The 54739-nt window shown below is 72.1% G+C and carries 58 protein-coding genes and 1 tRNA gene (2 of these 59 running past the window's edge); 25 read left to right on the top strand and 34 right to left on the bottom strand.

Annotation, left to right across the window (positions count from 1 at the left end; translation table 11 throughout):
• A protein-coding gene (locus GA0070622_RS30340; RefSeq protein ID WP_141684648.1) for an outer membrane protein assembly factor BamB family protein crosses the window boundary here: on the top strand, positions 1-744 show its 3' portion. Its footprint begins 489 nt before the window's first position; only the last 744 of its 1233 coding nucleotides appear in the window; its start codon lies beyond the left edge, outside the window; the stop codon is at positions 742-744.
• Positions 745-1020: 276 nt separating this feature from the next.
• The gene (locus tag GA0070622_RS32250; RefSeq protein WP_141561852.1) at positions 1021-1545 is read left to right on the top strand and encodes a hypothetical protein; all 525 of its coding nucleotides are present in this window, start codon (positions 1021-1023) and stop codon (positions 1543-1545) included.
• Positions 1546-1765: 220 nt separating this feature from the next.
• Here GA0070622_RS32250 and GA0070622_RS30335 read toward each other — a convergent pair whose 3' ends face one another.
• Genes GA0070622_RS30335 through GA0070622_RS30300 form a run of 8 tightly spaced genes read right to left on the bottom strand, consistent with a single transcriptional unit; the run spans position 1766 to position 9977 of the window.
• Positions 1766-2272 (bottom strand): DUF4913 domain-containing protein, encoded by a 507-nt coding sequence (locus tag GA0070622_RS30335; protein ID WP_091582927.1) that lies wholly within the window; start codon positions 2270-2272, stop codon positions 1766-1768.
• Positions 2269-4071, bottom strand: coding sequence for a type IV secretory system conjugative DNA transfer family protein (locus GA0070622_RS30330; protein WP_091584250.1), 1803 nt, complete (start codon positions 4069-4071; stop codon positions 2269-2271). The genes GA0070622_RS30335 and GA0070622_RS30330 overlap by 4 nt, the downstream gene beginning before the upstream one ends.
• The gene (locus GA0070622_RS30325; RefSeq protein ID WP_091582923.1) at positions 4068-5531 is read right to left on the bottom strand and encodes an ATP/GTP-binding protein; all 1464 of its coding nucleotides are present in this window, start codon (positions 5529-5531) and stop codon (positions 4068-4070) included. The genes GA0070622_RS30330 and GA0070622_RS30325 overlap by 4 nt, the downstream gene beginning before the upstream one ends.
• A gap of 12 nt (positions 5532-5543) precedes the next feature.
• A complete protein-coding gene (locus tag GA0070622_RS30320; RefSeq protein ID WP_091582920.1) occupies positions 5544-7016 on the bottom strand; it encodes an SCO6880 family protein in 1473 nt (490 codons plus the stop codon).
• The gene (locus GA0070622_RS30315; protein ID WP_141684647.1) at positions 7013-8350 is read right to left on the bottom strand and encodes a hypothetical protein; all 1338 of its coding nucleotides are present in this window, start codon (positions 8348-8350) and stop codon (positions 7013-7015) included. The genes GA0070622_RS30320 and GA0070622_RS30315 overlap by 4 nt, the downstream gene beginning before the upstream one ends.
• Entirely contained in the window at positions 8350-9102 is a 753-nt protein-coding gene (locus tag GA0070622_RS30310) for a DUF8175 domain-containg protein (RefSeq protein WP_091582914.1), read from the bottom strand. Before GA0070622_RS30310 ends, GA0070622_RS30315 begins: the two co-directional genes overlap by 1 nt.
• A gap of 30 nt (positions 9103-9132) precedes the next feature.
• Complete coding sequence (locus GA0070622_RS30305) at positions 9133-9435, bottom strand: hypothetical protein (protein ID WP_091582909.1); 303 nt, start codon at positions 9433-9435, stop codon at positions 9133-9135.
• An 11-nt stretch (positions 9436-9446) separates the two neighbouring features.
• Complete coding sequence (locus tag GA0070622_RS30300; protein ID WP_176558737.1) at positions 9447-9977, bottom strand: hypothetical protein; 531 nt, start codon at positions 9975-9977, stop codon at positions 9447-9449.
• A 222-nt stretch (positions 9978-10199) separates the two neighbouring features.
• Between GA0070622_RS30300 and GA0070622_RS30295 the strand changes: the two genes are divergently transcribed.
• Together GA0070622_RS30295 and GA0070622_RS30290 are read left to right on the top strand one after the other, a co-directional pair.
• Positions 10200-10697 (top strand): hypothetical protein, encoded by a 498-nt coding sequence (locus tag GA0070622_RS30295; RefSeq protein ID WP_091582905.1) that lies wholly within the window; start codon positions 10200-10202, stop codon positions 10695-10697.
• Complete coding sequence (locus tag GA0070622_RS30290) at positions 10694-11791, top strand: M23 family metallopeptidase (protein WP_091582901.1); 1098 nt, start codon at positions 10694-10696, stop codon at positions 11789-11791. Before GA0070622_RS30295 ends, GA0070622_RS30290 begins: the two co-directional genes overlap by 4 nt.
• A gap of 58 nt (positions 11792-11849) precedes the next feature.
• Here the strand turns inward: GA0070622_RS30290 and GA0070622_RS30285 are convergent, their stop codons facing one another.
• Together GA0070622_RS30285 and GA0070622_RS30280 are read right to left on the bottom strand one after the other, a co-directional pair.
• Positions 11850-12899, bottom strand: a complete 1050-nt coding sequence (locus GA0070622_RS30285; RefSeq protein WP_091582898.1) for a hypothetical protein — start codon at positions 12897-12899, stop codon at positions 11850-11852.
• Positions 12900-13065: 166 nt separating this feature from the next.
• Positions 13066-13395, bottom strand: a complete 330-nt coding sequence (locus GA0070622_RS30280) for a hypothetical protein (protein ID WP_141684646.1) — start codon at positions 13393-13395, stop codon at positions 13066-13068.
• Positions 13396-13643: 248 nt separating this feature from the next.
• Here GA0070622_RS30280 and GA0070622_RS30275 point away from each other — a divergent pair, with 248 nt between their 5' ends.
• From GA0070622_RS30275 to GA0070622_RS30260, 4 genes are read left to right on the top strand one after another with little or no spacing between them, the layout of a single operon-like run.
• The gene (locus GA0070622_RS30275; RefSeq protein WP_176710597.1) at positions 13644-14075 is read left to right on the top strand and encodes a YbaB/EbfC family nucleoid-associated protein; all 432 of its coding nucleotides are present in this window, start codon (positions 13644-13646) and stop codon (positions 14073-14075) included.
• On the top strand, positions 14065-14388 hold the full coding sequence (locus GA0070622_RS30270) for a hypothetical protein (protein WP_091582886.1): 324 nt from the start codon (positions 14065-14067) through the stop codon (positions 14386-14388). The genes GA0070622_RS30275 and GA0070622_RS30270 overlap by 11 nt, the downstream gene beginning before the upstream one ends.
• A complete protein-coding gene (locus tag GA0070622_RS30265) occupies positions 14385-16262 on the top strand; it encodes a WXG100-like domain-containing protein (protein WP_091582882.1) in 1878 nt (625 codons plus the stop codon). Before GA0070622_RS30270 ends, GA0070622_RS30265 begins: the two co-directional genes overlap by 4 nt.
• Positions 16263-16312: 50 nt before the next feature.
• A complete protein-coding gene (locus GA0070622_RS30260) occupies positions 16313-16582 on the top strand; it encodes a hypothetical protein (RefSeq protein ID WP_091582880.1) in 270 nt (89 codons plus the stop codon).
• Here the strand turns inward: GA0070622_RS30260 and GA0070622_RS30255 are convergent.
• On the bottom strand, positions 16555-17229 hold the full coding sequence (locus GA0070622_RS30255; protein WP_091582877.1) for a VOC family protein: 675 nt from the start codon (positions 17227-17229) through the stop codon (positions 16555-16557). The genes GA0070622_RS30260 and GA0070622_RS30255 overlap by 28 nt on opposite strands.
• 58 nt (positions 17230-17287) lie before the next feature.
• Positions 17288-17644, bottom strand: a complete 357-nt coding sequence (locus tag GA0070622_RS30250) for a VOC family protein (RefSeq protein WP_091584244.1) — start codon at positions 17642-17644, stop codon at positions 17288-17290.
• Between the two features lie 147 nt (positions 17645-17791).
• On the opposite strand from GA0070622_RS30250, the gene GA0070622_RS33535 reads away from it, so the two are divergent.
• Together GA0070622_RS33535 and GA0070622_RS30240 are read left to right on the top strand one after the other, a co-directional pair.
• Positions 17792-20590 carry an ATP-binding protein gene (locus GA0070622_RS33535; protein ID WP_091582874.1) on the top strand — a complete coding sequence of 933 codons (2799 nt, stop codon included), beginning with the start codon at positions 17792-17794 and terminating at the stop codon, positions 20588-20590.
• A 59-nt stretch (positions 20591-20649) separates the two neighbouring features.
• Positions 20650-21360, top strand: coding sequence for a hypothetical protein (locus GA0070622_RS30240; RefSeq protein ID WP_141684645.1), 711 nt, complete (start codon positions 20650-20652; stop codon positions 21358-21360).
• Between the two features lie 135 nt (positions 21361-21495).
• Here GA0070622_RS30240 and GA0070622_RS30235 read toward each other — a convergent pair whose 3' ends face one another.
• The 3 genes from GA0070622_RS30235 to GA0070622_RS30225 all read right to left on the bottom strand — a co-directional run bounded on the left by GA0070622_RS30235 (position 21496) and on the right by GA0070622_RS30225 (position 23730).
• Positions 21496-22662, bottom strand: coding sequence for an FG-GAP repeat domain-containing protein (locus GA0070622_RS30235; protein ID WP_091582867.1), 1167 nt, complete (start codon positions 22660-22662; stop codon positions 21496-21498).
• Between the two features lie 97 nt (positions 22663-22759).
• The gene (locus GA0070622_RS30230) at positions 22760-23215 is read right to left on the bottom strand and encodes a nuclear transport factor 2 family protein (RefSeq protein ID WP_091582862.1); all 456 of its coding nucleotides are present in this window, start codon (positions 23213-23215) and stop codon (positions 22760-22762) included.
• 71 nt (positions 23216-23286) lie between these two features.
• Positions 23287-23730 (bottom strand): nuclear transport factor 2 family protein, encoded by a 444-nt coding sequence (locus GA0070622_RS30225; RefSeq protein WP_091582859.1) that lies wholly within the window; start codon positions 23728-23730, stop codon positions 23287-23289.
• A gap of 144 nt (positions 23731-23874) precedes the next feature.
• Between GA0070622_RS30225 and GA0070622_RS30220 the strand changes: the two genes are divergently transcribed.
• Positions 23875-24438 (top strand): TetR/AcrR family transcriptional regulator, encoded by a 564-nt coding sequence (locus GA0070622_RS30220; protein ID WP_091582856.1) that lies wholly within the window; start codon positions 23875-23877, stop codon positions 24436-24438.
• Positions 24439-24777: 339 nt separating this feature from the next.
• Here GA0070622_RS30220 and GA0070622_RS30210 read toward each other — a convergent pair whose 3' ends face one another.
• A complete protein-coding gene (locus tag GA0070622_RS30210; protein ID WP_091582848.1) occupies positions 24778-25755 on the bottom strand; it encodes a CPBP family intramembrane glutamic endopeptidase in 978 nt (325 codons plus the stop codon).
• Between the two features lie 21 nt (positions 25756-25776).
• A complete protein-coding gene (locus tag GA0070622_RS30205) occupies positions 25777-26427 on the bottom strand; it encodes a hypothetical protein (RefSeq protein WP_091582845.1) in 651 nt (216 codons plus the stop codon).
• Positions 26428-26525: 98 nt separating this feature from the next.
• Here GA0070622_RS30205 and GA0070622_RS30200 point away from each other — a divergent pair, with 98 nt between their 5' ends.
• The gene (locus GA0070622_RS30200; protein WP_091582841.1) at positions 26526-27134 is read left to right on the top strand and encodes a TetR/AcrR family transcriptional regulator; all 609 of its coding nucleotides are present in this window, start codon (positions 26526-26528) and stop codon (positions 27132-27134) included.
• Between the two features lie 568 nt (positions 27135-27702).
• On the opposite strand, the gene GA0070622_RS30195 is transcribed toward GA0070622_RS30200, so the two are convergent.
• On the bottom strand, positions 27703-28965 hold the full coding sequence (locus tag GA0070622_RS30195) for an ATP-binding protein (protein ID WP_091582838.1): 1263 nt from the start codon (positions 28963-28965) through the stop codon (positions 27703-27705).
• 190 nt (positions 28966-29155) lie between these two features.
• Positions 29156-30043 (bottom strand): LysR family transcriptional regulator, encoded by an 888-nt coding sequence (locus GA0070622_RS30190; RefSeq protein WP_091582835.1) that lies wholly within the window; start codon positions 30041-30043, stop codon positions 29156-29158.
• A gap of 189 nt (positions 30044-30232) precedes the next feature.
• On the opposite strand from GA0070622_RS30190, the gene GA0070622_RS30185 reads away from it, so the two are divergent.
• The 3 genes from GA0070622_RS30185 (at position 30233) to GA0070622_RS30170 (ending at position 32010) form a co-directional block, all read left to right on the top strand.
• Entirely contained in the window at positions 30233-31036 is an 804-nt protein-coding gene (locus GA0070622_RS30185) for a GNAT family N-acetyltransferase (protein WP_091582832.1), read from the top strand.
• A gap of 193 nt (positions 31037-31229) precedes the next feature.
• Positions 31230-31622 (top strand): hypothetical protein, encoded by a 393-nt coding sequence (locus GA0070622_RS33360; protein WP_245666911.1) that lies wholly within the window; start codon positions 31230-31232, stop codon positions 31620-31622.
• Positions 31623-31934: 312 nt separating this feature from the next.
• A tRNA-Arg gene (locus GA0070622_RS30170) sits at positions 31935-32010 on the top strand.
• 109 nt (positions 32011-32119) lie between these two features.
• On the opposite strand, the gene GA0070622_RS30165 is transcribed toward GA0070622_RS30170, so the two are convergent.
• Genes GA0070622_RS30165 through GA0070622_RS30145 form a run of 5 tightly spaced genes read right to left on the bottom strand, consistent with a single transcriptional unit; the run spans position 32120 to position 35754 of the window.
• The gene (locus GA0070622_RS30165) at positions 32120-32506 is read right to left on the bottom strand and encodes a VOC family protein (RefSeq protein ID WP_091582823.1); all 387 of its coding nucleotides are present in this window, start codon (positions 32504-32506) and stop codon (positions 32120-32122) included.
• A 10-nt stretch (positions 32507-32516) separates the two neighbouring features.
• Entirely contained in the window at positions 32517-32990 is a 474-nt protein-coding gene (locus GA0070622_RS30160) for an AAA family ATPase (protein WP_091582819.1), read from the bottom strand.
• Between the two features lie 15 nt (positions 32991-33005).
• Positions 33006-33743 (bottom strand): class I SAM-dependent methyltransferase, encoded by a 738-nt coding sequence (locus GA0070622_RS30155; protein WP_091582815.1) that lies wholly within the window; start codon positions 33741-33743, stop codon positions 33006-33008.
• Between the two features lie 48 nt (positions 33744-33791).
• Positions 33792-34625, bottom strand: coding sequence for an inositol monophosphatase family protein (locus GA0070622_RS30150; protein ID WP_091582811.1), 834 nt, complete (start codon positions 34623-34625; stop codon positions 33792-33794).
• A gap of 4 nt (positions 34626-34629) precedes the next feature.
• Entirely contained in the window at positions 34630-35754 is a 1125-nt protein-coding gene (locus GA0070622_RS30145; protein WP_091582807.1) for a hypothetical protein, read from the bottom strand.
• A 169-nt stretch (positions 35755-35923) separates the two neighbouring features.
• On the opposite strand from GA0070622_RS30145, the gene GA0070622_RS30140 reads away from it, so the two are divergent.
• Together GA0070622_RS30140 and GA0070622_RS30135 are read left to right on the top strand one after the other, a co-directional pair.
• Complete coding sequence (locus tag GA0070622_RS30140; RefSeq protein ID WP_176710596.1) at positions 35924-36718, top strand: 6-phosphogluconolactonase; 795 nt, start codon at positions 35924-35926, stop codon at positions 36716-36718.
• Between the two features lie 124 nt (positions 36719-36842).
• A complete protein-coding gene (locus tag GA0070622_RS30135; protein WP_091584240.1) occupies positions 36843-37619 on the top strand; it encodes an HAD-IIB family hydrolase in 777 nt (258 codons plus the stop codon).
• A gap of 54 nt (positions 37620-37673) precedes the next feature.
• On the opposite strand, the gene GA0070622_RS30130 is transcribed toward GA0070622_RS30135, so the two are convergent.
• On the bottom strand, positions 37674-38516 hold the full coding sequence (locus GA0070622_RS30130) for an SDR family oxidoreductase (protein WP_091582799.1): 843 nt from the start codon (positions 38514-38516) through the stop codon (positions 37674-37676).
• 164 nt (positions 38517-38680) lie between these two features.
• Between GA0070622_RS30130 and GA0070622_RS30125 the strand changes: the two genes are divergently transcribed.
• Positions 38681-40468, top strand: a complete 1788-nt coding sequence (locus GA0070622_RS30125; RefSeq protein WP_091582795.1) for an adenylyl cyclase — start codon at positions 38681-38683, stop codon at positions 40466-40468.
• 45 nt (positions 40469-40513) lie between these two features.
• On the opposite strand, the gene GA0070622_RS30120 is transcribed toward GA0070622_RS30125, so the two are convergent.
• The 3 genes from GA0070622_RS30120 to GA0070622_RS30110 all read right to left on the bottom strand — a co-directional run bounded on the left by GA0070622_RS30120 (position 40514) and on the right by GA0070622_RS30110 (position 43209).
• Positions 40514-41107, bottom strand: coding sequence for an ATP-dependent Clp protease proteolytic subunit (locus tag GA0070622_RS30120; protein ID WP_091582790.1), 594 nt, complete (start codon positions 41105-41107; stop codon positions 40514-40516).
• 126 nt (positions 41108-41233) lie between these two features.
• The gene (locus GA0070622_RS30115) at positions 41234-41875 is read right to left on the bottom strand and encodes a helix-turn-helix domain-containing protein (protein ID WP_091584238.1); all 642 of its coding nucleotides are present in this window, start codon (positions 41873-41875) and stop codon (positions 41234-41236) included.
• Positions 41876-41982: 107 nt separating this feature from the next.
• Positions 41983-43209, bottom strand: coding sequence for a hypothetical protein (locus tag GA0070622_RS30110; RefSeq protein WP_091582786.1), 1227 nt, complete (start codon positions 43207-43209; stop codon positions 41983-41985).
• A gap of 179 nt (positions 43210-43388) precedes the next feature.
• On the opposite strand from GA0070622_RS30110, the gene GA0070622_RS30105 reads away from it, so the two are divergent.
• Entirely contained in the window at positions 43389-44402 is a 1014-nt protein-coding gene (locus GA0070622_RS30105; RefSeq protein ID WP_091582781.1) for a potassium channel family protein, read from the top strand.
• Positions 44403-44433: 31 nt separating this feature from the next.
• Here the strand turns inward: GA0070622_RS30105 and GA0070622_RS30100 are convergent, their stop codons facing one another.
• Complete coding sequence (locus GA0070622_RS30100; RefSeq protein WP_245666909.1) at positions 44434-44916, bottom strand: MarR family winged helix-turn-helix transcriptional regulator; 483 nt, start codon at positions 44914-44916, stop codon at positions 44434-44436.
• 86 nt (positions 44917-45002) lie between these two features.
• On the opposite strand from GA0070622_RS30100, the gene GA0070622_RS30095 reads away from it, so the two are divergent.
• Positions 45003-45650, top strand: a complete 648-nt coding sequence (locus GA0070622_RS30095; protein WP_091582771.1) for an FMN-dependent NADH-azoreductase — start codon at positions 45003-45005, stop codon at positions 45648-45650.
• Between the two features lie 78 nt (positions 45651-45728).
• On the opposite strand, the gene GA0070622_RS30090 is transcribed toward GA0070622_RS30095, so the two are convergent.
• The 3 genes from GA0070622_RS30090 to GA0070622_RS30080 all read right to left on the bottom strand — a co-directional run bounded on the left by GA0070622_RS30090 (position 45729) and on the right by GA0070622_RS30080 (position 50257).
• Entirely contained in the window at positions 45729-46763 is a 1035-nt protein-coding gene (locus GA0070622_RS30090) for a 2-oxoacid:ferredoxin oxidoreductase subunit beta (RefSeq protein ID WP_091582768.1), read from the bottom strand.
• Complete coding sequence (locus GA0070622_RS30085) at positions 46756-48603, bottom strand: 2-oxoacid:acceptor oxidoreductase subunit alpha (RefSeq protein ID WP_091582764.1); 1848 nt, start codon at positions 48601-48603, stop codon at positions 46756-46758. The genes GA0070622_RS30090 and GA0070622_RS30085 overlap by 8 nt, the downstream gene beginning before the upstream one ends.
• Positions 48604-48799: 196 nt before the next feature.
• On the bottom strand, positions 48800-50257 hold the full coding sequence (locus tag GA0070622_RS30080) for a hypothetical protein (protein WP_091582761.1): 1458 nt from the start codon (positions 50255-50257) through the stop codon (positions 48800-48802).
• Between the two features lie 125 nt (positions 50258-50382).
• On the opposite strand from GA0070622_RS30080, the gene GA0070622_RS30075 reads away from it, so the two are divergent.
• Positions 50383-50760: an NADH-quinone oxidoreductase subunit A gene (locus GA0070622_RS30075; protein ID WP_013473888.1), complete on the top strand. Its 378-nt coding sequence runs from the start codon at positions 50383-50385 to the stop codon at positions 50758-50760.
• Between the two features lie 2 nt (positions 50761-50762).
• Here GA0070622_RS30075 and folP read toward each other — a convergent pair whose 3' ends face one another.
• Positions 50763-51632 carry a dihydropteroate synthase gene (folP, locus tag GA0070622_RS30070; protein WP_091582757.1) on the bottom strand — a complete coding sequence of 290 codons (870 nt, stop codon included), beginning with the start codon at positions 51630-51632 and terminating at the stop codon, positions 50763-50765.
• Between the two features lie 194 nt (positions 51633-51826).
• On the opposite strand from folP, the gene GA0070622_RS30065 reads away from it, so the two are divergent.
• The 4 genes from GA0070622_RS30065 (at position 51827) to GA0070622_RS30050 (ending at position 54517) form a co-directional block, all read left to right on the top strand.
• Positions 51827-52468 (top strand): DivIVA domain-containing protein, encoded by a 642-nt coding sequence (locus GA0070622_RS30065; RefSeq protein WP_091582754.1) that lies wholly within the window; start codon positions 51827-51829, stop codon positions 52466-52468.
• Positions 52465-52962: an SRPBCC family protein gene (locus tag GA0070622_RS30060; RefSeq protein ID WP_091582751.1), complete on the top strand. Its 498-nt coding sequence runs from the start codon at positions 52465-52467 to the stop codon at positions 52960-52962. The genes GA0070622_RS30065 and GA0070622_RS30060 overlap by 4 nt, the downstream gene beginning before the upstream one ends.
• A gap of 183 nt (positions 52963-53145) precedes the next feature.
• On the top strand, positions 53146-53730 hold the full coding sequence (locus tag GA0070622_RS30055; RefSeq protein WP_091582747.1) for a DNA-3-methyladenine glycosylase I: 585 nt from the start codon (positions 53146-53148) through the stop codon (positions 53728-53730).
• A 25-nt stretch (positions 53731-53755) separates the two neighbouring features.
• On the top strand, positions 53756-54517 hold the full coding sequence (locus GA0070622_RS30050) for a serine/threonine-protein kinase (RefSeq protein WP_091582743.1): 762 nt from the start codon (positions 53756-53758) through the stop codon (positions 54515-54517).
• 6 nt (positions 54518-54523) lie between these two features.
• Here GA0070622_RS30050 and GA0070622_RS30045 read toward each other — a convergent pair whose 3' ends face one another.
• Positions 54524-54739 carry the end of an enoyl-CoA hydratase/isomerase family protein gene (locus GA0070622_RS30045; protein WP_091582740.1) on the bottom strand. It continues 576 nt past the right edge of the window, so 216 of the gene's 792 nt are visible here — the last part of the coding sequence; its start codon lies beyond the right edge, outside the window; the stop codon is at positions 54524-54526.

The following is a 54739-nucleotide window of genomic DNA, read 5'->3' as shown; positions in this document are numbered from 1 at the left end:
GTGGACGCCAAACCGGCCGAGGGCGACTTCAGCCTGGTCGCCGCCGATCCGGTACGCGTGGTCGGCGGCCGCGGCACCGCTGTGGTGCTCGGCATCGGCAAGCAGGTGACGGTGGTCGTCGACGTCAGCACCGGCAACACCCTGTGGCGCGACGACGACTTCGCCGCCTCGGCGCTGCTGGGGGACACCGTCGTCGGCCTCACCGCTCCGGACGCCCGCTACCGCCGGTCCGTCACCGGGCTCGCGCTGCTCGACGGCGCCGAGCGCTGGTCGGCGGTCTCCGTCGCCGACGCCGAACTCGCCGCCGCCGGTCCGTCGTTCGTCGTCGCGGTGGGTCGGCAGAACGACGGCAAGCGCTTCTACGCGCTCGTCAAGAAGGACGGAGCCCTGGTCAACCGCACGACCGGCGAGTACCGGGTGGGACTGCGCTGCGCCTACGACGAGGCCGCGGTCACGGTCTGCGCTCTCGGCAACTCGGAGCCGCTGTTCGCCCTGGACTCCACCACCGGCGACGACCTGTGGCAGTTGCCCGCGACCGGTCGGCGCGCCCCGCGGATGACCGCGGCGTGGCACGGCGCGGTCTACGGCACGGTGAACGGGGCCGCCGTCGTCCTCGACGCGCGCACCGGCCTGGACCGGTCGGTGTCTCCCGGGGTGGCGCCGGTGGCCGTCACGGCCCACGGCGGCCTCGCCGCCGACCCGTCGGACGGCAACGCGATGGTTTTCCACCCGGCCGTCGGCTGAGGCTCTCGCGGTCGTCCTCAGTCGCCCGCTGGGAGGCGACAGGCCCCACTCCCTTGCCGGGGACAGCAGCCTCGGCCTTGTGGTGCAGCAGTTGCGGCTCGCGTGCGTCGGGCAGCGGGCTGACCTGATCGCCCGGCACCTTGGGCCAACGAGCAATTCGTGCAGCCCGGATTGCGGCCAGGTGGCGGGCGAATGAATTCATTATCGCCTTTCTGTTGAGTGGATCATTTTCCAGATACGCTCGCGTCTCATTCGACCCGGTCATTGGGAGAGCAAATGCGGGGAATCAGAACAGCGTTGGCGTGGCGCAAACTCCTCCTTCGCGCGGCGGTCGTACTCGCTGCTTCAGCGGTGATCCTGCCGACGTCAGGGGCTCCGGCCCAGGCAGCTGAGCAGTCCTACTGTGGAGCGCTGTCCGGCAGTTACGCGAACGGCAACCGGATCGGGTTGTGCATGAACATCTTTTGGTACGTACCGTCCGGAGGCGGGCAGGCGTTCTACCTGACGTCTGACGTTTTGATCGATCCGGCAGCAACGGGCGCGACCGGCTGCAAGGTCACGGCGTGGGTTTCGTTGGACAAGCCGAACTCCAACCAGTGGCAGTCACCGAAGAACACGCAGAGTTGCACTTCAGCGCTAAGTGAGCGAGGAACCTGGCAGAACTCCTACCACTTCTCGACCGGAACGTCCGCGACCGAGGCCCAGCGTCATGCATGCATCGATCTGTACTACAACGGCTCATCGAGCTCTGGCTGGCAGCGATGCATGTCGAGCGGCTGGGAGCAGATGCAACTGGGGTGAGCGTCGCTGAACCAGGCCCCGAAGGATGTCCTCCTGAGGGGCCCGGTTCCGGCTGAGCCATACGCGCCGGTGGGACGGACGGGCGGGTGACTCAGGATCACCGCGCCGCCCACGAGCTGCCGGTCAGCGGACGCCAGTGCCGGTGACCCGGCGAGCACACCACCGCCGAGAAGCACCATCGTCGCCCCGCGCCGGCGGCGATCACTCGGCCGCCCGACGCTCAGCCCTCGGGCAGCTGATCGAGGATCTCCCGTGGAGCGGGGAGGGTCGGCAGGGTGCTGGGCTCGCTGTGCCGGCCGGGTTCGCACTTGGCGAACGGCCCGTACTCGGTGGTCATGGCCATCAGGTGCGGATCGAGGTGGTGCAGCCACCACGTGCTCATCGTGTCGTCGAGGCGGGCCTTCTCCCACTCGCGCCACATCGCGTAGAGGCGCGAGATCGCCTCGGGGTGCGCCCACCACCGGTCGCACCAGTGGATGCCGCTCTTGGGCCCGCTGAGGACGCGGCGCTCGACGACCTCGCCCAGGTACAGGCGCATGAACTCGTCGAGGTTGCGGAACGCCGGCTCCGGCACCTCGTCGGCGGCCGGCTGCGGGGTGGCTGCCGTGGCCGCCTGCGGATCCGGCGGCGGGTCGCCGGGCGGCATCGCGCCGGACAGCTGCTCCAGCAGAGCGGACAGTTCGGCGACGGCCCGCTCCGAACCGCTCCGGTCGGTGGGCGTGGTCATCGCGGCTCCTGCACAGCGTTGTCGAACGACTGCAGTTGAGAGGTGTCGGCCTGGAGATTCCAGTCGTTGCGGCGGTCCGGATCCCAGCGGGCGATGGAGGCCCGGACGGCCTCGGCGTACGGGCCGGTCTGCCAGGGCGCGGTGCGGGCCAGCACCGGCGGCGCACCGGAGCTGTAGACCACCATCCGGCCGCGGGGCAGCGCGTGCAGCTCCGCGACGTCGAGCACCCGCTGGCGGCGGGTCTGCCGGGACACGGACCGCTGGCCGAAGCCGGAACCGCTGCTCGACGTGGATCGGGTCATGACGTCGTGCTCACCGATGAGGCGGGACAGCTCCTCGAGGAACTCGGGGTCCGCGACGCCACCGCCGTAGGTGCGCACGTTCGCCGCCGACCACAGCTTGCGCATGCCCTCGCGGCCCCACACGTCGACGCCCTGGGCGTACGACTGCAGCACGGTGATGATCGGGAGGCCGTGCGAGCCGTAGTAGGAGTACAGGGCCGGCAGTTGCCGGATGCGGCAGATGTTGGCCGCCTCGTCGAGCACCGACACCAGCGGCGGGTCGAGGCGCCGGCCCGGCGAGGTGCGGGCGCGCATCTCGCCCGCTCGCAGCACCGCGTCGGTCAGCGCGGCGATCAGTGGTGCCGGTGATCCCGGACCGCCCTGGCTGAGCAGGTAGACGGTGTCGCACGTGGCGACGAAGTCCTCGGGGCGGAACTGCCGGATCATCGGTGAGGACGGCGGACTGACCCATGCGGTGACACTCGGCTCGGTCAGGCACATGAGCATCTTCTGGGCGCCGGCGTAGACGCCGCCCCGGGTCTGTTCCGGCATGTTGATCACACCGACGATCGAGTCGGCCGGCAGTTGGAAGCCCGCACCGGTCAGGATGTCGGCCGGCGACTCGTCGCGCGGGTTCACCGCCCAGCGGTAGACGTCGAGGACGGACCGTCCGCCGACCGCGGCCGCCAGCAGCAGGTTGGCCACGAGCTCCTCGGAGCTGGGGTCGAAGAACGCGTCGCGCTGCATGCCGGGTTCACGCTCGGCCGAGGCGAAGTGCTCGGCCAGCCGACGCGCGTCGGTGATGGTGGCGATCCCGCCGAGCGGGTTCCACCACAGCTGCTGCGGCTGCCCCCAGACCTGCTGCGGGTCGAACACCCAGATCTCGCCTCGGGTCGCGCGCAACTCCCGGGTGGCGTCGATGATGTCGCCCTTGACGCTGGTGACCAGCGTCGGCCCGGGGTTGGACACGGTGGCCGGGATCGCGCGGGCGGTGGTCTTGCCGGTACGCGGCCCCCAGATGTCGACCGCCATGTCCTCCCAGGACTGGCGCAGCTCCATCCCGCCCACCACGGCGTGTCCGATCAGGACGCCGGCGTCGTCGGGGGCGACGGTCCCGGCGTCGGCCAGACTGGCCCGCAGTCGCCTGGCGGACGCGGTGACCCCGTCGGGGCTCAGGTGCGCCAGGTCGCCGCGGCGGGCCATGTGCCGCGCGGCCCGGTCGACCCGGCTGCCCCGGAGACGGCGTCCCCGGACCAGCAGCGACACACCCGCGCCCAGTGCCGTCACCACCAGCACCTCGGCGACCGCCACCAGCGTGCACGCGACGGTCCAGGTGATCGTGCCGGAGATCAACCCCGCGGCGGCGCTGAACAGCCCCTCGCCGTCGTAGCCGGGCGGATCGGTCAGCCGCAACGGCAGCCACACCGCCCCGGCCGCCGCCAGTGCGAGCCCGGCCAGCCCGCCGGCGACCAGGCCCGAGGAGTCACTGCTTCCGCCCGGTCCCACCGCCCGGCTCATGTGCGCCGCCACCGGAAGTCGGTGTTGCCCAACTGCTTCTCGATCTCGGTGGGTTCCAGGTGCACCGGGATGCCGGGACGGGTCCCGACCTTGATGAGGAAGTTCCCCCGGCCGATCAGGACCTCCTCCTCGTCCGGTCCGGTCGTCCACGACGGCGGCGCGGACCACGACAGCACCTCGGCGCGTTCGGCCTGCGCGAGGGGCCGTACCCGGGCGACGGCGTCGAGCTCCTGCTCGGAGCAGGCGCCGATCATGAGCACCGCGCACCGGTCGGCGAAGCCGCGCGCCTTGGCGCGGTCCTCCTCGTTCGGCAACGCCTGCAGGTCACCCAGCGAGTGGGTGATGAACGCGGTGCCGGTGCCCTTGGAGCGGTTCAGCCGGGTCAGCGCGTCGATGCGGTCGACCATGCCGTGCCCGACCCGCAACGCGCGCCACATCTCGTCCAGGACCAGGAAGAAGCGCCGCGGCGGGGCCAGGCCCAGGTCGGACATCCGGTGCGCGGCCTCGACCTGACCGAAGCCGGCGGCCCACGTGGTGACCAGGGTGGCGGCGGTCAGCATCTGGTTGGTCTCGCTGATGCCGGAGATGTCCACGCAGAGCGCGGTGGTGTCCAGGTCGATCGAGGCGGTGGTGTGACCCTCGACGGTCGAGCCGAGCGGCCCGTGGATCAGCGCCCGCAGCGTACGCCGCAGGTTCTCCGTCTCCAGGCGGTAGCGGTCCAGGTCGTGGTCGTCGTGCCACAGCGTCACCCACCGCACCGGCATGGGCGCCTCCTCGATGACCCGCAGCACGTCCGACAGCAACGGCTGGGCGGCGCTCTCCCGCTCGGTCAGGAAGCGCAGCGCGGCCGCCAGGACGGTGATCTCGTCCGACGCGAGCGGCGCACCCCGAGTCAGTGTCGCCAGCACCAGGGCGGCGTTCAGCCGACGGTCGACGATCTCCGCGTGCAGCTGCTCGATCTCCTTGGGATCGCGCACGTGCGCCAGCACCTGCTGCCACGGGCCGATGTCGAGCGGGTTGATCCGGTGCAGCCCGGGGCCCACCCGCAGCACCCGGCCGCCGAGCGCGGCGACCAGCTCGGCGTAGTCGGGTTTGAGGTCGCCCAGGATCAGCGGGGTCACCCCCTGGGCGACCAGGCTCAGCAGCATCCGCCGCACGCTGGTGGACTTGCCCATTGCCGGCTCCGCCTGGATCCACACCGACGGGTTGTTGATCAGCTTGGCGCGTTCGTACCAGGAGATCGGGTCGAAGCACACCGTCGCGTTGGTGTAGCGGTGCCGGCCCAGCGGGGCGCCGATCGTCGGGGTGGACGAGCCGGTGCCGAACGGCCACAGGCCGCACACCTGCACCGTGGTGCCGCGGTATTCCGTGGGCGACTCGACCCACGACATGTAGCCACCGCCGGGGCCGGTGTAACCCAGTCTGCTGGGACGTCGGATCGGGATGACGGAACGGGGCATCGGGGCCGCCTCCTAGAACGGCACGGTGGCGTGCACGGGCAGCACCACCCCGGTCGGCAGGGTGGCGGCGAAGGTCGCCGCCTGGGCCCCGTACATCGGGCGGAGCATGAGCCGGGCCTCGGCGGCGCGCGAGTCGATGATCCGGGTCGCCTCGTCGAGCTGCTCGACCGAGGAGACGGTGGCGGTGACCAGCACCGTGAACCGCACGACGCCGGCCCCGGAGGCCTCCTCCTGCGCGGCCTGCTCGGCCGCGTTGAGGTCGGCCAGGTCCCGGGCGGTGGCCTGGGCCTTCTTCGTCGCGTTGAACCGGGCGTCGCGCTTGTCGGACTCGACGAGCTTGGCCGACTCGGCCGGCGAGTACGGCCGGTAGATCAGCGACACCCGCTTGCGCAGCAGCTGCGGGTCGGGATCGGTCAGCCGGGCGAACGTGTTGGCGAAGGTGACACCGCGCGGGGCCTCGACCATTCCCCAGGTCCGCGAGACGCCGGAGTCGTGCCGGTAGTAGTCCCAGCTCTCCCGCGCCGAGACCGGGCCGGCGTTCTCCCACGTGAGGTCCAGGTCTGGAGTACGCGACAGCTCGATGCCCACGCCGGGGTCGTACGCGGCGCGCACGGCCCGGACCAGCGAGCGCGGCATCATCGGGCGCACGCCGCCGGCGCCGGCGGCCGAGAGCCCGGAGTGCAGGTTCGGCAACCGGGCGGCCACCTCCCGGCACATGTCCTCGTGCGAGAGCTGCCGCCGGTTCGGCGGCAGCGTGTAGGTGAGCGAGACCCGGGTCTCCACGGTCGCCGACCCGGCCGGGTAGCTGCGTACCACCTCCGCGAGGACGCGGCGGGCCAGCTCCGGCGCCTCCGGCGACATCGTGTCGTCGACCTCGGTGGCCAGCTGCGTGCCCGGGTCCGGGGTGCTCTCCACGGTGACCGCGGCCTGCACCAGGCCCGGTTCGCGGCTGAGGTTGGACAGCCAGGCCGCCAGGTGCGCCACGCGGGCGTCGATGGCGCTCTGGTCGACCAGGTCCATGCCCTCCGGGTAGCAGCGCAGCGTGACGGTGTAGTGCCGCGACTGCGGGATGACCACCACGCCGATGCGCCCGGAGCGGCCCGTCTCCACCTCGTAGACCTGTGAGCGGGCCAGGATGCCGGGCAGCTGGTGGGTCTGCGTCACCTTGGAGGCCACGCCGGACAGGTAGAGGTGCTGCCGCCGTGAGCGTCCCCGCCACCAGGCGAACCGTGCCGCCATGACCTGCAGCCCGGTGCGCCCGTTGACCCGGACGGCCAGCGGGACCAGGACGGCGGCGCCACACAACGCGGTCACCAGGGCGGCCAGGAGCGACACGGCGAGCATCAGCACGGTCAGCAGCGCCAGGCCGAACATGATGAGCGTGCCGACGGTGCCCAGACCGAACAGTCCGGCCGACACACCACGGCGCCAGTTGCCGTACGCGCGCTGCTGCGGCGGGTTCGGCGGCGCGGCCGTCGTCGTCACTGCTCAGCTCCTGTCGGTCCGGTCGCGCCCGCGGCGGCGCCACCGATCTTTCGGACCGCCGCCGGCCCGGCCTTCGCGGCGGCCTGCCCGACCATGATTCCGGCGCCGATGGGGCCTGCCGCCGCGGCCATTCCGCCGGCCGCCGCCGCGCCTCCGCCCGCCGCCGCGCCTCCGCTGGCCGCCGCGCCTCCGCCCGCGGCCGCGCCACCTCCGCCGGCCGCCGTGCCTCCGCCGGCCGCGCCTCCTCCGCCGGTCGCGGCGCCGCCGCCTCCGGTGGGCGTCCCACCGCCGGACGGTGCCGGTGCGGCGGCGGGTCCGGTGCCGGCCCCGGAGGGGCGCACCGGGGCGCCCGGTCCGCCCCCGTCACCACCGCCGGCTCCGCCACCGCCACCGCCACCGCCTCCGCGGGTGGAGTTGAGCAGCATCGCGCCGGTGGCGATGGTTCCGGAGGCCGCCATGCCCCCGCCACCGCCACCGCCCATGGCGATCTGGCTGGTCGCCGGAGCCAGCAGCTTCAGCAGGGCAGGCATCGCCACGATGCCCATGCACATCAGCACGATGCCGGTCAGCACGGTGGTGAGGTCCTCGCCGTCACCGATCATCCAGAACGCGGCCGCGTACACGGTGGCGGCGGCCGGCTTGTAGAGCAGGGCCGCCATCAGCCAGCTCAGGTAGCGCGCCAGCACGGCACGGCCGGTGCCGGTCATGGCCGCCGCCGCGGCCAGCGGCATCAGCCCGCTCAGCAGCACCTTGATCGCGGCGATGCCGATGCTCAACAGGATCTGCGTGAACGAGATGAGCAGCAGCATGAACGAGACGGTGATCAGCGCGATGGACGTGAGTCCGTTGAAGGCGGCCGCGCCGGCCACCGGCGCGAACATCAACAGGCGCTCGCCGAGATCACCGCCCGTCGACGCGTCCACGATCCACTTGGAGTAACCGTCGCCGAACTCGCTGAGCAGCGCGACCGTCGGCACCCCCGCGGCGCTGATCAGCGTCAGTTGGACGAGGCCACGCCCGGCGTCGGTGGCGGCCTTGGCGTTGCGCTCCCACACGATTCGCCCGGCCGCGACGAGAAGGGAGAACACCGCGACGGCGCCGGTGATCCAGTAGGTGTACTCGCGCAGCCGGTCGACCGATCCTCCGGTGAGCACCGGGGACGGCACCGCGATCCAGCCGGCGATCAGGGTCTTCAGGGCCCAGGCCGCGGTGTCGCCCATGGCCTTCGCCAGACCGTCGAGCATGGATTCCGCGACGTTGCCGGCGACCGAGTTGGCGACTCCGCCGAGGAAGTCTCCGACGCCGCAGTCCGGCTGGGTGATCGGATTGCACATCAGCGGGCCCCCCACTCCACGACGCCGCTCAGGTCGGTCACGGTGCGGCTCAGCGATGTCCAGGCGCCGCCGGGCGGTGCCACCATCTTCCAGTCCCCGTCGCTCCACCGGAGGGTGGTCGTGACGATGAACCAGCGTGCGGTGGCGCCGTTGACCGCCCGGTAGGCCAGACCGATCACCGCGGTGTCCGGTGAGTAGCTCTGGTACAGATAACCCGCCAGCGGCGCGAGGTCGCCCGGCTGGGCCGGCTGCTCCGGCTCCGCCTCGAGTGCCCGCTGGAGCCTGTCCCGGTCGGCGCTGGGCAGGAACTGCCGGGTCAGGGTGGGCTCCCACGATGCCCGGCCGGCGGCGGCGCCCACACGGCTGGTCAGTTGCGCGGCGGCGATCAGCGCGCCCTCCGGGGCGTGGGCGAAGCCCTTGGCCTGGGTGTCGCTGTGGTCCCGTGGCCCGGCCCGATCGCTGAACGGCAGCGCGGTGCCGCGGACGACCTGCCAGGTGACACCCGCCGGTGCGGTCGTGGGGACCGCCGTGGGCAGCTCGCCGGTCGTCTGCGGCTGTGCCGCCGGCGTCTCACTGACGGCGGCCACCGGGGGCGTCGCCGGGCCGGGTTCGTCGTCGTCGCCGGACCGCACGGCGACGACGACCCCGAGTGCGACGATCACCAGCAACAACGCGGCGGCCAGCACGAAGCCCGGCCGGGTCCACGGCGACGGCTCCTCCGCGTAGTCGGCCTCGTAGTTCCTCGAACGCATGGCGGTCCTTCCCCCCGGTGAGTGCCGCGCTCAGGTCAGTGCGTCGACCAGCTGCGGCCCCACTCCGAGCAGCACGCAGCCGGCCAGCCACCAGCCCAGCGCCGAGGTGTTGGTGTCGTCACCACGGCGGTGGGCGATCGCCATCTTGGCGCCGATGAACATGGCGCCGCCGACGGCGACGGCCGTGACGATCCACTTCACCCAGCCGAGGATCGTCAGGATCTTGTCCGATCCGGGGGGCGCGATGTTGCCCGGGTCCGGAGCGGCGATGACATCGGTCGCAACGCCCTGCACGCTGGCGACCGCGGCGTGCAGATGCAGCAACATCGACATTGGTAATTCTCCTAGGTCGAGACGACTTCGACAACGGAATCGCGGAGCGCGGCGATGTCGGGTGGGGGAACGCCCAGATCGGTGGGTAGGTCGGCGGCCAGCAGAACCTCCTGCCAGCCGACGCGCCAGACGTTCGGCACCCATCCGCCCAGCAGTTGCAGGCGCTCGTTGACGATTCTGGGCGGTCGTTTCGGCGACGCGGCGACCGCGACGACTCCCTGCACCCGGACGTGCGCCGGGACGGCCCGCCGACGCCACTGCTCCACCGCGCCCGTCGCCGCCAGCGTGCCCGTGGCGCTGGCCCGACAGACCAGGACGACGTTGATCATCGGGGCGTGCTGCGGCAGTAGCGGCCACGCCGAGCCGTGGTCGTAGCCGACCCGGGTTAGCGCCGCCAACGTGCTGGCGCCGCTGCCGCCGTGACAGCCGACCCACCACACCGGGGGCCACCCGTCGGCGAGAGCCTGCGGCGGCACCGGCACCGCGGAAAGAACCGGCAGCGCGTCGTGCCGCGTCCGAATGGGCGCATTGACCGATGGCACGTCAGAATCCGCCCTGCACTCGACCGTACATGTAACTTTCCCCCGTACCTGACCTGCTCCGCGGCGAACAGTAGCACCCGGCTGCACGCCGATCGATATTGTGATTCCACATTGGCACGTGCGGAGCCGGGCCATGACCAGCCGGTCCATGATGGACGCGAGACGAATGGTTGACACGGGGGTAGAACGGTCATGGGCAATGAAATAGGGATACGGGCACTGGTGTCCGCGATCGCGATACCGATGCTGCTCGCGACGCTGTCCGGATGTTTCCGTTCCGGGGACCCGGACAACGCGGCACCGCCGACCACCGGCCCCGCGCCGACCGTCGGCGGCGCGGTCGCCGGCGTGCCGACACCGGAGGCCCTCGGTCGCGACGACGAGGACGACGAGGGACCCACCGCGCCCGTCGCCGGGGCGGCACCCGCGGCGGCCGCCTTCGCCACCGCGTGGGCGAGGCCGCGGCTCGACGCGGCGAGCTGGCTGAAGGGCGTCACGCCGTTGTGCGTCCCGCGGTTCGCCGCGCAGCTGCGCACCGTCGACCCGGCCAACCTGCCGGCGTCCCGGATCACCGGCCGCCCCGAGGCGACCCACCCCGTCCGCGACGGCGGCGGGCAGTTCGCGATCCCCACCGACCGGGGCACGCTGCTGGTCAGTGTCGCCGACGTCGAGGGCCGCTGGCTGGTCACCGGCAACGACTTCGTACGGGCCCCGCGATGACCGACCGGAAGACGTCAGGTCTGGTGGCCGCCTTCGTCGCGATCACCCTGGTGCTGGCCGGGTGCGTGGTCGGGCTGCCGCTGTTCCTGATGGCCGGCTCGGTCAGCGCCTCGCCGTGCGGGACGCTGCCCGCGCCCGACCTCTCCGGAGGTGGCACGGCGACCACCGAGTGGGACCAGAGCCAGGTCGCCAACGCCGCGATCATCGTCGCGGTCGGCCAGGAGATGCAGGTACCGCCCCGTGGCCTGGTGATCGCCCTGGCCACCGCGATGCAGGAGTCGACGCTGCGCAACCTCGACTACGGCGACCGTGACTCCGTCGGCCTCTTCCAGCAGCGTCCCAGTCAGGGCTGGGGAACCGTGGCCCAGCTGACCGACCCCCGGTACGCCTCCGGCAAGTTCTACACCGCGCTGCTCAAGGTCGAGGGCTGGCAGGGCATGCGGCTCACCGACGCCGCCCAGGCCGTGCAGCGCTCCGGCCTCCCCGAGGCCTACCAGAAGTGGGAGGACGACGCCTACGCCCTCGCCGCCGCCGTCCTGAACATGGGCAGCATCGACGAACTGGGCGGCGGGCCACCCGGCGCACCCTGCGGTCCCGGTGCCTTCGAACCCGTCCCCGTCGGCCCGGGCGGCTGGGTGCAGCCGGTACGGGCGGGCATCGTCGCGCCGTGGGGCCAGGACCGCGGCGACCACAAGCACGCCGGCGTCGACCTGGGCGCCCCGAAGCTCACGCCCATCCGGGCCGTCGCCGCCGGCGTGGTGTCGACCAGCACGTGCAACGCCCCGGAGTGGCACGGCTGCGACACCGACGGATATCCCGGCCTCGGCGGGTGTGGCTGGTACGTCGACGTCCGCCACGACGGCGACATCGCCACCCGCTACTGCCACATGGTCCGGCAGCCCTTCGTCCGGGTCGGGCAGAAGGTCGCCGCGGGTGAGGTCCTGGGCCTGAGCGGCAGTTCCGGGAACTCCTCCGGCCCGCACCTGCACTTCGAGGTGCACCGCGGCGTCGCCCCCGGTCAGAGCCTGAACTTCGGCAACTCCGTCGACCCCGTCGCGTTCATGGCGGCCGTGGGAGCACCGCTGGGCGGCTGACCGCCGGCGCGGCCGGTCGAGCGGACGCGCCGGCGACCCGTCGTCGTGCCGGCGCGCCTCAGCGGACGGCCTGTCGGGGCGTCCGGGCGGGCACCCGTGGCGGCTGCGCGGGCCCCCGGGCGGCCGGGCGGGCCGTGCCCCGACCCAGCGCGCCGCGTGTCGGAGCCGGGTAGGCCCTGGCGGCGGCCTGCGCGCCCCGGCCCTCCGCGGTTCGCGGCACGGGAGCGCCGGCCGGCGCGGCAGCCTGGCCGGCGACGGCCGCCGTCCGGCCGGCCGCGTCGGCCGCGTCGGCCATCTGGTCGTGGTGCGTCGCCTCGGCGGTCAGGTCCTGCTCCCGCGCGGAGGCGTGGTCGGCCCGGGCCTCGGCGTGGGCGGGCACGTCGGTGCCGGGCGCGAGCCCCTGCTCGGCGTCCAGCCGGACGTCGCGCCACACGCCGGCGAGGTTTCGGTCGTCGTCGGCCGCCGCCCGGTGCCGGTTCGCGTCGGCGTCGGCACCGGTCCGGCGCTCGTCCTCCTCCCGCCGCCGCGACGAACGCTCCGCGGGACCCCGGCCGTCGGCCGCGGCGCGCTCCGCCGTCGGTCGCGCCGCGCGCGGGCCGGCGGTGTGTCCCTGCCGTTCCGCGGCGTCGCGCACGGCCCGGGACAACGCGTAACCGGTGTGGATGCGTCCGCCCGGGGCGGGCACCCGTACGCCGCTCGCGGCGAGTCGCTCGCCCGCGGCCCGACGCGCCGTGTCGGCGGCCGGGTCGACGCCCTGCCAGGCGGTGGAGGCGCGCCAGACCTGGGCGACGTCGGCGTCCGTGGCGTCCTGCCACCACGTCGGGTCGGCCGCGCGGCCCCAGGTCGCCGCGTCCTGCCGGTACTGCGCGTACAGCTGGTCGTGCACGTCCCGGGCGCGGTGCGGGTCGAGCCGGCCGGCCTGCGCGGCCAGCTCACTGCGGACGTCGAACTGCCGGTCGCCGACGGCCTGCGCGAACTCGAGCTGCCGCTCGGTCACCTCACGCTGCTGGAGCAGTTGTCGCTGCCGCTGCTCGGCCAGGAACCGCCGGTACTCCACGATCGCCGCGACGAGCTGCACGACGCTGCCCGCGATCTCCGAAACCGCCACGTGTCCGCCTCCGCCGCGACCGAATGGTGTGACCGCCCGTGCCGGCGGCGTCAGGAGCGCCGGGCACGCCTGGCACCGTAGCGTGCGGGATCGAAACGCCGCAGCCCCCGGACGCCGACGGCCAGGCACCGGTCACGGGCCGCCCCGGGGGCGACTCGTCCCGTGGTCACTTGCGGTTCCAGACCGCTTCCTGGCCGGTGCTCGGGTCCTTGACCGTGAGGGTCTTGCCGTCGGCGCTCAGGACGCCGTCGGCCGAGATCTTGGTGATGCCGCAGTCCAGCTCGAGCCGGTATTCCCGGTCGCCCTGGTCCGTCGTGGCGCCGGTGCAGGGGACGTCGATGTTGGCCGACACGGAGCCGTCGTCGCGCACCGTCATGGTGCGGGACTGGTTCTCCGCCATGATCCATGTGCCGGTCAGCGACGGTCCACTGCCGCAACCCGCCGCCAGCAGAGCGAGCCCGAGCGCCAGCCCGGCAGGTCCCCAGCGCTTGACCACGTTCCCTCCCCGGTGTGCCACGTACCACCCTAACGGGCGGCACCGCCCCCGGCCCGCCCGTGGGCACCGGCCGGGCGGCGGACCCCGACCCGGCGCCGCGCGGCCCCTCGTCCCGGAGCTGCGCCGCCGCGCACCGGCAGCGCCCGCACGGGACTCCACCGTGGAGGGCGATGGCGTACCGTATGTCGACCGCGCCGCACCCGGTGCTTCCTGGGGCGGCCGACGGGCCGTCACACGGGGGAGGTCTGATGGCGCAGTTTCCCATGGGCGACTTCGCCGCCTCGACCGACCGCTTCGTGGCGTCCTGGGTCGCGGGCATCTCCGAGCGCGCCGCCCGGGCGCAGGCGTTGTCCGACGAGGTGGCGGCGATGTCGGCGACCGCCGAGGGCGCGCAGGGCGCGGTCCGGGTGACCGTCGCCGCGTCCGGCGCCATGACCGACCTGCGGCTCGACGACCGGGTGCTGCGCTGGCGGCCGGACGAGATCGCCGCCACGGTGCTGGCCGTGATGCGGCGGGCGCAGGGCCGGCTGGCCGCGCAGGTCGCCGAGGCCGCCGCCGGCACCGTCGGCGCGGACTCCGAGACCGCGCGCGCCGTCGTCGGCAGCTACGCGGCGCGCTTCCCGGAGGTGCCCGAGGAGGACGACCCGGGGTACGCGGGCTGGAGCGGAAATGGGCGCTGAGGCGCGCGGCTTCGAGGTCACCGCGGCGGCGCTGACCGGGCACGCCCGCTCGGTCGACCGGATCGCCGGGGAGATCGGCACGGCACACGACGCGGGCGCGCACGTCCGGATGGGCGCCGAGGCCTACGGGCAGATCCCGGTCTGCCAGGCGATCCCCTTCCTGCTCGACTTCCTCCAGGGTCCGGCGGTGGACGCCCTCGCGGCGGCGCGGGAGGCGTTGCAGAGCGCGGCCGGGGCGCTCGACACGACGGTCACCGCCTACCACGACACCGACGGGACGGTCTCCGCCCTCTTCCAGCGGCTGCACCGGTGAGCACCGCGGCGGCGAACCCGCTGGTCGCGGCCCGGCAGGACACGACCACCGGCTACAGCGGCATCGGCATCGTCGAGAGCCTCGTCGACCTGCGCGACGGCATCGAGAGCGGCTCCTGGATCGATTCGACCATCGGCGGCGTGGGGACGTCCCTGGAGGTGCTGGCGACCTGCGTCGACCCGATCGGGTCGGTCGTCTCCTGGGGCGTCGCCTGGCTGATCGAGCACGTCAAGCCCCTCTCCGACGCGCTGGACTGGCTGGCCGGCGACCCGGACCAGATCACCGCGTACGCCCAGACGTGGCACAACGTCTCGCGGCACGTCGCCGGCCAGGTCACCGCCCTGTCCGAGGCGGTACGCACCGAGATCGCCACCTGGACGGGCCCCGCCTCCGAGGCCTACCGCCGCTACAGCGACCAGCACGTGCGTCACCTCGCCGGCCTGGCCGACGCCTCGGGCCTGATCGGCACCGTCGTCGAGGGCGCGGGACTGCTGGTCGCCCTGGTCCGGGAGCTGGTCCGGGACCTGATCGCCGACTTCGTCTCCGTCCTCGCCGTCCGGCTCTGGCAGTGGCTCGCCGAGGAGGCCCTCACCCTGGGCGTGGCCACCCCGCTGGTCGCGGCGCAGGTCTCCGCGCTGGTCGCCAAGTGGGCGGCGAAGGTCGCCGGGCTGCTCACCGCGTTGGCCCGCAGCGTCAGCCGGCTGCGGCCGATCCTGTCCAAGCTCGGCGAGCTGCTCGACACCCTCCGTGCGGCGTTGCGGGGCCTTCGGCGTACCCCCACCGGGACCGCCACCCCCGACACGCCGGCTGCCGGCCCCCGGCCGCGGGCTTACGACGCCCCCGCCGGTGGCGGCGGCCAGCCGCCGCCTTGGGCCTGGGCGAACCCGCCCACGCACGGCGGACCCGCCAGTGGGCCGCCGCACGACGGGCCGCCCGCGTCGCCCGGACCCGCCGGCGGCCCGTCGCACGACGGTGGGCCGCCGCACGCAGGCGGCCCGGCGAACGGCGGTGGGCCGCCGCACGCAGGAGGCCCGGTGAACGGCGGGCCGGCGCACGACGGCGGTTCGGGGAGCGAGGGCGGCTCGGGGAGCGACGGCGGTCCGGCGCACGACGGCGTCGATCCAGCGGAGTCCGGGTCCGGCTCCGATCCGGCCGTGCCGCATCATGCGAGCGAGGCCGAGTTGCGGCTGCTCGGCAGGGAGGTGCACAGCATGGTCGAGCTCAAACCCGGTGAGCACGTCAACGACGCCTACGACGTGACGTTCACCGACGGCACGCACGGCGTCTACAAGCCGAACGTGCCGGAGAACGAGTTCGTGCAGGTGCGCTCCACCATCCCGGAGAACCAGCTGGCCGCCCGTGAGGTCGCCGCCTCCCGCCTCGACGAGGACCTGGGCTTCGGCCTGGTGCCGACCACCGCGCGGTGGGACGGCCCGCACGGCGCCGGTTCGATGCAGGAGTTCGTGGAGAACGCGCACCCCGGCCGTCCCGTCACCGACTACTCCCTCGCGGAACGAGAGCGGATGGCGGTGCTCGACTACATCAGCGGCAACACCGACCGGCACATGGGTAACTACCTGACCGGTCCGGACGGCCGCCTGGTCGCCATCGACCACGGCTACTCCTTCCCGGAGTCGAACGCCGAACCGCTGCGCTCGGACTTCGTCGCGCAGCAGCGGAACCAGCCGCTCAGCCCGGACACGATGGCCCGGCTCCAGAGCACCGACCCGGCCGTGCTGGCCGACCGGCTGCGCGCCACCGGCCTGAACGAGAGCGCGGTCTCCGGGGCGATGGACCGCTTCAACGAGATACGCAGCCGAGGCATGATCACCGGCGAGGCGTGGGGGGCCTTCCGCCCGCCGAGCCCGTGGTGAGCGCAGGACCGTCGGTGAGCGGAGGAGTCGTGGTGATCCAGGAGGCAGGCATGACCGAGCAGGCACCGACCCGCGTGGGGCTGTACACGTTCGCGCAGCACACCAGCCGGCGGGTGGCCGAGTTCCGCTGGGAGCCCGGCCGGCCGGTGACGCTGTCCGTGCTCGACCCCGAGTGGGGGGCGCTGGCGCAGGACTTCTACGACAACGGGGTACCGGCCGGGGCGGAACGGGTGCGACCGGAGACCGGCGCGGAGTTCATGCGGGCGTTGCTGCAGCGCTTCCGGATGAGCTACTACAAGTTCGTCGACGAGAGCGACTGAGCCGGCTGTTCCCGTTTCGTCTCCCGGCGGGTCGACTCAGCAACGGCGCCAGCCGCCCACACGAAGCCGTCGGGGTCGACGAAGGTGCCGGCGCTACTGCCGATGACGAGTCGGTGTGATCCGTCGCCGTCGGGCGAGACGCCCGCGTCCTTGGCCGCGGCACGGCGGCCGTACAGCGCCAGCTTGATGTTCGAGGTGGCGAACTCGACGTACTTGCGGCCGAAGCTCTTGGCCACGGTCAGGCCGCGATCGACGTAGAACCGTTTGGTCACGGCGACGTCCCGCACCCCCAACAGGAGCACGATCTCGTCGACGTGCCGGCTGGCCGGTCCGGTGTCCTTCTTCGACGATGTCGCGATCTTCCAGATCGTGCCGTACGGGTCGCGCAGCACCCCGCCATAGCCCCAGAAGCTCTTCGCGGCCGGCTTCAGGGTGGTCGCTCCGCCGTCGAGGGCGGCGCCGAAGAGGCGGTTGACGGTTCCCGGCTGGGACACCACGAGCGACACGGCGAACCCGCGAAAACCGGTCGTGGGTTCGCGTGACGCGTCGACGCGCAGGCGGGGGCCCAGTCCGAAGGCTCCGGTGTAGAAGTCCTGGGCGGTTGCCGGATCCGGCACTTCGAGCGTGACGGAATCGATGGCGAGCATGGTTGTTTCCCTTTCGTGTGGTTCGGAACGTGGTCGGCGGCTCGGGCGAGCCGGTCGCTCAGCTGTCCTGGATCAGGCCCAGCAGGTTGCCGTCGGGGTCGGCGACGGTGGCCACGAGGCGACCGCCGCCGACATCGTGGGCGGGCTCGGTCACGGTGGCGCCGGCGGCGCTCAGCTCGGTCAGCTTCGCTTCGACGTCCGGAACGTGCCAGTAGGCCACCGGCGAGGTCAGGCGCTGCGGTCCACCGCCCGGCACCAGGCCGATGTGCTGACCCGCGGCGTCGAAGCCGACGTAGTAGGACGAGTCGACCGTGGGCGGCACGCCGAGCAGGGCCGCGTACGTCGCCTTGGCCCTGCCCAGATCGGACACCGGATGCAGCACGGTCCTGATCCCCTGCGCGGAAGAACTCCCCATGATCACTCCTTCGGTCCGCGGGCCTCGGCCGGCCCGGACGGGTGTGTGCGCACAGCATCTCCTCGGGCAGGTCCCGCCCGGATCCGTGCCGGCCACGGAGTCGACCACGGAACCGGCACACGGAGAGACGTGCGACAGAATGGGGTGATGGTCGACGTCTCCCCTCGCGAAGCCGAGGTGCTTGCGCTGGTCGGAGACCACCTCAGCAATGCGGAGATCGGAGCGCGACTCTTCATCTCGGTGCGTACCGTCGAGACGCACGTCTCCTCGCTGCTGCGCAAGCTGGAGGTCCCGGACCGCCGTGCGCTCGCGCAGCGGGTGCCGGAGCTGACCGGCAGAGGCGCCGCTCTTCAGGCGCCGGTCCTACCGGCCCCGCTGACCCCGTTCGTGGGGCGGGCGCGCGAGTGCGCCGAGCTGACCGAACTCATCCGGGCACACCGTCAGGTGAGCGCGGTCGGTCCGGGCGGAGTGGGCAAGACCCGGCTCGCGCTGGCGGTCGCCTCGCGGGCCGGTGGCGAGTATTCCGACGGTGTGTGGTTCGTCGATCTGGTCCCGGTGGCCGACTCCGGCATGATCGCCGCCGCGGTGGGCGTGGCGCTGGGCCTGGGTGAGCAGCCCGGCCGGGACATGACCGAGTCCGTCGTCACCGCCCTGGCCGACCATCACGCGTTGCTGGTGCTGGACAACTGCGAACACGTGCTGGACGGGGTGGCGCTGTTCCTCGAGCGGCTGTTGGCGGCGTGCCCCGATGTGACGGTGCTGGTGACCAGCCGGGCACGGCTGATGGTGCCCTTCGAGCGGGTCTATCCGGTGCCGCCGCTGTCGCTGGCCGTCAACGGCGAGTCGGACGCGGTCGCGCTGTTCGTGCAGCGGGCGGCAGCGGTGGGCTGGCCACTGGATCCTCCGTTGCGCGACCAGGTCGCCGCTATCTGCGAGCGGCTGGACGGAATGGCGCTGTCGATCGAGTTGGCCGCCGCGCGGTATCCGACGCTGGGGCTGGACGGCATCACCGCCGCCCTGTCCCATCCCCTGCGGATGCTCACCGGGGGCGCCCGGGCCGACGACCGGCACCGATCGGTGCGCGCGACGCTGGACTGGAGTCACGCCCTGTTGGAGCCGGCCGACCGGACGCTGCTGCGCCGGGTGTCGGTCTTCGTGGCGCCCTTCTCCACATCGGCGGCGACGGAGGTCACCGGCGCGGAGGAGGGCATCGTCGCCGACGGCCTGGCCCGGCTCGCCGAACAGAGCCTGCTGACGGTGCGGGCCTTCCCCGGCGGAACCGAGTACCGGCTGCCGGAAACCATCCGCCAGTACGGCACGGAACGGCTCGCCGAGGCCGGCGAGTTGACCGACACCCGGTCCCGGCACCTTCGCTGGTGCCTGACCAGGGCCACCGACCTGGCCGAGGTGCGGGCGGACTGGCGAGCCCGGTTCGACCCGGTGGCGGACGACCTCCGCGCCGCCCTGTCGTGGGCGGCCGACCGTCCGGAGCAGCGCCCGGACGCCTACCGCCTCGCCCGTCACCTGGCGGAGCTGACCTTCGTCCGAACCCTGATCGGCGAGTCTCAGCTGCGCTACGAGCAGGCGGCCGCGCTCGCCGGCGAGCCCACCGCCGAGGCGGCGATGCTCAGACAGGCCGCAGCCGTGGCCGGATGCCGCATGCGCGGCGACGACATGTACCGCCTCTACCGGGCGGCCGCCGGGGCCGCCCGCCGAGCGGGAGACGACGCCGGCGCCGCCGCCGACCTGGCGACCGCCGCCACCAGCTCCTACCGGTTCTGGAGCAAGTTCGCACAACTCCCGCCGGCGCAGGAGGCGATCGCGCTCACCACCGAGGCGCGGGACCTGGCCGGCGACGACCCGGCCGCCCAGGCCGCGGTGGCGCTCGCCGAGGCCGGGGTGCTCACCGACGCGTTCGGCGCCGCGCAGGGCCCGCCCGACAACGACGTACCCGAAACGATCGCGCGTGCCGAGCGGGCGGTCGCACTCGCGCACCGCACTCGCGACCCGCTCGCCGAGTCCGCCGCGCTCGACGCGCTCACCGGCGCCCAGTGCTGGGCCGGCGAGACGTTCGCCAGCGCGGCCACGGCGCGGCGCCGGGTCGCGCTGCTCGCGTCCCTGCCGGCAACTCCGGCCACCACCCACGAACTACTCGACGCTCTCGGCAATGCCGCCGAGGCCGGCCTCGGGGCGGGAGACCTGCCGGCCGCCCGCGGGTGGGCGCGGCAGATCGCCGACCACCCGCTGCTCGCGGAGGTCGGTCACCGTGCCACGAGTTGGCTGCTGGTTGCCGACGCGCTCGCGGGCGACACCGACGAGGTGCTCGCCGGCAGTGTGCGGTTCCTCGACGCGTGGCAGCGGGCCGGCCGCCCCGCCAGGTCGGTGCTCGGTCCCGCGGCAGCCGGTGCCGCGATGATCCACGGGCTCCGCGACGACCGGGAGTCCCGAAGTGTCTGGGTCGATGTCCAGAGTCGGCTCGGCACCTCGCCGGAACAGATCCACGGCTACGGCGCGGTCTTCGATGCGATGCTCCTGCTGCACCGGGGGCAGGCGGCAGAGGCGCTGGAACGGATGGCGCCCGATCCCGGCTCGGTCTGGAAGTCGGTCACGTGGGTGTGGCTCCACTGGTATGTCGCACTACGCGCCGAGGCGGCGGTGCTCGCCGGGAGCCCGAGCGCTCGTGACCACCTGGCCGGGGCCTGGACCGTCGTGGCCGGCAACCCGGTCGCCGAAGCCATGGTGCAACGAGCCGCAGCCCTACTCGACGGCGATCAACGGGCGCTGCTCACCGCGGTCGACGCGTTCGACGTCGCCGGCTGCCGATACCAGTCCGCACGAACCCTGATGTTCGCCGGTGGCGTCCACGCCACGCGCGGCGCGGCCACACTCGGCGACCTCGGCCTCGCCCCGATGGGTTCCTGCCGATTCCCGATCGCCTCACCCTGAGTCAGTGGCGTATCCGTCGCGGTTTCACCCGTTGGTCGGCGTCGATAGGCTGTCGTTTTGTGAAGAATCACGACGACCCGATGGAATCCGAGAAAGTGCCGGCGGCGGCCGGCGGCCGGCTTTCGTGGTTCAACCGCAACGGCACAGGTCTTCAGGCAATTGCCGCGCTTACCGCCATCCCCGTCAGTGCCGTGGCGGCGGTCTTCGCCGTCCAGGCGTTCAAAGATCAACAGCAGGTCAACCGTGACCAGATCAGGTTGAACCAGATCGCCCGGGAGCGGTACGAACGGCGCTACGCCTCCCGCGTCGCTTTCTGGATCGCCGACGACGACACCTCCGCGTCCGCGAAGCCGCAGTCGTCCGGCCTCGTCGTCGTCGCGACGGTCTCGATGCTGAACAGGTCACCCGTCCCGCTCCGAGATGCCGCGATCTTCGCCATCGCGCAATCCGGGGAAGCGGTCTTCTGGCAGCAGCAGGACCTCAGACCATGCGAGAAAGTGGACGTGGAACTGCTGGCCCACGTGAGCACAGCCGGGCGTCTGAAGGATGCCGGCAACAGGTTCGTGCTGTCGCTGGCGTTCCGAGACCCCACCCGGCTTTGGCACATGACCAACGACGGCCTGTTCCCCTTGGACGGCTACGGAAGCCATGTGGAGAACTACATCTGGGAGGGCGTCAAGTCCGGGAACACGCTCACCGGATCCCCGCTCGTCTACTCGTCCCTGATCCGGAAGCGGGCCGGCGTCACCGACTGCGGCGAATCGGGCTGACTCGTCACCGCAATTCGTCGTACGTTCTCCTCGCGCGCCTGCTACCCGAGCGGCGGACGCCGTGGCGACGCCGGCTGTGGGCCAGGCGGCGGGCGGCGAGGCCGGCCCGAGCACGTGGCCCACAGCCGGCGAGTGTCAGAGCTGCCGAAGGACAGCCACCTTGTCGTACGCGACGGCGACGACGTCCGGCTTCCCGTCCCCGGTGACGTCACCGATGGCCAGGGAGTCCGCCTGGGGCCCGACCCCGTCGACCCCGTTCGTCGTGTACCCGGCGAGATTCCCGGTCGACCGCTGCAGATAGACGCTCACCGCGAGCCAACTGTTGTGTGCGACGACCAGGTCCTCGCGGCCGTCGCCGGTCAGATCGCCGACAGTGAGGCCAGAGGGACTGTCGTATGCGGGATACCTGGTCGGCGCCGTCGCGAGCCCATCGGCTCCCTGCGCGAATACCTGGACGCCGGCGTCCGGCCTGTTACCGTCGACGCTGGTCACCAGGTCGGCTCGGCCGTCGCCAGTCACGTCACCGACCGCCGCCCCGGAGCCGATGCGGCGAAAGCCGCTGTCATCGGCCGGCGTCCGGTAGGTCGTCGCCGGCCCGAAGGAACCATCCGCGCGGCGCAGCCGCACCCACGTGCCGTGACGGTAGAACTGTGCGAGGTCGATGCGGGCATCTCCGTTGAGGTCGGCGGCGAACACCTGGTTCACGGGTGCGCCGGTGATGATCGGCCCGGTGACCGTCCGATATGGCTGGAACGCATGCGCCGCAGTCTGCCGGTAGATCCTGACCTCGCCCTGTCGTGCGTCGACGACAAGATCCGGTCGTCCGTCCCCGGTCATGTCCCCGATCGCCACGTCCCCGGCACCCCCGGAGACCAGCAGCGGCGCGGCGAGGCGCCCGCCACGCTGAAACAGCACATCGACGCCGGCAGAGGACGACATCGCTACGTCCGTACGGCCGTCGCCGTCGATGTCGGCGACGGCGAGTTGCACGTTGCTGTTGTAGCCGCCGTGCGCCTTGATCCTGGTGGGAGCGCCGAAACTGTGGTCGGCTCGCTGGTCGAAGACCAGCACAGAACTCGTCTGCGAGCCGTCAACGGCATCAACGCCGACCACGATGTCGCGTCGCCCGTCACCGGTGACGTCGGCGACAGCGACGGCGTTGGTCGCGGTCGACCCCGTGGCGAGGTACGTAGCGGCCGCGAATGTCCCCGCACTCGCCGCCTCAGCGGCCATCGGCACCGCGGCCCCGGCCGCCATGGCCAGCGTCGCGGCGATACCTACTCTTGCACCTTTGTCCATCATGCCCCCGTTGCGTCATGGCCCTCGATCGATGCTTGTTCACGCGCCACGTGCCCTGATCACCGGCGCAGCAAACCCCTGCCGGCCTGGGAGACCGTGGTCACCCGGGTCGCTGTGCGAAGACCCCGATGTTTCCCTCGATCCAGATGGGTCGGGCTACCAGCCTGCTGATTCGCCATCGCTCGCCTGCGCGGCGCAGTTCGAACTCGTACGTGCCGCCGTTGTGCCACAACCGTCCGCCCGGCACGTTGTCGCGTCGTAGCCAGGCCAGCACGTTCGCGGTTGCGGTGGCGGTATCGCCCGTCACATCGGCGATCACCCCGGTGACCACGTGCTGTGTGCCATCCAACACGCCGAGCTCCCGTCGCCACCGATCTACCTGCTCGGGGCCGGGGAGAGTCTCTGCTTCGCCGCCGCTCATCGCGGTGTAGTCAACGACCACGGTGTCGGCGAGCGTCGCCACCAGGGCGTCCCAGTCTCGGCGATCCACGAACCAGGCGTACTCGGTGATCACCCGCTGGATGGCCAACTGGTCAACAAGATCCTCTTGATGCATGCCGTGACTCCTTTTGTGGTGGCCGGCGTGAAGGGGCGCCGTGACTCGAGGCGCCCCTTCATGCCGATGGGTCAGCTGGCGTCGAAGGCCGCGTACAGGCTGCTGTCGCCGGTCGCGTTGAGCGCTTCGGCCGCGACCAGCGGGTTCCAGAAGTCGACGTAGCGGCTGATTTTTCCCTCCGCCGTCTCCACGACGGAGATGTAGGTCTGGTTGTACGGCTTGCCGGTGCTCAACGCCTGGCCCACGGACGTGAACTCGGCGATGACCAGGGTGGGGTCGATGGTCTCGTGGAAGCGCAGGTCGACGAACTCCACCTTGAAGTGCTCGGGGAAGTTCCGCATGTAGTCGAACAGGGCCTGCTTGCCTTCGACCTTCTTCGGGAAGTCGGCCGGGCCGTACGGGAACTCCAGGACTCCGTCGTCGGTGAACAGGTCCACCCACTCCTCGATCCGTCCGGATGACAGGTACTCCAGGTGGTTCTTGAAGGCTTGCTGGGCGGTTTCGCGAACGCTCATGGCGTTTGTCCTCTCCTTTGTGTTTCCGATGGGTGCTGAAGGCGCCCGGGTCGCGGCGGGCCGGCCTCCTAACGCGAATATCTTCGCGTCAAACCATAGCCCGTGCGGAGGCAAACGCCAAACCCCTCGCGTTAAGATTGCTCCGTGAGTGACCAGCACCAGTCCCGCCCCGGTGGACGCACCGCGCGAGTCCGCGCCGACGTCCTACGCGCAGTCGACGACCTGACCACCGAACAACCGCTGGCCCAACTCACCCTGGCTCAGGTGGCGGAGCGTTCGGGAGTGCACCTGGGCACCCTCTACCGGCGCTGGGGCACCCTCGACGGCCTACTGCTCGACGCGGTCGCCGAACGCCTCACCACCGGCTCGCCGATACGCGACACCGGCAACCTCCACGCCGACCTGGAGGACTACGCCCACCGCGTCGCCGAAGACCTGTCCGGCCCAGATGGACAACTACTGCTGCGCACACTGGTCGCCGTCCGTCTCGGAACGAGGGCGGAACTACCACCCGCCCTCACCCGACGGTTCGACGAAATGCAGGCACTACTCGATCGGGCTCGCGCACGCGGCGAGAATCCACCCACACTCCAACAGGTCGTCGACATCGTCGTGGCGCCGCTGTACACGGCCCTACTGTTCGGCACCACACCAGCCGATCCAGCCACCCTCGTCGACCGCCTGATGAGGCTTCACCCCGACCAGTGACCCGGACGGGCGCCGCTGCGTCATCCCCTAGCGATGCCCGTCCTCGTCGGCCGTCAATTCAGGTCGCAGCGGCCTTCGCCGGCCAGGTCGGCCTCGATGCGTCGGACGCGATCAGCAGAGGCCGGTGGGGCGACGCGCAGGGCCTCGTCGCGGAGCACAAGGGCATGACGGGCGCAGGCCAGAGGCTCGAGTGGGCCCGGGCGATCGGCGACAGGCAAACGAGCGTCACCGATCCGGTTGAACGCACGCGACCGCAGAACCTGGTCGATGCAGTCGTCGACTGCTGACCGGCGACGGCGGACGAGCGGCGGCCCCAGGTCCGGGGCCGCCGCTGCCCCGTCACGACCGTGTGTGGCGTGGCGACGTACTGCGGCCCGCGGTAAGTGCTGGTCCTGTCTTTCGGGTATGCCACCACATGGTTGCGGTGATGACGACGACCGCAAAGGTGGGGACGAGCTGGTACGGCGTGCCGACTCCGGCTGAGCGGTCCTGCAGTGCGCTACCGAGGTCCACCCGCAGGGACACGGCCAGGATGAGGCTGAACGTGTTGAGTACGGCGTGCAGCATGACCGCTATCTCAAGCCCGCCGGTGCGCCAGGTGATGATGGCCAGACCGGTCCAGAGCGTGAAATACCAGACGATGATGTACGGATCCGTCGCGCCGTGTGCGGCCGTGAACAGTACGCTCGAGAGCAGCACCCCGGCGATCAGCCCCGCCCGTGGGCTACGGGTCCAGCTTCCGATCACGCGGAAGATCAAACCACGCACGCCGTACTCCTCGCCCGCCGACTGGAGCGGGGTGAGGAGGGTCGTGGCGAGGAAGATGGCGACGAGGTCGGTCTGCGACCAGGGGACCTCCTCGACGGGCGTGAGGGCTCCGAGGGCGTTGACCACCAGCCAGGCGGGACCGAAGATGAGCAGCGACTTGCCGAGCAGGTCGAAGCGGAACCGCGACGTCACGGAGTGCAGGGACGCACCGGGCACGCCGTAGAGCCACCGCTGGATGAGCATGCTCCACGGAATGAGCAGGCCGAGGGCGAACATCGAACTGGCATGGTAGAGCGGCGTGTAGTCGGTGCCACCCAGGATCGGCGGGGTGTTCCCCATCCGTACGTCGATGAGCGCAGCCGCTCTGCCGATGACCGTCGGGAAGACGACGAGCCCTGCCAGCAGGAGGAGGATCGCGAGAACGCCGCGACCGATGCGGCGTTCTTCGCCGGCGAGTACCCGGTGGTATTCCACTCCGGTGGGGACTGACGGCCCGTTGCCCGGCTCGGCCGGAATGGGTGGTGAGGTCGGCTTGTTCGTGGTGGTCATGGCTTCCTCCAGTGGATGGGGTCACTTCCCGGCGTGGTCGAGCACGCTGTGACGCAGGCGGAGTGCCCGCTCGGTGCTCCCCAGTGCGGCCCCGACGGCGAGGGCGAGGTTGAGCCAGATCGGCAGGTGAATGGGCGAGTCGAAAGTTCCGATGTTCTCGGCGATCGGGGGGATCCGCGACATCGGTTCGGCGAGTTGCAGCAGGTTCAGGCCCACGCCGATGAGGAGCATCAGCACGGAGAGAAAGCTGATCGAGCGGCTCAGCGTCGGGTGTTCGTGTTCGACGCGGGCGCGGCGTCCTTCGGCGGACTTCGGATCCGGAATGAGCGGGTGCTCCGCGCCGGCGGTGGTGACGTAGTGGCAGCGCTTGAGCCCGAATGCACTGATCGCCACTTCGATGATGCCGCCCTCGACGGGGAAGACTGCCGGGAGCTTGGACTCGGCGTGGTGTCTGCCGTCGAGATACAGGTGCGCTCTCGCCTTGCCGCCTTCCGGGTCGGTCCGGCGTGGGATGTCGACGGCGTACACCGTCTGCCGGCCATCCCCGTCGGCCAGTGGAAGGTGGAACAGTGCGCGGAAGGGTAGCTGCCACCAGCGGAGGCGTTTCAATGCCCGCCCGTCTCCGCTCTTGATGCGCTTGGCTGCCCGCCGTTGTCGCCAGTCCTCGATCACGTTCCCTCGCTCGCCGTCGACCGCCGCTTCTCACTAACACGCTGTACTAGTGGCAACGCTAGCACGGCGTGCTAGTACGATGTGACAGGAGGTGGCGGATGACACGGGACGACGGGAGCACCGGCTCGCGGGAACGGATCCTCGCGGCCGCGGCGGCGATGCTCGCAGAGGATGTGACCGCACGGTTGAGCGTGCGTGCGGTCGCGGCACGGGCCGGGGTGAGCACGGGCTCGCTCAGGTTCCACTTTCCGACCCAGCGCGCGCTGCAGGACGCCGTGCTCGCCAGAATCTACGACCACATGTTCCCTGATGACCCGATCCACGACCGATCGCTGCCCGTCCGGGATCGACTGGTCAACTGTCTCCGGCAAGTGCTCGCCCCCGCCGGCGTCGGGGAGCAAGCACGTGAGGCGTGGGGCAAGGCGTACCAGATGTTCATCGCACCCGAGCCGAGCGAGGAGGTGCGCGCGGCGTATCTCGCCCTGGAGCGAGGCGGGTGGCGCCGTATCGAGTACTGGCTGACGGTTCTCGCTGACGAAGGCGCGCTTCCCAGGGAGGACCACGCACGCCGAGTGCGATTCCTGCTCACCGTCCTCAATGGGCTCTCCATCGCACGAGCCCTGCCCACCGAGGACTCGATCCTGAAGTCCGAAACCGAAACTCTCTATACGGCCGTTGACTGCGTCCTCAGCGCCCCGACCGCATGAGCGAGTAAGCCGCGCTGTCCCTGTCCGTCAGGATGAGTTGAGGTCAGCGGCTCGTAGCAAGTCCCTCGGACAGTTCAGGATCGAGAAGCGTTGAATACTGCTGTTGACGTCGCGACGGCCCAGGACGGGGTCATGAGCCGCAAGAAGGTCCGCGTTCTGGCGGGCCGCGGGTACGCCGGTCGTTCACGCCGGGGCAGGAGCTGGAGCTGCTGGCCACATATGAGCAGGCCGTCGCGGCTGGTGAGGGCGGCGCGTTCCTACGGCGTGAGGTGGTCCTGGGCTGGGCGAACGGGGGTCGGGGGAACGTGGGCCACTCCCGCCACCCCAGGTGAACCCCAGGTCGCTAGACTGCGCCCTCGCGCCCTCGTGGCTCAGGGGATAGAGCATCGGTTTCCCAAGACGACGCTCCGCCGGTGCTCGCAGGCCGATGACCTGCGGCTTTCCTATCGTCCCCTGTTGCGTGCCGGTCGCTTCGCGGGCTCGCTGCGATCGCTTGCCGAAGATCAGCAGGCCACGCCTCTCGGTCTTCGGTAGCCCTGAGGGGCTGAGGAGCGACTTGTGAGCGGGCTCAGTCTGTTGTCGAGGCGGGAACCTGCCACAGGGCGCTGACCGGCATGGCGCGGAGCCTGTCGCCGAACGGCAGCGTTGAGGTTCCGGTGTAGAGGACGATGCCGGCGATGAAGTCCTCGCCGAGGCGGTCGGCGAGTCGGCGTAGCCCGCGGAAGTCGTCGGGTCCGACGGTCGTGGCCGCCTTCACCTCGATCCCGACCACCTGGCCGGATCTGTTCTCGAGCACCGCGTCGACTTCGTACCTGCTCTGGTCGCGGTAGTGAGAGAGGTCGACGGGCTGCTCGGACCAGGTGAGCTGGCGGGAGAGTTCGGACAGGACGAATGACTCGAGGAGTGGGCCGAACGGTGCGCCCGGCCGGAGCAGTGCCCGGGCGTCGGTCGCGATCTCGTTGGCGGCAATGCCCGAGTCGACGAAGACCAGTTTCGACGCGGCGGTGGCCCGGGTGCCCAGATTGCGGGACCAGCCCGGGATCCGCTTGATCAGGAAGATCTCTTCCAGGGCCTGGAGGTAGCGGCCGATCGTCGGTCGACTGAGCCCGAGGGCGGATTCGAGGGAGTTGGCGGCGATGATGGTCGCGGACCTGGCCGCAAGCAGGCGTACCAGTTTGCGTAGCTCGCCCTTGTGCTGGATGTCGGACAGCTGCCGGACATCGCGGTCGATGAGCGCCTGGACGTAGGCGTCGAGGAACCGTTGGCGGCGGCGTGGGTCGGTACGGGTGGTGGCCTCGGGTAGCCCGCCGCGCACTATCCTGGCCGCATAGTCGGCGCGGGTCACCTCCGACTCGTGTCGCAGGTCCGGACCGAGCGTGAAGACTGCGTCGATGAATCCGTCCGGCTCGGCGTCGAGTTCTCCTTGGGAGAACGGCCAGAGTTCCACGGTCTCCATCCGGCCGGGCAACGCGTCCGGGGCGGCAACCATGCCGAACAACCGTGACGAGCCGGTGAGCAGATACCGGCCCGGACGAGGGTCTTCGTCGACTGCTGCCTTGATGGCCAGCAGTAGTTCCGGAGCGCGCTGGATCTCGTCGATGACCAGGAGTTCGGAGGAGTCCACGAACCCGACCGGGTCGGCGATCGCCGCCGCCCGGTCCTGAGCCCGATCAAGATCGCGGCGCTCGGCGAGACGATCGCCGGCGACGAGGCGAACCAGGGTGCTCTTGCCTGCTTGGCGTGCTCCGCTGATCAAGACAACGCGGGTGTCCGCCAGAGCGGCATTGACCTGCGCGGCGGCGCGGCGGGGGATCAGATGCGGTGTGGGCACGGCTCCATCGTAGCGGCCGAATTTTCGATCTGCGGGAGCACGGGCTTTCGATTTGCGCGGGCCTTGGCGTTCCGTTTGCAGCGCTTTGATGTTCGATTTGCGGGTCTTCGGACGTCGGCACGAGATTGTCCGGCGCTCGGCGTGGAGCCGCAGTCACGACCTGGCGGTGGAAAGGGCGGCGCCGGGCCGGCTATGTCGTTCGCTGTGCCTCCGTGGCGGCCCGGACGAAGGCGCGTACAAGGGCGTTCTCGCCGTCGCCGCGCCACACCGGCGCGTAGTGCAACACCGGTCCGTCAGTGATGGGCAGGAAGGTGATGTCGCCTCGCTGTCGGGTGGATGCCACGTCCGACCCGATCGGAGACACGACGTCACCACGGGCGATCGCCCGGAAGGCCTCCTCGAGGGTGACGATGCCCAGTCCGCGCCGGATGGGTCGTCCCGCCGGGGTGGTGGACGGGGTGTGCGCCTCCCACACGTAGTCCGGAATGGGTCCCTCGGGGTAGACCACCGGATGATCGCCGAGATCCTCCAGCTGGACGCTGCCCCGGCCAGCCAACGGATGACCGGCAGCCACCGCGAGCACCAACTCCTCCCGGTGTAGGACCGGCCCGACCGTGAGGTCGGGCTCACGGATGGGCAGCCAGAGAATCCCGATGTCGACCGAACCGGCCCGCAGCGGCCCGAGCGGGTCGGTCGGCAGGATCTCGCGCAGGCGCAGCTCGCACTGCGGGTGCCGCTGCCGGAACAGGTCGAGGATGGCTTCGACCGACTGGTAGTGGGTGGCCATCGTGCCGATGGTCAGCGTGCCGGCCTGGCCGCGGGCGGTGGCGGTGGCCTCCTCGATGCCGGAGATGATCTCGCTGTAGCCGGCGCGGAGACGGTCGCGCAGCCGCTCGCCCAGAGGGGTGAGCCGAACAGCACGGCTCGTACGCTCGAAGAGGCCCCCGCCGATCCGGCGTTCCTGCTGTTTGATCGACTGACTGACCCGCGACTGGGACACGTGCAGACGCTCGGCCGTACGACCGAAGTGAAGCTCTTCGGTCAGTGTCAGGAAGATCTCGATATCGCGCAGCTCCACCGGACGGCCCTGTCTCCGATCGTCGTGGCCTGGGACTGGGCAGTCTACGGCCGCGACGAGAGCGGGCGGCGCGAGCGTGGCGCGGACCACCGGCCGTCGCGGGCCCGTCGGCGATCGATCACCGCTGGCTAATGCGGCGATGCGATCTTCTGCGTTGATCGGCCAGGGCGGCCGGGCGATGGTGGACGCATGAGCGAAAGCGTGATCGACATAGTGGCCGTGCCGGATCATCTCGGCACCCCACGCTGGCACGCTGTGACCTCGCCCGGTGTGGTGGCCGGGGTCGCCGGCCTGCGTCCGGTCATGCCGTTCGGGTACGAGCTGCCTGAGGCACCGACCGCCCTGGAGCCGGACACCCTCGAGCTGAACCTGTACGTGCAGCCGCAGTGGCGTCGTCGAGGGATCGGATCGCGGCTGCTGGCCGCCGTCGGCGCACACGCGGTGGGCCGGCGGTTGATCGTGGAGACCAGCCCGGGTTCCGCCGCGCGGTCATTCTGTGAGCGGCACGGATTCCGGCGCATCGGATCCGGGAGCCATGAACTGCTCACCTACTGCGATGTCCACCATGCATGGCTGGGTGAGTTGGTCGATGTCGAGCACCCCGGATACCGACTGCGTCACTGGACCGGGGATCCGTGCGGCGCGACCAGCGTCGAGCAACTGCTCCGGCATCCGAGCCGTCCCGGTGCCGCGGTGGTGAGCGCCGCCGAGGCGGACGGCGGGGTGGTCGCCTATGTCCTGGCGACGACAGGTGCACTGCCGCGGCGTCGCGCCCGCCAGTACGGCCCTGCTGTGCTCGTCGGTCATCGCGGACGACGCCTGGGGCTGTGGGTCAACGCCGCTCTGCTCACCCGACTGCGCGAGGTCCATCCACACGTCGAGGAGATCGAGACCCGCACCGCCGACGGGGACTCCGACCTGGTCGCCCTGCGTCGACACCTGGGCTTCCGCCCTCTCGGGCGGCGTATCCGTTACGAACTCACCCTGCCGTAACCGGCGGCCCTGACTCCGATCCACCGGTACGTCCGGGCCGAACCGTGCCCGATGAAGAGAGGTTTGTCGTGAAAAATCCTGTCCGCCTCCGGTCGTGGGTCGCCCCGGTCGGGAGCCGAGACCCGCCCGGTGATCCCGGGCCGCCACCCGGCGGTCGCCACCTGCCCACGTCAACATCAAGGAGCTCACCACCGTGTCCGTCAACCTTTCCACCCAGGACAAGCTCACGCTTCGCACGGCCGCATACGGCGCGGTCACGCTGCTGTCGGCCGCCGGAGCCGCCGGCGGCTCACCCCACAGGATCGCCACCGATGGGTCCATCGCCCTCGCCTCAGCAACCGGCCTGGTCGGGCATGTGCTCGCGGAGAAATCCACGGGCATGGACCTGAGTGGCGGCTCGGTGGCCCAGATCGCCGATCGCGTGTTGCCCGCCCTGACCGAGGCGATGCGCCAGGCTCTACGAACAGCACGGTTATGCCGTCGAAGGCCGACACGCCGGCGAGTTCCTGATCGACGGCACCTACGTCGACGACATCAGCCTGAGCAAGTGCCTGACGCCGTCCTCACGACGGAACGTCTGAACTGATGAGCAGACGCGCCAGCCGGGCGTTCTCCGCCCGTAGCCCGCTCCGCCTCCCGGCGAAGATCGACGAACTCGGCCACCGCATCCTCGCGCATCGAACTCCGAGCACCCCGACGCCGGTCCGCTGTCCTCCGCCGAAGGCCTCGAAGGGGACCGCCGTGCTGGAGGCGATGATTGAGGAGGCCACCGTCGACACGGTCGAGACTCCGTGTGTGGTCCTGGGCTGGACGAACGGCGGTCCGGGGAACGTGGGTGAACGTGGGCCACTCCCTGCCACCCCAGGTGAACCCCAAGGTCGCTAGACTGGGCCCTCGCGCCCTCGTAGCTCAGGGGATAGAGCATCGGTTTCCTAAACCGTGTGTCGCAGGTTCGAATCCTGCCGGGGGCACCAGATCAAAGCCTTGATCGGCGATCACTGTTCCCCTTTCCGGGGCCTGCGTGCCCACTACCGGCCTGATCGCCTCGTCGGCGTGACCCCGGGCGGACGAACCGGAAACCGCTCAGCCGACCTTGGAGACGATCTCCACGAGGTTTCCGTCCGGGTCCCGCAGCAGGGCGTTGCGGTTGCCGTTGCCCGAGTCGTGCGGGTCCTGAACCGTCGGTACGCCGGCGGCGGCCAGCCGGGCGAAGGCCTCGTCGACGTCGTGCGTCCACACGACCAGCGCCATGGCGGGCCGTCCCGGCTCGGCGGCGACGCCGTGGGCGCGCCGGGCCGCCTCGACGGTGCCGAGCCCGAGCGTGAACCCGCCGAGGCGGAACTCGACGTGCTCCGGGACGCCCTCGGTGGGCGTCCGGAACGTCTCGACGAAGCCGAGCAGGTCGCGGTAGAAGCGGATGCCGGCCTCGATGTCGGAGGTGTAGAGATTGACGAGGGCGCTTTCGAACATGCGTCCGACTCTACCCGCCGGCGAGGCGCTCCAGGTGCCCCACGACGCTCTCGACCGGCGCCGACGCGTCGACCTCGGCGGTGGCGGTGGCCCGCAGCAGGGGCTCGACCTCGGCGAGGTTGCGCAGGATCTCGGCCCGTTCCTCGGCCCGCTTGCCGTACGGGTTGTCGGTGCGGTCGGCGATGCGCGTCAGCAGCACCTCGGCCGGGGCGCTGAGCAGCACGACGTGGTCGAAGCTCGGGTAGAACCGGCCCTGGTTGCTCCTGCACCCGGCGACGAACAGGTGCCCGGCGCGGTGCCCGGTGAGCAGGTCGGTTATCGCGTCCTCGCGCCAGATCCAGTCGGACGAACCGTCGGGCAGGGGCACCCACCGGCTCCAGCGGTCGGAGTCGGTGTCGACGGTGCGGTGGCCACGCGCGGCCAGCATCCGCAGCGCAGTCGACTTGCCGGTGCCGGACATGCCGGTGACGAGAACCTTCGCCATGGCCGGGAGCGTAGGTCAGCCGGGCAGTCGGTAGACCGACACGTGCGAGCGCGACTCTCCGGTGAACTCGGCGCCGGTCCAGTCGGCGTGCCGACTCTCCAGGGCGAATCCGGCCAGCTCGCCCATGAGGTCCAGCTCGGACGGCCAGACGTAGCGGTGCGGGGTGCGGAAGATCTGCGCCTCCCGGCCGGCGCCGAACCGGACGTGGTGCGACACCACCCGCTGCCGCAGCACGTCGTAGGTGTCCAGGCCGATGTATCCGTTCTCGGTGTGCCACACGGTCGCCTGCCGGCCCGGGGGGAGCTGACGCAGCTCGGGCACCCACAGCTCGATCACGAACCGCCCGCCCGGCCGGAGGTGGCGGGCGGCGTTGCGGAAGCAGGCCACCTGTTCGGCCTGGGAGAGCAGGTTGGCGACGGTGTTGTAGACCAGGTAGACCAGGCTGAACTCACCGGGCACGGTCGCGCTGGCCATGTCGCCGACCACCACCGGGATCGTGGCCGCGTCGACCTTCGTCCGCAGTCGCTCCACCATGGGTACGGAGAGCTCGATCCCGCTGACCGGCACGCCGCGTTCGGCCAGCGGTACGGCCACCCGGCCGGTGCCGACGGCGAACTCCAGGGCGCGTCCGTCACCGGCGAGCGCGGCGAGGCGGTCGACTGTGGGCCCGAGCACGTCCGGCGCGAACATCCCGGTGCCCGGGGTGTCGTAGCGCCGGGCTGCCTCGGCGTCCCAGATCTCCTCCTGGCGCATCGGTCCACCATGGTCGCGTCCGGTGTGCCTGTCGACCGGTTTACCCCGTCAGCCGGCGAGGTGCGCCCGAACGTCCCGGTGCAGGCTCGGGTTGGCGATGGCGAGGATCCGGTGCCGCCGCACCTCGCCACGCCCGAGGCCACGGACGATCGCGCCGAAGTCGATCGGCTCACCGGCCGGGTCGGTCACCCTCCCGCCGGCTCGGGCCACCAGCTCGTACGCCAGCGTCTCGTAGGACGGCTGGCCGAACTCGTGGTCGACGAAGCCGTCCACCTCACCGACGGCGATGCGGGCGGCGACGATGGCGCCGTCGACCGTACCGAGCAGCTTGGGGCCGGCGAGCAGCGTCAGCGGCGGGTGCTGGCGGCGGTTGCGCTTCAGGAGCGACACGACCAGGAACGCGTCCTCGACCCGCTGGACACTCGAGCAGGTCGCCGCCCGGGTGTCGCCGCCCAGGGTGGAGACGTGTGCCCCGGTGTCCGGGCCGGCCCAGACGACGCGCGGGATCTGGATGTCCGCGATGGCGCCGCTGAGGAACTCTCCCTCGACGGTGTACTCGTACACCGCCACCGCCGACTCCCGCACGCCGTGGAAGGTCAGGGTGGTGTTGCAGTACGGGTCGCAGACGATCATCCGGGGATCCGCGCCCAGTCGCACCAGGCCGGCTTCCTCCGAGAAGACCTGGCCCTGGAAGCCCCGCCGGCGCAGGGCGTCGAAGAGGACCTGCTCGGCGACGTCGTCGACCTTGTGGGCGGTGTGCCCACCGCCCTTGTCCTGGGTGACCTCGCCGAGGTCGGTGGTCGCGACGGCGTCGGACAGGGCCGGCCGCACGGTTTCGGCGATCTCGGCGGCCAGGTCGAACGTCAGCGGTCGGTGCGCCACTTCCTCAGCCTCTCGCCTGCTCGTCGGCTTCGATGTCCGCGAAGCATCTCTGGCACACCGTACGCCTGCTCGCGCGGTGCAGCCGGCTCCGGCGCCGCCAGATCAACCGCGTCGTGCACACGTCGCAGTAGTGCGGGGGCAGGATCTGTTCCCGCACGGCGACGAGGATCGCCGTGCCGAGCAGGCCGAGCAGCACACCGAACGCGTAGCAGACGACCTGGCTCACCCGGCGCAGCTCGCTGAGGTCGGTGATGGTGAGAACGGCGAACAGCGTGGCCGGCGCGTACAGCGCGATCGACGTGGCGAAGATCCAGGCGCCGGGGCTGCGGCTGTGGATGTCGGCCGACCGGTAGAAGCCGGTGGACGGCCGCACGGCCTGGAGGACGGGCGGCGCCAGGGCGAGCGCGAGGGTGACCGCGGCCATGTCGGTGTAGCCACCGAAGACGAGCGCGATGGTCAGGGCGGAGGAGAACAGCCCGACGCATCCGGCGAACGGCAGCATCGCCAGGTTGCGGAAGCGCGATTCGCTGTGCAGCCCGAAGAGGTACGTGATTTCGGCCCGCCCGGACGGATAGAACCCGATCTTCCGTACCGTGCCGGGCCCCACTCCCTGTGCCAGCGAGTGGTATTCGGAGGAGTCCACCCGGCACCGCAGCGACAGTTCCGGCGAGTGCTCGAGGTTGATGACGGTGCGGGGGACCGAGGCGGTGCGGACGGCGAAGCCGAGCCGCCAGGTCTGGAGCACGCCGTCGCCACCGACCAGGAAGAACAGGCTCGCGCTCGTGAAGGTGATGTGCAGTCTCCCCGGTACGCCCCGCAGTTCGCGTGACGGCACCTGGACGACCAGGCAGGAGTCCGTGGTGACCGGACGTGTGCTGAGGGCACGTCCGCCGCCGGTGACGCTCAGGTCGGTGACGCGGGGCGGCGCGGTGCCGGTCGCCCGGAGGGCGTCCAGAGGAAGGGGCACCGCCAGTTCGACGAGTGGCGTCCACGGGCTGCGGCTGCGGGCCGGCACGGGCATGTCGATGTCGACGTGAACGGTGCCGACGTAGGTGGCCGGCGCGTCCGCCACGCGAAGGCGGACCACGGCCGCTCCGCGCTCGGCGTATTCGTGCAGGAGGTCGTGCACCCGAATTCCGTCGAATCGCTGCAGATTGGCGCTGAGGTCTGATGAGACAGGGGATGACACCATCGGCCTCCCTCGACCACGGAAACAGCCGGGCGGGTATTGACGACGGTAGCGCGGGACGCAATAACGTCTTCTCGTCGAACCATTCCAAAGTGGTAGGAGAATGGCCGTGCCGGTCCGTTCCGTCGTGTTCGCCACCGCCGAGGATCTCGCGACCCAGACGGCACTGGAGATCGCCCGCGGCCTACGCGCTGCCGCTTCGGCAGGCCGGCGCTACCTTCTGGGCTGTCCCTCCGGACGCAGCGCCACCCGTACCTTCCGGGTGCTCGCCGAGGTGGTGGCGGAGCGGCGCATCCCCGTCTCCGGTCTCGTGGTGGTAGCGCTGGACGCGTACGTCCAGACCGTGGCCGGCCGCTTCGTGCCGGTGCCGGCGGATCGGCACCACAGTTGCGAGCGGTACGTCACGACGGAGGTCGTCGGACCGCTCAATCGAGGGCTGCGGCCGCCGGATCGGATTCCCGCCGCGCAGATCTGGGTCCCCGGGCCCGACCGTCCCGCCGATCTCGACGCGCGGATCCGCGAGCACGGGGGGATGGACCTGCTGATCCTGGCATCCGGTTCGGGCGACGGTCATGTCGGCTTCAACGGGCCGGGCTCGGCTCGGCAGAGCGTGACGCGTGTGGTCCGCCTGGAGGATTCCACCCGCCGGGACAACCTCCGCACGTATCCCGCCTTCGGGTCCGTGGGCGAGGTGCCCACGCACGGCGTCACGATGGGGATCGCCACCATGGCCGACCTGGCCCACCGGGCCGTGCTGCTCCTGCCCGGAGCGGAGAAGGCGGCCGCCTTCCGACGCGTGCGGCGGTGCCGGGACTACGACCCGCAGTGGCCCTCGTCGGTGGTCGCCGCGTGCGCCGACGGGGTGGTCTACGCGGACGTTTCCGCTGCCCACGGCCGCGACTGAGCGGCGGAGGCGATAGCCTGCGACCAGAAGGCTGCGTGGCGTGACGATCGGGGCTCGCGGACGCCGGAGGGTCACCGTCGGTACCCTGCTAGTCCTGGCCTGCCCGCGACGACATGAGGTGTTCGTGAACGATCTTCGAGTGGTGGCGTTCGACCTCGACGACACCCTGGCGATTTCCAAGTCCCAGATCGATCGTCGGATGGCGGATCTGCTCGGCCACCTGCTCACCGAGGTGGACGTCCTGATCATCTCGGGTGGGCGGTTCGAGCAGTTCCAGTCGCAGGTGCTGACCCACCTCGACCTCACCGAGGAGCAGCGCGCCCGCCTGCACCTGATGCCGACCTGCGGCACCCGCTACTACCGCTGGTCGGACGGGGACTGGCGGCAGGTCTACGCCGAGGACCTGACCGAGGCCGACAAGGCCCGGGTCGTCGCGGCGCTGACCGAGTCGGCGCAGGCGCTCGGCCTGTGGGAGGCGAAGACCTGGGGCGACATCATCGAGGACCGGGGCAGCCAGATCACGTTCTCGGCGTTGGGGCAGTCCGCGCCGCCGGCCGAGAAGTACGGCTGGGACCCGGACGGCGACAAGAAGAAGCGGCTGCGGGACGCGGTCGCGGCGAAGCTGCCGGACCTGGAGGTCCGTGGTGGCGGCTCGACCTCGATCGACGTCACCCGCAAGGGTGTGGACAAGGCGTACGGCATGCGGAAGCTGCTGGAGTGCCTGGACCTGAAGATCGACAACGTGCTCTTCGTCGGTGACCGGCTCGACGTGGGTGGCAACGACTACCCGGTCAAGGCCATGGGCATCCGCAGCGTCGCCGTCACCCGCTGGGAGGAGACGGCCGACTACGTGGAGAGCCTGGTCGACGACCTGGTGAAGCAGCGCGCCGAGCGCGCCTGAACGACGCGGCGCGCCTGGCCGCCGCCACGGGCGGCCAGGCGCGCCGACCGGTCCTCAGAGCGCGGCGCGGATCGCCTCGGCCAGGGTGGTCGGCTCGCGGCCGAGCAGCTTTGCGAGGTCGTCGCCGACCTCCAGCTCGCCGCGGGCGATCCCCCGGTCGGCGTCGGCGAGGACTGCCGCGTACCCCTCGGGCAGGCCGGCGGCGACCAGCGCCTCGGTGAAGCGGTCCGCCGGCAGGTCGGTGTAGCCGACCGGAACGCCGGTCTGGCGGCTGACCTCGGCGGCCAGTTCGGTGAGGCTGAACGGCGCGCCGCCCAGCTCGTACACCGGGGTGTGGTCGTCGCGGGTGAGCACCACGGCGGCGGCCTCGGCGAGGTCCGCGCGGGTGGCGGCGCTGACCCGCCCGTCGCCCGCCGCGCCGGTCACTCCGTGCTCCCGGTACGCGTCGAGCTGGCCGGTGTAGTTCTCCAGGTACCAGCTGTTGCGCAGGAACACGGACGGCAGGCCCGAGTCGTGCAGGAGCTGCTCGGTGTCCCGGTGTTCGCCGGCGAGCAGCAGGCCGGAGGTGTCGGCGTGGGCGATGCTGGTGTAGACCACCAGCCCGACGCCGGCCTCCCGGGCGGCGGTCACCACGTTGGCGTGCTGTGGTCGGCGACGGCCGACCTCGCTGCCGGAGACGAACATCAGCTTCTCGGCGCCGGCGAAGGCGGCGCGCAGGGAGTCGGGGTCGTCGTAGTCGGCCCGGCGGGTGACGACCCCGTGGCCGGCGAGGTCGGCGAGCCGGTCGGTGTCGCGGCCGACCGCGATGATCTCCCCGGCCGGTACGCCGCAGTCGAGCAGCGCGGTGACGATGAGGCGGCCGAGCTGGCCGGTGGCCCCGGTGACGGCGATGGACATGGGCGCGCTCCCTGTGGTTGCGAGTTCAACTTTCTTGAGGCGCAACCCTCGCGGCGTCGAGATCCTTCCCGGTTCCGGAACCGGCGGGCTCTGGCGGGATCGACGGCGATGAGGTAGGAACGGCCAGGAGAGCGCTCTCCCACCATCACCGAACAGGCAGGCAGATGCGATCACCCGACCCCTCCCGCCGCCGTTTCCTCACGCTCACCGCCTCGGCGGCCTCGCTCACCGCCCTCGGCCTCCCGGCCGGCGCCGCCGTCGCGTCCCCGCCGGCACGCCCGACCCGGGAGCCCGACTTCGGGCCCCACGTGCACGTCTTCGACCCGAGCACGCCGGCCGCGGAGATCCAGTCCACCCTGGACCGGATCTTCACCGCCCAGGAACACAACGAGATGGGCTTCGACCGCTACGCCGTGCTGTTCAAGCCCGGCCGCTACGAGGTGGGCGCCCGGCTCGGCTACTACACGACCGTCGCCGGGCTCGGCGCGCACCCGGACGACGTGGAGATCCACGGTGCGGTCCGGGTGGTCGGGCAGCCCGACCCGAACTCACCCGCCGGCATCTCCGCGCTGACCAACTTCTGGCGCTCGGCGGAGAACCTCGCCGTGAGCCCCACCGACTGGTCGAACCAGTGGGCCGTCTCGCAGGCGTCCCCGATGCGCCGGGTGCACATCAAGGGCGTGCTGTGGCTGGAACCCGGCAACGGCGGCTACTCCAGCGGCGGCTACATCGCCGACTCCAGGGTGGACGGGATCACCATCAACGGATCCCAGCAGCAGTGGCTCACCCGGGACAGCGAACTCGGCGGCGACTGGACCAACGGAGTCTGGAACCAGGTCTTCTCCGGTGTGGTCGGCGCGCCCGCGCAGGGTTTCCCCGACCCGCCGTACACCACGCTGCCGACCAGCCCGGTGACCCGGGAGAAGCCGTACCTCTTCGTCGACGGCGCGGGCCGCTGGCGCGTCGCCGTGCCCCGCCCGCGCCGGGACACCGCGGGCACCACCTGGGGCGCCGGCGGGGCGCCGGTGCCCTCGCTGCCGCTGTCCGACTTCTACCTCGCCCGGCCCACCGACTCCGCCCGACGGATCAACACCGAACTCGCCCGGGGCCGGCACCTGCTGCTCACCCCCGGCGTCTACCACCTGGACCGGGCGCTGCGGGTCCGCCTGCCGAACACCGTCGTGCTCGGCCTCGGCATGCCGAGCCTCGTGCCGACTGGCGGCGACGCGGCGCTGCGGATCGAGGACGTCGACGGGGTACGGATCGCCGGGGTGCTGGTGGACGCCGGGCCGGTCGAGTCGGAGGTGCTGGTCGAGGTCGGTGGACGGCACTGCCACCGGTCGCACGCCACGAATCCGATCTCGCTCCAGGACGTCTTCTTCCGCATCGGCGGCCCGTACGCCGGGCGCGCGGTGACCAGCCTGGTCGTCAACAGCCGGCACACGCTGATCGACAACATCTGGGCCTGGCGCGGCGACCACGGCCGGCCGGGCACCATCGGCTGGACCGTGAACACCGCCGCCACCGGCGTGGTCGTCAACGGCGACGACGTGACCGCGTACGGGCTCTTCGTGGAGCACTACCAGCGCTGGCAGACGATCTGGAACGGCGAGCGCGGGCGGACCGTGTTCTACCAGAGCGAGCTGCCCTACGACCCGCCGAGTCAGGCGGCCTGGCGCAGCCCCACCGGCAACGGCTGGGCCTCCTACAAGGTGGCCGACCACGTCCGCACGCACGAGGCGTGGGGGCTCGGCGTCTACGCGTACTTCAACCAGGGCGTGGACATCCGCTGCGACCGGGCGATCGAGGCGCCGCGCCGGGCCGGCGTGCGGTTCCACGACGCGATCACCGTGTTCCTGAACGGCAGCGGCGGGATCGAGCGGACGATCAACGAGGCCGGCACCCCGGTGGTCGGCTCCTACGGCACCAGCCCGGTGGTCAGTTACCCCTGACCGTGGCGGACGGCCCGGCCGGCGCGACCGGCCGGGCCGTCCGGCTCAGGCGGCGAGCTGGTCGACGCGGGAGAGCACCTGGTCGACGAGGCCGTAGTCGCGGGCCTCCTCGGCGGTGAACCAGCGGTCCCGGTCCCAGTCCCGCTGGATCTCCTCCAGCGTGTGCCCGCTGTGCTCCGCGATCAGCTCCTGCATCGTGCGCTTCACGTGCAGCATGTTCTCGGCCTGGATGGTGATGTCGGCCGCCGTGCCGCCCATCCCGCCGGAGGGCTGGTGCATCATGATCCGCGCGTGCGGCAGCGCGAACCGCTTGCCCGCGGCCCCGGCGCAGAGCAGGAACTGCCCCATCGACCCGGCCATCCCCAGCGCCAGCGTGGCCACGTCGTTGTTGACGTACCGCATGGTGTCGTAGACGGCCATGCCGGCGCTGACCGAGCCGCCCGGCGAGTTGATGTAGAGGAAGATGTCCCGCTCCGGGTCCTCCGCCGCGAGGAGCAGGATCTGCGCGCAGATCTGGTTGGCCGAGGCGTCGGTGACCTCGGTGCCGAGGAAGATGATCCGCTCCTTCAGCAGCCGCTCGAAGACCCGGTCACCGAAGGCCGGCTGCCCCTCGTCCAGCATCCAGATGCCACCACCCATGACCGCCCACCTCCGTGCCGCCGGTGGGCGGGGAACCGCCCGGCGAGCCGGCGGTCTCCAGCGTCCGTCGGGCGCACCCCCGCGGCCCAGGCTTTCTGCCCGGGGCAGATTCGCCCTGGGCAGAAGCTACGCGGCGACCGCGCGCCGCCGGCCGGCGCGGGCCCGCCGCCGGGCCACCGCCGGCGAGGTACGCGGACGCGGGCGGACGGTCGGGGCGGAGGGGGTCGGCCAGATCCGGATGCCGCCGCCGAACCCGATCGGGGTGGTGGCGTCGAGGGCGGGGCCGACCGGTGTCGGCCCGAGCCGCTCGGCGCGCCGCGCGCCACCGAGCAGGGGCATGGCGGTGACCGGCCGACGGGCGACCGGCGGGCGGAGCGAGACCGCCGGCCGCTGGGCCACCGAGGTCCGGGGCGACGTGGTGGGCCGGCGGGTGACGGACAACCGGGGCGGGCCGACCCGCAGGTGTGGGCCGGTGCGGGCGGCCGGCGCGCGGTCGAGGCGGGCCAGCGGAATGGCGGTGCCGACCGGCGTGGGCCGCTCGCGGCGCAGCTCGTCGCGCGCCTCTTCCAGCAGGTCGGCGAGGTGGATCCCGAGCGCCCGGCAGATCGCGGCCAGCACCTCGGAGGACGCCTCCTTGCGGCCGCGCTCGACCTCGGAGAGGTAGGGCAGGGAGACCCCGGCGGCCTGGGCCACCTCGCGCAGCGTGCGGCCCTGACGCAGGCGGATCCGCCGCAGCACTCCGCCGATCACCCGTCGCAGCAACGACATGCCGGCCTCCTCGCGGTCGCCGTTCGCCGACGCCACCCATCATGCCCTGTCCCGGCGGGTCGGACCGGCCCGGTCGGCCCCCGTGGTGCCGACCGGACCGGTTCCGGTCACCGCCAGACGACCGCTCGGCTGTGCCAGCTCGGCGAGACGAAGTTCGCCTGCCCGGCGATGACACCGGCGTCGTTGACGTTGATCGCGACGCTGCTCACCGCCCCGTCCGGCAGCGGCAGCAGCTGCGAGCTCGCCGTCGGCGACGGCCAGATCATCGCCCGGCTGCCGGTGCCGTCGGTGCCGATCACCAGACCCGAGTCGTTCAGCGACTGTGCCGTCGGGGAGGCCGAGCTGGTGGCCAGCCGGCGCATCGTCGCGCCGTCCCAGAAGAACGCGGCGAACTGGCCGTCGGCGGTCCAGCTCGTGCCGACCACCTGACCGAGATCGTTGATGCCGTTCGCGACGCTGGTGGGCCCGCCGAGCGTGCCGAGCGACCGGAGGACGCCGTCGCGCCAGACGAACGCCTGGTTGACGAACGGAGGGTCGGTCCACTCCTTGAAGCCGTAGGTGCCGGTGACCGTACCGGCCTCGTTGACCGCGGCGGCACTCGCGCCCGGCGGCGCGTCGATCGTGACCTCGGTGTCCCCGGTCCGGACGAATGCCCGCCGTCCGGTGAAGCTGTCGGTCACGTGATAGACGCCGACGATCCGGTCCCCGGCCGTGTCGAACGCGATCGAGAAGATGCCGCCGGTCAGCCCGAGGTCCTGGATCTTCCCGTCCACCCAGGCGACGGCGTGGCTGCTGCCGTCGGCGGCCTGGGCCGTGCCGACGATACGACCCCGCTCGTCGATCGCCTGGGCCTGACTGGTGCGGCCGCCGAGCGTGCCCAGGTCCTCGATCCGCCCGTCGACCCACCGCACCGCGTGCCAGTCGCCGTTGGCCAGTTCCGCCGACCCGACCACCACCCCGGCCGAGTTGACGTCGTAGGCCGTGGTGCTCCGGCTGTCGTCCAGCCCCGGCAGCACCTCGGCGGTCCGCTTCGCCGTCGGCATCGGTGCCGGAGTGCTGGGGGCCGGCGTGCCGGACGGCGACGGCGAGGCGGTCGGCGTCGGGCGCGCGGTGGGCGAGGGGGACACCGTCGGCGTGGGCCGCACGGTGGGCGTCGGCGAGGCGGTCGGCCGGGGGGAGACGGTCGGTGACGGGACGGGGGTGGGCTTCGGCCGCGTGGGCCGGGTCGTCTCCGGCGGGCGGTCCCCGGGCCGACCCGCCACCGCGGGCGACGCGCCGGCCAGGGCCGTCCCGAGGACCACGGCCAGCGTGGTCAGTGCCGCACGTGTACGCATCCGACTCCCCCTCGTCACGATCGGTGGGTTACGAGTCTTGCCCAGCGGCACGTCGATGAATGTGACGAGATCCTTACCGCTCGTGCGGTGGAGGGCCGGTCCCCGGCCCGGCCGGCCGGTTCGGGGCGTACCCGCTATCTTGAGGGCGTGCAGGCGACGGTGGCGGAGCGGGACCGACGGTGATCCATTTTCCCGCGCAACGGCGGGGGCCGCTGAGCGCGCTGAGTCTGCGCCTGCTCGCCGCCCTGGGGCTGGTCCTCGCCACCGTCTTCGTGGTCTGGCTCGACCGCGACGGCTACCGCGACGTCAACGGGGACGGCCTGACCCTCCTCGACTGCTTCTACTACGTGGTGGTGTCGCTCTCCACCACCGGTTACGGCGACATCGCCCCGTCCAGCCCGTCGGCGCGACTGGTCAACGTCCTGTTCGTCACCCCCGCCCGGGTGCTCTTCCTGATCATCCTGGTCGGCACCACCCTGGAAGTCCTGACCGAGCAGTACCGGACCGGCCGTCGCCTGTCGCGGTGGAGGAGAACCGTGAAGGACCACGTCATCATCTGCGGGTACGGCACCAAGGGCCGCAGCGCGGTCTCCGCGCTGCTGGAGAACGGGGCGGACAAGTCCAAGATCGTGGTGGTCGAGCGGAGCGGCCCGGCCCTGCGGCAGGCCACCTCGAACGGGCTGGTGACGATCGAGGGTTCGGCGACCCGCTCGTCGGTGCTGGAGGAGGCGCACGTCCGCACCGCCAAGTCGGTCATCATCGCGACCGACAGCGACGACGCCTCGGTGCTGGTGGCGCTGACCGTCCGGCAACTGACCGCCGGTCAGGTACGGATCATCGCGGCGGTCCGGGAGGCGGAGAACGCGCCCCTGCTCAAGCAGAGCGGCGCGCACCACGTGATCGTCTCGTCGGCCACCGCCGGCCGGCTGCTCGGCCTCTCCACCTCGGCCCCGCCGCTGATCGACGTGGTGGAGGACCTGCTCACCCCCGGCCAGGGCATGGCGCTGGCGATGCGGTCGGCCGAGCGCAGCGAGGTGGGCCGGTCGCCGCGTGAACTGGAGTCGCTGGTCATCGCGCTGGTCCGCCGGGGCAAGGTGGTCACGCTGAACGACCGCGCGGGCGCGGTGATCGAGACCGGCGACATGCTGGTCCACGTCCGCGACGACCGGCCGCAGGCCACCACCACCGTCTGAGCCGGCCGCCGGGCCGGGTCACCGGCGGCGGTCAGCAGGCGTCCGGGCCGTCCGCCGAGACCACCTCGGCGCAGGACGACGACCGGCCCTGGCTCGCCCGCCGCAGCAGCTCGTAGAGCAGGTCCCGCTCGCCCGGCTCCAGCGCGCCGAGCACCTCCTCCTCCGCGCCGGCGAGCGCGCACTCCGCCTCGCGGAGTCGTGTCGTGCCCACCTCGGTCAGGCTGACCACGTGCCGGCGGCGGTCCTCCGGGGAGCGGCGCCGTTCGACCAGGTCGTCCGCCTCCAGGTCGTTGAGCAGCCCGACCACGTTCGTGCCGTCGATCTGGAGCGTGGCGGCCAACCCCTGCTGGCTGATCCCGCCCGAGTCGCGCAGCACGGTGAGCGCGACCAGGTGCCGGGGGCGCAGACCCAGCGGCGCCAGCACCGACTCGGAGCGCAGCCGCATCCGGCGGGCCAGGTGCTGCAGCAGCGGCCCGGAACGGCGCTCCGACTCCTGGGCGGGCACGGCGGACATGTGACCCAGTTTACGCGGCCCGCGGAACATCGCCCTGCTATAAATAGTTGGTCCTACACGAACGATCGATGGAGGAGGAACAACCAATGGCACACCTGTTGCACATCGACTCGAGCATCACCGGCGAGCGGTCGGTCAGCCGGCGCCTCACCGCCCGCGCGGCGGCCGCCTGGCGCGCCGCCCACCCCGGCGGCACGGTGACCTACCGGGACCTCGGGCAGAGCCCGGTGCCGCACCTGGACGCCGCCGGCGGTCTCGCCCGGATGGTGCCGCCGGACCAGCACACGCCCGAGCAGCGCGCCTCCTGGCAGCTGACCGAGGAACTGGTGGGGGAGGTGACCCGGGCCGACACGATCCTGCTGGGGCTGCCGCTCTACAACTACGGCGCACCGAGCGTGGTGAAGTCCTGGGTCGACCACCTGATCGCCCCCGGCATCGCGTACGACCCGGCGACCGGGGCCGGGCTGCTCGGCGGTCGCGAGTTCGTGGTCCTGGTCAGCCGGGGCGGCGGCTACGGCGCGGGCACCCCGAAGGAGGGCTGGGACCACGCCGCGCCGTGGCTTCCGCACGGCATCTCGATGACCGGCCTGGAGCCGCGGTTCATCTGCGCCGAGCTGACCCTGGCCCCGGTCAACCCGGCGATGGCCGAGCTGATCCCGCTGCACGAGCAGAGCCTGGCGTCCGCCGAGCGGGCGGTCGACGAGCTGTGGGTGCCCGCCGCGGCGGCGGCCTGACCGGGTGCCTCCACGCCGAAGGGCGGGCCGTTCCGCGGGGGAACGGCCCGCCCTTCGCGTCGGCGGGTCAGTGACCGGTCAGAGGATGGTCCAGGTGTCGCCGCTGCCGAGCAGCGCGGAGAGCTGCTGCTCCGGGGTCTGGTCGACAGCGGCCCGCGCCGCGGCGACCTGCTCCTGCACCACGCTGTCGTAGGACGGGCGGCCGACCGACCGGAACACCCCGATCGGGGTGTTGCGCAGGTCGAGCCCGGGCAGGCGGGACAGCGCGAACGCGTACGCCGGGTCGGCGACCGTGGCGTCGTGCACGACGATCTCCTCGGCCGGGGTGGCCGAGGTCTCCCGGACCTCCAGCCCGAAGCCGCCCGGCGGGTGGACGACGCAGAACTGGCCGTCCTTGCCGAACGTGATCGGCTGCCCGTGCTCCAGCCGGATCAGGAAGTCGTCCCGGGTGGCCGGCTCCTTGAGCGGGTCGAACGCGCCGTCGTTGAAGATGTTGCAGTTCTGGTAGATCTCCACGAACGCCGAGCCCTGGTGCTCCGCCGCCGCCCGCAGCACCGACTGGAGGTGCTTGCGGTCCGAGTCGATGGTCCGGGCCACGAACGTGGCCTCGGCGCCCAACGCCAGCGACAACGGGTTGAACGGGGCGTCCGCCGACCCGACCGGGGTCGACTTGGTGACCTTGCCGACCTCGGAGGTGGGCGAGTACTGACCCTTGGTGAGGCCGTAGATCCGGTTGTTGAACAGCAGGATCTTGAAGTTCACGTTGCGGCGCAGCGCGTGGATCAGGTGGTTGCCGCCGATGGAGAGCGCGTCGCCGTCACCGGTGACCACCCAGACCGACAGGTCCGGCCGGGACACCGACAGGCCGGTGGCGATCGCCGGGGCGCGGCCGTGGATCGAGTGCATCCCGTACGTGTTCATGTAGTACGGGAAGCGTGACGAGCAGCCGATGCCCGAGACGAAGACGGTGTTCTCCCGGGCGATGTTCAGCTCCGGCATGAAGCCCTGCACGGCGGCCAGGATGGCGTAGTCGCCGCAACCGGGGCACCAGCGCACCTCCTGGTCGGACTTGAAGTCCTTGGCGGTGAGCTTCAGGGCGACGGGCTCAGACATTCTTCAGGACCTCTTCCAGCATCGTCTCCAGCTCCGCGGCGGTGAACGGCAGGCCGCGGACCTGGTTGTAGCCGATCGCGTCGACCAGGTACTTCGCCCGGATCACGTGGGCGAGCTGGCCGAGGTTCATCTCGGGGACGACCACCCGGTCGTAGGAGCGCAGCACCTCGCCGAGGTTGGCCGGCATCGGGGCCAGGTGGCGCAGGTGCGCCTGGGCCACCGACAGCCCGCGCTGGCGCAGGCCCCGGCAGGCGGCGCCGATCGGCCCGTACGTCGAGCCCCAACCCAGCACCAGCACCCGGGCGTCGCCGTCCGGGTCCTCCACCTCGACGTCGGGCACCGGGATGGTCTCGATCCGCGCCGCCCGGGTCCGCACCATGAAGTCGTGGTTGGCCGGGTCGTACGAGATGTCGCCGGTCTTGTCGGCCTTCTCCAGGCCGCCGATCCGGTGCTCCAGGCCCGGGGTGCCGGGCACCGCCCACGGGCGGGCCAGCGTCTGCGGGTCCCGCAGGTAGGGCAGGAAGCTGGTGCCGTCCTCGCCGTTGGGCTCGGTGGCGAACTCGACCCGCAGGTCGGGCAGGGACTCCACGTCCGGCAGCAGCCACGGCTCGGAGCCGTTGGCCACGTAGTTGTCGGAGAGCAGGATCACCGGCGTGCGGTAGGTGAGCGCGATCCGGGCCGCCTCCAACGCCGCGTGGAAGCAGTCCGACGGCGACTTCGGCGCGACCACCGCGACCGGGGCCTCACCGTGCCGGCCGTACAGGGCCATGTTCAGGTCGGCCTGCTCGGTCTTGGTGGGCATGCCGGTGGACGGCCCGGCCCGCTGCACGTCGACGATGACCAGCGGCAGCTCCAGCGCCACCGCCAGGGAGATCGTCTCGCTCTTCAGCGCCACGCCCGGACCACTCGTGGTGGTGATGCCGAGCGCGCCGCCGTACGACGCGCCGAGCGCCGCGCCGACCGCGGCGATCTCGTCCTCGGCCTGCATGGTGACCACGCCGAACTTCTTGTGCTTGCTCAGCTCGTGCAGGATGTCCGAGGCCGGGGTGATCGGGTAGGCGCCGAGGAACACCGGCAGCCCGGAACGCACCCCGGCGGCCACCAGGCCCAGCGACAGCGCCGCGTTGCCGGTGATGTTGCGGTAGGTGCCCGGCAGCATCTTCGCCGGCTTGACCTCGTACCGGACCGAGAAGTCCTCGGTGGTCTCGCCGAAGTTCCAGCCGGCCCGGAACGCGGCCACGTTCGCCGCCACCAGCTCGGGGCGGGCCGCGAACTTGCGCTCCAGGAACCGCAGCGTCGACTCGTACGGGCGGGAGTACATCCAGCTCAGCAGCCCGAGCGCGAACATGTTCTTGGCCCGCTCGGCGTCCTTCTTGGACACGTCGTGTGCGGCCAGCGCGCCGATCGTCATCGAGGTGAGCGCGACCGGGTGCACCGCGTAGCCGGCGAGCGAGTCGTCGTCCAACGGGCTGGTCGCGTAGCCGACCTTGGCCAGGTTGCGCCGGGTGAACTCGTCGGTGTTGACGATGATGTCCGCCCCGCGCGGCAGGTCGGCCAGGTTCGCCTTCAACGCGGCCGGGTTCATCGCCACCAGCACGTTCGGCGCGTCGCCCGGCGTCAGGATGTCGTAGTCGGCGAAGTGCACCTGGAAGCTCGACACACCCGGCAGCGTGCCGGCGGGAGCGCGGATCTCGGCCGGGAAGTTGGGCAACGTGGAGATGTCGTTGCCCAGCTGCGCCGTCTCCGAGGTGAACCGGTCGCCGGTGAGCTGCATGCCGTCGCCGGAGTCGCCGGCGAACCGGATGACCACCCGGTCCAGTTGACGGATCTGCTTGGTCACGCCCGCACCTCGCTTCGCTGAGCGCCGTCGCCCTCACCGGCGCGGCCCGCTCCGTTTCTCACGTCAGAGCCTACGTCGCCCGGTTAGGGCCCCCTTGGTGGAGGTCCGACGTGTGGGACCCGAACGGGCCGGTGTATGCCCCGCTTTGCAGCGTTTAGTACCGGCGGCCGTAATTCAGATCACCGCCGGATTCGTCTCACCGCTCCGCGGTCGACGGCCCGGCCGGGTCCGGCGCGCCGATCTCGCTGCGACGGCGCAGCGAGCGCGTGGCCAGGGCCAGCGCCAGCACGACCAGCAACCCGGACACGGTGATCAGGGCGATCGCGGTGCGCTGCACCGACGACTCGTCGTCGTCGGCCCGGCTCTCCGCGGCCAGCACGCCCTGCGACCCGGTGGGGGTGGGCGCGCCGGCCGCCGGCGTGGCCTGCGCCGCCGCCGCGCTGATCCGGAAGCTCATCTGCACCTGCCGGTCCCGCCCGCTGCGCGGGTCCAGCCGGCCGATCACCGCGCCGGCGAGCGGCGCCATCCGCTGCGCCTCCGGCGAGGCGGTCACCGGCAGCCGCAGCGTGGCGGTCCGGCCCGAGGGCAGGCTGCCCAGCTCGCACCGCGCCCGGTCCGGCGCCAGCGCGGCGCAGCCGGTGTCGCCGGCCCCGACGGTCACCCCGGCCGGCAGCAGCACCTCCACCCGGCCGGTGGCGTCCACCTCGCCGGTGTTGCCGAGCCGGACGGTCAGCGTGCTCGGCGCGCCACTGATGTCGAAGAGCACCTCGTCGGCCCGCAGCGAGATGCCCGGCACCGGGGGCCCGGGCGGGAACAGCACCGCGAAGCCCTCGTCGTCGTACGCCGCCCCGGTGGCACCGGGCGCGACGGCGGTCACCTGGACCACGCCGCTCAGCGGCATGGCCCGCCAGGCGTCCGCGGCGACGCGTACCCGGATGGTCGCGCTGAACCGGGCGCCCGGCGCGGCGGTCCACCCGCCGCACCGGTGGTTGCCGCCGCCGGCGGGCGCGCAGCCCGGCGTGCCGGCGTCGGTCAGGCCGGCCGGCAGGCTGTATCCGAGGCTGATCTGCTCCGCCCGCCCGCCGGTGTTGGTCACCGTCACCCGCAGCGTGGTCACCGTGCTGTCGGCGTTCCAGTAGTCCGGGGTCAGCACCACGTCGTCGGTGGAGACCTGCACGCCCAGCGGGCCGCCGGCCGGCTGGGTCGGCGGCGGGGGCGGGGGCTGGACCGGCGGCACCACGGGCGGCGGCGCCGGCGCGGTGGTGGTGGGCGCCGTGGTGGTGGGCGCCGGCACGACCGGGGCCGTGGTCGGCGGCACGGGGGCGGTGGTGACCGGCGCCGGCGGCGTGGTGGGCGGCGGGGCCTCCTCGGTCGGGGGCGGGGTGGTCGGTTCCGGCGCGGTGGTGGTCGGGTCGCCGGTGGGCGTCGGCTCGGTCGGGTCGCCGCCGGGCTCGCCGCCCGGACCGTCCGGGTCGCCCGGGTCGCCCGGCGCCGCCGCGTGGACCACGCCGGCCAGCGGGGAGGGGGAGGCCGCGGCCCACCCCGGCGCCACCGCCACGACCGTCGCGGCCGCGGCGAGCAGCGCGGGAGCGAACAGCGCGAGGGTACGGCGGTGCGCGACCCGCCGAGCGGGTCGAACGCGGGGGCGGGTCATCTGTCCTCCGGACGTTTCAGCGAGGTCTCATTATTCGGCGACAGTTGCCATCCGGCACTAGTCCCGCCAGGAAACGAATTCGTAACGTGTCCGGGACGTCTGGACGGGACCGGTACGCTCCGCTCGTGACCGGATATCTCGGCTCGTACGCCACACTCGGTCTGCTGCTGCTCGCCGCCGTGCTCTTCTTCGTCACGGCGTTCTCGGCCAACCGGGTGTTACGTCCCAGCCGGCCGGCCGAGCCGTGGGGCAAGCGGGCCACGTACGAGTGCGGTCTCGACCCGGTCGGCGGCGACTGGGCCCAGATGCAGATCCGCTACTACGTCTACGCCTACCTCTACGTGCTCTTCGCGGTCGAGGCGGTCTTCCTCTTCCCCTGGGCGCTGGTCTTCGACCGCCCCGGGTTCGGGGCGACCACCGTGGTGGAGATGGGCGTCTTCGTGGCGATCGTGGCGCTCGGGATCCTCTACGCCTGGCGGCGCGGCGTCCTGCGCTGGACCTGACCCTAGGCCAACCCGCGCCGGGTCGCCGCCGGGGGCCGGTCGCCCCGGATCGAGGCCACCATGTCCAGCACCCGGCGGGTCTGACGCACCTGGTGGGCCCGGAACACCCGGGCGCCCAGCCACGCCGAGACCGCGGTGGCGGCCAGCGTCCCCTCCAGCCGCTCGGGCACCGGCAGGTCCAGCGTCTCGCCGATGAAGTCCTTGTTCGACAGCGCCACCAGCAGCGGCCACCCGGTGTCGGTCAGCTCGCCCAACCGACGGGTGATCTCCAACGAGTGCCGGGTGTTCTTGCCGAAGTCGTGCGCCGGGTCGATCAGGATGCCGTCCCGCCGCACCCCCAGCCCCACCGCCCGTTCGGCCAGCCCGGTGACCGTGCCGACCACGTCCGCCACCACGTCGTCGAAGGCCGCCCGGTGCGGTCGGGTACGCGGGGCCAACCCGCCGGCGTGCGAGCAGACCAGCCCCGCGCCGGTCGCCGCGGCGACCCGGGCGAGCGCCGGGTCCGCCCCCGACCAGGTGTCGTTGAGCAGGTCCGCGCCGGCCGCGACCGCCTCCACCGCCACCTCGGCCCGCCAGGTGTCGATCGAGATGACCACGTCCGGGAAGGCGGATCGGACCGCGGCGATGGTGTCCACCGTCCGGCGGATCTCCTCGGCCACGTCCACCTCGTCGCCGGGGCCGGCCTTCACCCCGCCGATGTCGATGATCTCCGCGCCCTCGGTCACCGCCCGCTCCACCGCGCGCAGCGCGCTGTCCTCGGCGAAGGTGGCGCCCCGGTCGAAGAACGAGTCCGGCGTCCGGTTGACGATCGCCATCACCACCAGCTCGCCGGGAGCGAAGGTCCGCCCACCGAGCCGTAGCGCTCCCGTCATGCCCGCCTCCTCGTCTCCCCGCCCGGGTGGCCGTCGTCGCGGGCCGACCCGACGCTATCCGGTCCGGAGCCTCCGCCCTCCGCTGGTCCCACCGGCCCGATCCGTGGTCGCCCCGCTCGGGGGGAGTGCGGCGTTTCCGAGTCGGAGGTGGCGGAGGGCTCGCCCGATCCCGGCCCGCATGCCACGATCTCTGCATGGGTCAGGTTCTGCTCCTTCTGGTGGTCGCGCTGACCGTCGCGGCGGTGGTGCTCGGGGTGACGGTGCTGGTCTCCGGGCGTGATCCGGGTCTGGTCCCGACCGAGCCGGACGGGCGGGCCGTACCCCTGCCCGGCACCCGACCGCTCGACGAGTCCGACGTGAGCGAGGTCCGTTTCGACACCGCGCTGCGCGGTTACCGGATGGCCCAGGTCGACGCGGCGATGCGACGGGCCGCGTACGACATCGGCTACAAGTCCGAGCTGATCGGCGTGCTGGAGGCCGAGAACGCGGCGTTGCGGGAGGGGCGCACCGAGGAGGCCGACGCGCTGCGCCGGGCCCGCGAGGAGGCCGCCGCGAGCAGCTCCGAGCCCGCCCCGTCGATCGCCGATCCGACGACCGCCGGGCCGGTGACCATCGACCTCTCGGCGCCCGCGCCGGGATCCGGCACCGGGCCGGAGACGGACGCCGGGGGCGCCCCGGCCGAGGCGGGCGTGGCGGAGGCTCCGGCCGCCGCGGCCGTCGAGGACACCACCCCGCCCGGCGACGGGATCATCACCGGACCGTCCGCCGGGAGCGTGCCGGCCGCCGATGCCGACGACCGGGAACGCGGTCCGGTGGTCCGGTCGGAGTCGGCGTGACCGGCACGGAGGGTTCCGCCGACTTCGCCGAGGCGGCCCGGCGCGGCGCCGCCGAGGTCACCGCGACGGTGATCGTCGACGCGCCGGCCGAGCGGGTCTTCGCGGCGCTGACCGCGTGGGAGCGGCAGTCGGACTGGATCCCGCTCACCACGGTCCGCGTGGTCGAGGGCGACGGCGGCGAGGGCAGCCTGGTCGAGGCGGTCACCGCGCTGGGTCCGGCCGTGCTGCGGGACGAGATGCGGGTGGTGCGGGTCGACGCCCCGTACGAGGTCGGGGTGGTCCACTGCGGCAAGCTGCTGCGTGGCCCGGGGGTCCTGCGCTGCACCCCGATGGACCGGGACCGGACGCAGGTGGTCTGGCACGAGTGGTTCCACCTGCCGGGCGGCGCGGCGGGCCGGGTCGCCTGGCCGGTGCTCTGGCCCGGCTCGAAGTTCAGCCTGACCCAGGCGTTGAAGAAGTTCGCCCGCCTGGTCGAACAGGGCCGCCTGCCCTGACCCCGTGTCCGATCCGTCCGGATGCCTGCTGGGACACGCGTCCCATCAGGTAGGAGTCGCGGAGATCTTGGAAGAGTAGCGCCCCTATGGGGGCCGTTCGGTTCCAAGATCTCGAAGCCGCGAGCCGCGAGCCGCGAGCCGCGCATGGGGAGCCTGTCGGTGGGCTGACCTACCGTGTAGGGCGTGACTGACCTGGTGATCGGGGCCGACGGGCTGGCCCGCTGCGCGTGGGGAGCGAGCACCCCCGACTACGCCGTCTACCACGACGACGAGTGGGGGCGGCCGCTGCGCGGCGACGACGCGCTCTACGAGCGGCTCACCCTGGAGGCGTTCCAGTCCGGCCTCTCCTGGCTGACCATCCTGCGCAAGCGCCCGGCGTTCCGGCTCGCCTTCGACGGGTTCCGGATCGAGACGGTGGCCGGCTACGGCGAGGCCGACGTCGCCCGGCTGATGGCGGACGCCGGGATCGTCCGCAACCGGGCGAAGGTCGAGGCGGCGATCGCCAACGCCCGGGCCGCGCTGGAGCTGCCCGAGGGGCTCTCCGCGTTGCTCTGGTCCTACGCGCCGCCGCCCCGGGCCGCGCGACCCGGCTCGTTCGGCGAGGTGCCCGCGATCACCCCGGAGTCGACGGCCATGGCCAAGGCGCTCAAGAAGCGTGGTTTCCGCTTCGTCGGCCCCACCACCGCCTACGCGCTGATGCAGGCGACCGGGATGGTGGACGACCATCTCGCCGACTGTCACGTGAGTGGCGACCGGGCCGGGGTCTGACCCGACGGCGTGATGGGATTGGGGCATGACCGACACCGAGCCGCGTACGAGCGCGACGACCGACGGTGACACCGGGCCGGGCGCCTGGGCGGTGCTGCTGCCCGCCGAGCGCTACGAGGCCGAGCGGCTGGTGCACCACGACGTGCTGGAGCTGACCGGCCTCCCGGCGGGAGCCGCGCCCCGGCCCGGCGACCGGGTGGCGGTGCTGGTCGAGGAGCCGCTGCGCCTGGTGGCGCTCGGCCGGGTGGCCCCGGCCACCGCCACGACCCGCGACGCCCCGGCGAGGCCGGCTTCCGGGCCCCGGACCGCCCCGGCGAGGCCGGCTTCCGGGCCCCGGACCGCCCCGGCGACGGCCGCCCCCGGGAGCCGGGACGCCGGGACCCCGGAGGCCCCGACCGCCGGGGGGAGCTGGGAGGACCCGGACGACCCGCAGTCCGACGCGACGGCGGGGCTCGTGGTGACGTACACCCGGCGGGTGCTGGACGAGCCGGTGCCGGTGGACGGCCCGGCCCCCGACGGCCCGGTGGCCGCGCTCGACCCCGCGCGGTGGCGGGCGCTGGCCGACCGGCTCGGCCCGCCGCCGGCGCGGCGCACCTGGCTGGTCAGCCTCGACCTGCCGATCGAGGCGGCCACCCGGGCCGAGGCGGTCCGGATCTTCTGGTCGTACGTGCAGGAGCTGGGCCCGCGTGAGCTGCCCGCGTTCGTCTCGCCCTCCGGCGACGAGCTGGCCATGCAGGCGTTCGTGCTCGGCGTGGAGGCCAACCAGGATCCGGAGGAGGACGACTGACCGGCCTCAGCGCCCCTCGAACACCGGCTTCTGCTTGTTGACGAACGCCATGGTGGCGGCGCGGTGGTCGGCGGTGCCGCCACAGATCGCCTGCGCCTGCGCCTCCGCGGCCAGCGCGTCGGCCAGCGTGCCGGCGTCGGCGATGGAGAGCTGGCGCTTGATCGCCCCGTACGCGACGGTCGGCCCGGCCGCGAGCCGCGCGGCCAGTTCCTGCGCGGTCGG

The sequence above is a fragment of the Micromonospora sediminicola genome (assembly GCF_900089585.1).
Taxonomy (GTDB): Bacteria; Actinomycetota; Actinomycetes; order Mycobacteriales; family Micromonosporaceae; genus Micromonospora; species Micromonospora sediminicola.
The sequence above is the reverse complement of the archived record's forward strand: the minus strand, read 5'-3'. Positions and strand labels throughout refer to the sequence as shown.

What these genes read in the sequence shown, in the direction of transcription:
- GA0070622_RS32250 (WP_141561852.1), top strand. Translation starts at nt 1,021, where the DNA reads ATGCGGGGAATCAGAACAGCGTTGGCGTGGCGCAAACTCCTCCTTCGC.
- GA0070622_RS30335 (WP_091582927.1), bottom strand. Translation starts at nt 2,272, where the DNA reads ATGACCACGCCCACCGACCGGAGCGGTTCGGAGCGGGCCGTCGCCGAA.
- GA0070622_RS30330 (WP_091584250.1), bottom strand. Translation starts at nt 4,071, where the DNA reads ATGAGCCGGGCGGTGGGACCGGGCGGAAGCAGTGACTCCTCGGGCCTG.
- GA0070622_RS30325 (WP_091582923.1), bottom strand. Translation starts at nt 5,531, where the DNA reads ATGCCCCGTTCCGTCATCCCGATCCGACGTCCCAGCAGACTGGGTTAC.
- GA0070622_RS30315 (WP_141684647.1), bottom strand. Translation starts at nt 8,350, where the DNA reads ATGTGCAATCCGATCACCCAGCCGGACTGCGGCGTCGGAGACTTCCTC.
- GA0070622_RS30310 (WP_091582914.1), bottom strand. Translation starts at nt 9,102, where the DNA reads ATGCGTTCGAGGAACTACGAGGCCGACTACGCGGAGGAGCCGTCGCCG.
- GA0070622_RS30305 (WP_091582909.1), bottom strand. Translation starts at nt 9,435, where the DNA reads ATGTCGATGTTGCTGCATCTGCACGCCGCGGTCGCCAGCGTGCAGGGC.
- GA0070622_RS30290 (WP_091582901.1), top strand. Translation starts at nt 10,694, where the DNA reads ATGACCGACCGGAAGACGTCAGGTCTGGTGGCCGCCTTCGTCGCGATC.
- GA0070622_RS30275 (WP_176710597.1), top strand. Translation starts at nt 13,644, where the DNA reads ATGGCGCAGTTTCCCATGGGCGACTTCGCCGCCTCGACCGACCGCTTC.
- GA0070622_RS30270 (WP_091582886.1), top strand. Translation starts at nt 14,065, where the DNA reads ATGGGCGCTGAGGCGCGCGGCTTCGAGGTCACCGCGGCGGCGCTGACC.
- GA0070622_RS30260 (WP_091582880.1), top strand. Translation starts at nt 16,313, where the DNA reads ATGACCGAGCAGGCACCGACCCGCGTGGGGCTGTACACGTTCGCGCAG.
- GA0070622_RS30255 (WP_091582877.1), bottom strand. Translation starts at nt 17,229, where the DNA reads ATGCTCGCCATCGATTCCGTCACGCTCGAAGTGCCGGATCCGGCAACC.
- GA0070622_RS30250 (WP_091584244.1), bottom strand. Translation starts at nt 17,644, where the DNA reads ATGGGGAGTTCTTCCGCGCAGGGGATCAGGACCGTGCTGCATCCGGTG.
- GA0070622_RS33535 (WP_091582874.1), top strand. Translation starts at nt 17,792, where the DNA reads ATGGTCGACGTCTCCCCTCGCGAAGCCGAGGTGCTTGCGCTGGTCGGA.
- GA0070622_RS30235 (WP_091582867.1), bottom strand. Translation starts at nt 22,662, where the DNA reads ATGATGGACAAAGGTGCAAGAGTAGGTATCGCCGCGACGCTGGCCATG.
- GA0070622_RS30230 (WP_091582862.1), bottom strand. Translation starts at nt 23,215, where the DNA reads ATGCATCAAGAGGATCTTGTTGACCAGTTGGCCATCCAGCGGGTGATC.
- GA0070622_RS30225 (WP_091582859.1), bottom strand. Translation starts at nt 23,730, where the DNA reads ATGAGCGTTCGCGAAACCGCCCAGCAAGCCTTCAAGAACCACCTGGAG.
- GA0070622_RS30210 (WP_091582848.1), bottom strand. Translation starts at nt 25,755, where the DNA reads ATGACCACCACGAACAAGCCGACCTCACCACCCATTCCGGCCGAGCCG.
- GA0070622_RS30200 (WP_091582841.1), top strand. Translation starts at nt 26,526, where the DNA reads ATGACACGGGACGACGGGAGCACCGGCTCGCGGGAACGGATCCTCGCG.
- GA0070622_RS30185 (WP_091582832.1), top strand. Translation starts at nt 30,233, where the DNA reads ATGAGCGAAAGCGTGATCGACATAGTGGCCGTGCCGGATCATCTCGGC.
- GA0070622_RS30165 (WP_091582823.1), bottom strand. Translation starts at nt 32,506, where the DNA reads ATGTTCGAAAGCGCCCTCGTCAATCTCTACACCTCCGACATCGAGGCC.
- GA0070622_RS30160 (WP_091582819.1), bottom strand. Translation starts at nt 32,990, where the DNA reads ATGGCGAAGGTTCTCGTCACCGGCATGTCCGGCACCGGCAAGTCGACT.
- GA0070622_RS30155 (WP_091582815.1), bottom strand. Translation starts at nt 33,743, where the DNA reads ATGCGCCAGGAGGAGATCTGGGACGCCGAGGCAGCCCGGCGCTACGAC.
- GA0070622_RS30130 (WP_091582799.1), bottom strand. Translation starts at nt 38,516, where the DNA reads ATGTCCATCGCCGTCACCGGGGCCACCGGCCAGCTCGGCCGCCTCATC.
- GA0070622_RS30125 (WP_091582795.1), top strand. Translation starts at nt 38,681, where the DNA reads ATGCGATCACCCGACCCCTCCCGCCGCCGTTTCCTCACGCTCACCGCC.
- GA0070622_RS30120 (WP_091582790.1), bottom strand. Translation starts at nt 41,107, where the DNA reads ATGGGTGGTGGCATCTGGATGCTGGACGAGGGGCAGCCGGCCTTCGGT.
- GA0070622_RS30115 (WP_091584238.1), bottom strand. Translation starts at nt 41,875, where the DNA reads ATGTCGTTGCTGCGACGGGTGATCGGCGGAGTGCTGCGGCGGATCCGC.
- GA0070622_RS30110 (WP_091582786.1), bottom strand. Translation starts at nt 43,209, where the DNA reads ATGCGTACACGTGCGGCACTGACCACGCTGGCCGTGGTCCTCGGGACG.
- GA0070622_RS30100 (WP_245666909.1), bottom strand. Translation starts at nt 44,916, where the DNA reads ATGTCCGCCGTGCCCGCCCAGGAGTCGGAGCGCCGTTCCGGGCCGCTG.
- GA0070622_RS30095 (WP_091582771.1), top strand. Translation starts at nt 45,003, where the DNA reads ATGGCACACCTGTTGCACATCGACTCGAGCATCACCGGCGAGCGGTCG.
- GA0070622_RS30090 (WP_091582768.1), bottom strand. Translation starts at nt 46,763, where the DNA reads ATGTCTGAGCCCGTCGCCCTGAAGCTCACCGCCAAGGACTTCAAGTCC.
- GA0070622_RS30080 (WP_091582761.1), bottom strand. Translation starts at nt 50,257, where the DNA reads ATGACCCGCCCCCGCGTTCGACCCGCTCGGCGGGTCGCGCACCGCCGT.
- folP (WP_091582757.1), bottom strand. Translation starts at nt 51,632, where the DNA reads ATGACGGGAGCGCTACGGCTCGGTGGGCGGACCTTCGCTCCCGGCGAG.
- GA0070622_RS30065 (WP_091582754.1), top strand. Translation starts at nt 51,827, where the DNA reads ATGGGTCAGGTTCTGCTCCTTCTGGTGGTCGCGCTGACCGTCGCGGCG.
- GA0070622_RS30050 (WP_091582743.1), top strand. Translation starts at nt 53,756, where the DNA reads ATGACCGACACCGAGCCGCGTACGAGCGCGACGACCGACGGTGACACC.